The organism is Roseateles sp. P2_H4, assembly GCF_056403315.1.
Map to the genome: position 1 here is coordinate 56,741 of NZ_JBFUFR010000004.1, position 55,146 is coordinate 111,886.

General features: G+C 68.2%; 54 protein-coding genes and 1 pseudogene (2 of these 55 only partly in view). 21 read left to right on the forward strand and 34 right to left on the reverse strand.

The features are described 5' to 3' along the window. Window positions 1–500, forward strand: the 3' portion of a protein-coding gene (locus AC1DW3_RS04195; RefSeq protein ID WP_477928870.1) for a DUF6036 family nucleotidyltransferase. 61 nt of this gene lie to the left of the window's left edge; 500 of the gene's 561 nt are visible here — the last part of the coding sequence; the start codon falls outside the window, past its left edge; the stop codon is at window positions 498–500. On the opposite strand, the gene AC1DW3_RS04200 is transcribed toward AC1DW3_RS04195, so the two are convergent. Together AC1DW3_RS04200 and AC1DW3_RS04205 are read right to left on the reverse strand one after the other, a co-directional pair. After that, window positions 497–1,138 (reverse strand): response regulator, encoded by a 642-nt coding sequence (locus AC1DW3_RS04200; RefSeq protein ID WP_477928872.1) that lies wholly within the window; start codon window positions 1,136–1,138, stop codon window positions 497–499. The two genes, AC1DW3_RS04195 and AC1DW3_RS04200, sit on opposite strands and share 4 nt — an antisense overlap. Next, window positions 1,113–3,125, reverse strand: a complete 2,013-nt coding sequence (locus tag AC1DW3_RS04205) for an ATP-binding protein (RefSeq protein ID WP_477928874.1) — start codon at window positions 3,123–3,125, stop codon at window positions 1,113–1,115. Before AC1DW3_RS04205 ends, AC1DW3_RS04200 begins: the two co-directional genes overlap by 26 nt. Window positions 3,126–3,368: 243 nt before the next feature. Between AC1DW3_RS04205 and AC1DW3_RS04210 the strand changes: the two genes are divergently transcribed. Beyond that, window positions 3,369–3,797 (forward strand): response regulator, encoded by a 429-nt coding sequence (locus AC1DW3_RS04210; RefSeq protein WP_477928876.1) that lies wholly within the window; start codon window positions 3,369–3,371, stop codon window positions 3,795–3,797. Continuing rightward, the gene (locus AC1DW3_RS04215; protein WP_477928878.1) at window positions 3,794–5,872 is read left to right on the forward strand and encodes a PAS domain-containing hybrid sensor histidine kinase/response regulator; all 2,079 of its coding nucleotides are present in this window, start codon (window positions 3,794–3,796) and stop codon (window positions 5,870–5,872) included. The genes AC1DW3_RS04210 and AC1DW3_RS04215 overlap by 4 nt, the downstream gene beginning before the upstream one ends. 6 nt (window positions 5,873–5,878) lie before the next feature. Here the strand turns inward: AC1DW3_RS04215 and AC1DW3_RS04220 are convergent, their stop codons facing one another. After that, the gene (locus tag AC1DW3_RS04220) at window positions 5,879–6,331 is read right to left on the reverse strand and encodes a RidA family protein (protein WP_477928880.1); all 453 of its coding nucleotides are present in this window, start codon (window positions 6,329–6,331) and stop codon (window positions 5,879–5,881) included. Then, on the reverse strand, window positions 6,328–7,191 hold the full coding sequence (locus AC1DW3_RS04225) for a TolB family protein (protein WP_477928882.1): 864 nt from the start codon (window positions 7,189–7,191) through the stop codon (window positions 6,328–6,330). Before AC1DW3_RS04225 ends, AC1DW3_RS04220 begins: the two co-directional genes overlap by 4 nt. A 126-nt stretch (window positions 7,192–7,317) precedes the next feature. On the opposite strand from AC1DW3_RS04225, the gene AC1DW3_RS04230 reads away from it, so the two are divergent. After that, window positions 7,318–7,668, forward strand: a complete 351-nt coding sequence (locus AC1DW3_RS04230) for a PRC-barrel domain-containing protein (RefSeq protein WP_477928884.1) — start codon at window positions 7,318–7,320, stop codon at window positions 7,666–7,668. A 14-nt stretch (window positions 7,669–7,682) separates the two neighbouring features. Further along, window positions 7,683–8,534 carry a non-homologous end joining protein Ku gene (gene ku / locus AC1DW3_RS04235; protein ID WP_477928886.1) on the forward strand — a complete coding sequence of 284 codons (852 nt, stop codon included), beginning with the start codon at window positions 7,683–7,685 and terminating at the stop codon, window positions 8,532–8,534. A gap of 23 nt (window positions 8,535–8,557) precedes the next feature. On the opposite strand, the gene AC1DW3_RS04240 is transcribed toward ku, so the two are convergent. Then, on the reverse strand, window positions 8,558–9,328 hold the full coding sequence (locus AC1DW3_RS04240) for a PEP-CTERM sorting domain-containing protein (protein ID WP_477928888.1): 771 nt from the start codon (window positions 9,326–9,328) through the stop codon (window positions 8,558–8,560). A gap of 79 nt (window positions 9,329–9,407) precedes the next feature. Between AC1DW3_RS04240 and AC1DW3_RS04245 the strand changes: the two genes are divergently transcribed. After that, entirely contained in the window at window positions 9,408–9,551 is a 144-nt protein-coding gene (locus AC1DW3_RS04245; RefSeq protein ID WP_477928889.1) for a hypothetical protein, read from the forward strand. 4 nt (window positions 9,552–9,555) lie between these two features. Here the strand turns inward: AC1DW3_RS04245 and AC1DW3_RS04250 are convergent, their stop codons facing one another. Together AC1DW3_RS04250 and AC1DW3_RS04255 are read right to left on the reverse strand one after the other, a co-directional pair. Further along, window positions 9,556–10,566 (reverse strand): NADP-dependent oxidoreductase, encoded by a 1,011-nt coding sequence (locus AC1DW3_RS04250; protein WP_477928891.1) that lies wholly within the window; start codon window positions 10,564–10,566, stop codon window positions 9,556–9,558. A 138-nt stretch (window positions 10,567–10,704) separates the two neighbouring features. Next, entirely contained in the window at window positions 10,705–11,952 is a 1,248-nt protein-coding gene (locus AC1DW3_RS04255) for an MFS transporter (protein ID WP_477928893.1), read from the reverse strand. Window positions 11,953–12,027: 75 nt separating this feature from the next. Between AC1DW3_RS04255 and AC1DW3_RS04260 the strand changes: the two genes are divergently transcribed. The 5 genes from AC1DW3_RS04260 (at window position 12,028) to AC1DW3_RS04280 (ending at window position 15,981) form a co-directional block, all read left to right on the forward strand. Then, window positions 12,028–13,005 carry an AraC family transcriptional regulator gene (locus tag AC1DW3_RS04260; RefSeq protein ID WP_477928895.1) on the forward strand — a complete coding sequence of 326 codons (978 nt, stop codon included), beginning with the start codon at window positions 12,028–12,030 and terminating at the stop codon, window positions 13,003–13,005. Between the two features lie 58 nt (window positions 13,006–13,063). Continuing rightward, window positions 13,064–14,308, forward strand: a complete 1,245-nt coding sequence (locus AC1DW3_RS04265; protein WP_477928897.1) for a cation:proton antiporter — start codon at window positions 13,064–13,066, stop codon at window positions 14,306–14,308. After that, complete coding sequence (locus tag AC1DW3_RS04270; protein WP_477928899.1) at window positions 14,308–14,820, forward strand: YcxB family protein; 513 nt, start codon at window positions 14,308–14,310, stop codon at window positions 14,818–14,820. Before AC1DW3_RS04265 ends, AC1DW3_RS04270 begins: the two co-directional genes overlap by 1 nt. An 86-nt stretch (window positions 14,821–14,906) precedes the next feature. Next, window positions 14,907–15,371 carry a hypothetical protein gene (locus AC1DW3_RS04275; protein ID WP_477928901.1) on the forward strand — a complete coding sequence of 155 codons (465 nt, stop codon included), beginning with the start codon at window positions 14,907–14,909 and terminating at the stop codon, window positions 15,369–15,371. A gap of 124 nt (window positions 15,372–15,495) precedes the next feature. Next, the gene (locus AC1DW3_RS04280; protein ID WP_477928903.1) at window positions 15,496–15,981 is read left to right on the forward strand and encodes a nuclear transport factor 2 family protein; all 486 of its coding nucleotides are present in this window, start codon (window positions 15,496–15,498) and stop codon (window positions 15,979–15,981) included. A gap of 45 nt (window positions 15,982–16,026) precedes the next feature. On the opposite strand, the gene AC1DW3_RS04285 is transcribed toward AC1DW3_RS04280, so the two are convergent. Both AC1DW3_RS04285 and ssb read right to left on the reverse strand, forming a co-directional pair. Further along, window positions 16,027–16,518, reverse strand: a complete 492-nt coding sequence (locus tag AC1DW3_RS04285) for a hypothetical protein (protein ID WP_477928905.1) — start codon at window positions 16,516–16,518, stop codon at window positions 16,027–16,029. 101 nt (window positions 16,519–16,619) lie between these two features. Next, on the reverse strand, window positions 16,620–17,189 hold the full coding sequence (gene ssb / locus AC1DW3_RS04290) for a single-stranded DNA-binding protein (protein ID WP_477928906.1): 570 nt from the start codon (window positions 17,187–17,189) through the stop codon (window positions 16,620–16,622). A gap of 159 nt (window positions 17,190–17,348) precedes the next feature. Here ssb and AC1DW3_RS04295 point away from each other — a divergent pair, with 159 nt between their 5' ends. From AC1DW3_RS04295 to AC1DW3_RS04305, 3 genes are read left to right on the forward strand one after another with little or no spacing between them, the layout of a single operon-like run. After that, window positions 17,349–18,440: a sensor histidine kinase gene (locus AC1DW3_RS04295; RefSeq protein WP_477928908.1), complete on the forward strand. Its 1,092-nt coding sequence runs from the start codon at window positions 17,349–17,351 to the stop codon at window positions 18,438–18,440. Further along, window positions 18,437–19,180 carry a LytR/AlgR family response regulator transcription factor gene (locus tag AC1DW3_RS04300; RefSeq protein WP_477928910.1) on the forward strand — a complete coding sequence of 248 codons (744 nt, stop codon included), beginning with the start codon at window positions 18,437–18,439 and terminating at the stop codon, window positions 19,178–19,180. The genes AC1DW3_RS04295 and AC1DW3_RS04300 overlap by 4 nt, the downstream gene beginning before the upstream one ends. Continuing rightward, window positions 19,177–19,983: a head GIN domain-containing protein gene (locus tag AC1DW3_RS04305; RefSeq protein WP_477928912.1), complete on the forward strand. Its 807-nt coding sequence runs from the start codon at window positions 19,177–19,179 to the stop codon at window positions 19,981–19,983. Before AC1DW3_RS04300 ends, AC1DW3_RS04305 begins: the two co-directional genes overlap by 4 nt. Window positions 19,984–20,036: 53 nt before the next feature. On the opposite strand, the gene AC1DW3_RS04310 is transcribed toward AC1DW3_RS04305, so the two are convergent. The 3 genes from AC1DW3_RS04310 to AC1DW3_RS04320 form a co-directional block, all read right to left on the reverse strand. Further along, the gene (locus tag AC1DW3_RS04310) at window positions 20,037–21,347 is read right to left on the reverse strand and encodes a type II toxin-antitoxin system HipA family toxin (protein ID WP_477928914.1); all 1,311 of its coding nucleotides are present in this window, start codon (window positions 21,345–21,347) and stop codon (window positions 20,037–20,039) included. After that, window positions 21,347–21,688, reverse strand: coding sequence for a helix-turn-helix domain-containing protein (locus AC1DW3_RS04315; RefSeq protein WP_477928916.1), 342 nt, complete (start codon window positions 21,686–21,688; stop codon window positions 21,347–21,349). The genes AC1DW3_RS04310 and AC1DW3_RS04315 overlap by 1 nt, the downstream gene beginning before the upstream one ends. A 216-nt stretch (window positions 21,689–21,904) precedes the next feature. Beyond that, complete coding sequence (locus AC1DW3_RS04320; RefSeq protein WP_477928918.1) at window positions 21,905–22,801, reverse strand: PEP-CTERM sorting domain-containing protein; 897 nt, start codon at window positions 22,799–22,801, stop codon at window positions 21,905–21,907. A 221-nt stretch (window positions 22,802–23,022) separates the two neighbouring features. On the opposite strand from AC1DW3_RS04320, the gene AC1DW3_RS04325 reads away from it, so the two are divergent. Beyond that, entirely contained in the window at window positions 23,023–28,104 is a 5,082-nt protein-coding gene (locus AC1DW3_RS04325; protein ID WP_477928920.1) for an alpha-2-macroglobulin family protein, read from the forward strand. Continuing rightward, window positions 28,101–28,904, forward strand: coding sequence for a hypothetical protein (locus AC1DW3_RS04330; protein WP_477928921.1), 804 nt, complete (start codon window positions 28,101–28,103; stop codon window positions 28,902–28,904). Before AC1DW3_RS04325 ends, AC1DW3_RS04330 begins: the two co-directional genes overlap by 4 nt. Window positions 28,905–29,074: 170 nt before the next feature. On the opposite strand, the gene AC1DW3_RS04335 is transcribed toward AC1DW3_RS04330, so the two are convergent. From AC1DW3_RS04335 to AC1DW3_RS04395, 13 genes and pseudogenes are all read right to left on the reverse strand, one after another. After that, the gene (locus tag AC1DW3_RS04335) at window positions 29,075–29,617 is read right to left on the reverse strand and encodes a PEP-CTERM sorting domain-containing protein (protein ID WP_477928923.1); all 543 of its coding nucleotides are present in this window, start codon (window positions 29,615–29,617) and stop codon (window positions 29,075–29,077) included. Window positions 29,618–29,784: 167 nt separating this feature from the next. Next, window positions 29,785–29,874, reverse strand: a pseudogene (locus AC1DW3_RS04340) (PEPxxWA-CTERM sorting domain-containing protein); the annotation flags it as partial. Window positions 29,875–30,893: 1,019 nt separating this feature from the next. Then, complete coding sequence (locus AC1DW3_RS04345; protein WP_477928924.1) at window positions 30,894–31,874, reverse strand: LysR family transcriptional regulator; 981 nt, start codon at window positions 31,872–31,874, stop codon at window positions 30,894–30,896. Window positions 31,875–31,884: 10 nt separating this feature from the next. Next, window positions 31,885–32,637 (reverse strand): FadR/GntR family transcriptional regulator, encoded by a 753-nt coding sequence (locus tag AC1DW3_RS04350; protein ID WP_477928926.1) that lies wholly within the window; start codon window positions 32,635–32,637, stop codon window positions 31,885–31,887. Between the two features lie 23 nt (window positions 32,638–32,660). Then, a complete protein-coding gene (locus tag AC1DW3_RS04355; RefSeq protein WP_477928928.1) occupies window positions 32,661–34,556 on the reverse strand; it encodes a glycoside hydrolase family 97 protein in 1,896 nt (631 codons plus the stop codon). A 9-nt stretch (window positions 34,557–34,565) separates the two neighbouring features. Next, complete coding sequence (locus tag AC1DW3_RS04360) at window positions 34,566–35,504, reverse strand: glycoside hydrolase family 43 protein (RefSeq protein WP_477928930.1); 939 nt, start codon at window positions 35,502–35,504, stop codon at window positions 34,566–34,568. Next, complete coding sequence (arfA, locus tag AC1DW3_RS04365) at window positions 35,501–37,027, reverse strand: arabinosylfuranosidase ArfA (protein ID WP_477928932.1); 1,527 nt, start codon at window positions 37,025–37,027, stop codon at window positions 35,501–35,503. The genes AC1DW3_RS04360 and arfA overlap by 4 nt, the downstream gene beginning before the upstream one ends. After that, the gene (locus AC1DW3_RS04370; protein ID WP_477928934.1) at window positions 37,024–38,337 is read right to left on the reverse strand and encodes an extracellular solute-binding protein; all 1,314 of its coding nucleotides are present in this window, start codon (window positions 38,335–38,337) and stop codon (window positions 37,024–37,026) included. Before AC1DW3_RS04370 ends, arfA begins: the two co-directional genes overlap by 4 nt. Beyond that, a complete protein-coding gene (locus tag AC1DW3_RS04375) occupies window positions 38,334–39,170 on the reverse strand; it encodes a carbohydrate ABC transporter permease (RefSeq protein WP_477928935.1) in 837 nt (278 codons plus the stop codon). Before AC1DW3_RS04375 ends, AC1DW3_RS04370 begins: the two co-directional genes overlap by 4 nt. Next, window positions 39,167–40,054, reverse strand: coding sequence for a carbohydrate ABC transporter permease (locus AC1DW3_RS04380; RefSeq protein ID WP_477928937.1), 888 nt, complete (start codon window positions 40,052–40,054; stop codon window positions 39,167–39,169). The genes AC1DW3_RS04375 and AC1DW3_RS04380 overlap by 4 nt, the downstream gene beginning before the upstream one ends. Continuing rightward, window positions 40,051–41,142, reverse strand: a complete 1,092-nt coding sequence (locus AC1DW3_RS04385) for an ABC transporter ATP-binding protein (protein ID WP_477928939.1) — start codon at window positions 41,140–41,142, stop codon at window positions 40,051–40,053. The genes AC1DW3_RS04380 and AC1DW3_RS04385 overlap by 4 nt, the downstream gene beginning before the upstream one ends. Window positions 41,143–41,158: 16 nt before the next feature. After that, complete coding sequence (locus AC1DW3_RS04390) at window positions 41,159–42,076, reverse strand: arabinan endo-1,5-alpha-L-arabinosidase (protein WP_477928941.1); 918 nt, start codon at window positions 42,074–42,076, stop codon at window positions 41,159–41,161. Beyond that, window positions 42,076–43,005, reverse strand: a complete 930-nt coding sequence (locus AC1DW3_RS04395; RefSeq protein WP_477928943.1) for a dihydrodipicolinate synthase family protein — start codon at window positions 43,003–43,005, stop codon at window positions 42,076–42,078. Before AC1DW3_RS04395 ends, AC1DW3_RS04390 begins: the two co-directional genes overlap by 1 nt. Window positions 43,006–43,225: 220 nt before the next feature. On the opposite strand from AC1DW3_RS04395, the gene AC1DW3_RS04400 reads away from it, so the two are divergent. The 4 genes from AC1DW3_RS04400 (at window position 43,226) to AC1DW3_RS04415 (ending at window position 46,524) form a co-directional block, all read left to right on the forward strand. Then, complete coding sequence (locus AC1DW3_RS04400) at window positions 43,226–43,990, forward strand: SDR family NAD(P)-dependent oxidoreductase (RefSeq protein WP_477928945.1); 765 nt, start codon at window positions 43,226–43,228, stop codon at window positions 43,988–43,990. A gap of 73 nt (window positions 43,991–44,063) precedes the next feature. After that, window positions 44,064–45,131: an aldose epimerase family protein gene (locus AC1DW3_RS04405; protein ID WP_477928947.1), complete on the forward strand. Its 1,068-nt coding sequence runs from the start codon at window positions 44,064–44,066 to the stop codon at window positions 45,129–45,131. 9 nt (window positions 45,132–45,140) lie between these two features. Then, window positions 45,141–45,608, forward strand: coding sequence for an acyl-CoA thioesterase (locus AC1DW3_RS04410; RefSeq protein WP_477928949.1), 468 nt, complete (start codon window positions 45,141–45,143; stop codon window positions 45,606–45,608). Beyond that, window positions 45,601–46,524 (forward strand): SMP-30/gluconolactonase/LRE family protein, encoded by a 924-nt coding sequence (locus AC1DW3_RS04415; RefSeq protein WP_477928951.1) that lies wholly within the window; start codon window positions 45,601–45,603, stop codon window positions 46,522–46,524. Before AC1DW3_RS04410 ends, AC1DW3_RS04415 begins: the two co-directional genes overlap by 8 nt. Here the strand turns inward: AC1DW3_RS04415 and AC1DW3_RS04420 are convergent. From AC1DW3_RS04420 to rpmH, 7 genes are all read right to left on the reverse strand, one after another. Continuing rightward, the gene (locus AC1DW3_RS04420; RefSeq protein WP_477928953.1) at window positions 46,511–47,800 is read right to left on the reverse strand and encodes an alkaline phosphatase family protein; all 1,290 of its coding nucleotides are present in this window, start codon (window positions 47,798–47,800) and stop codon (window positions 46,511–46,513) included. The two genes, AC1DW3_RS04415 and AC1DW3_RS04420, sit on opposite strands and share 14 nt — an antisense overlap. Window positions 47,801–47,956: 156 nt before the next feature. Beyond that, complete coding sequence (locus tag AC1DW3_RS04425) at window positions 47,957–48,139, reverse strand: hypothetical protein (protein WP_477928955.1); 183 nt, start codon at window positions 48,137–48,139, stop codon at window positions 47,957–47,959. 75 nt (window positions 48,140–48,214) lie between these two features. Then, complete coding sequence (gene mnmE, locus AC1DW3_RS04430; RefSeq protein WP_477928957.1) at window positions 48,215–49,579, reverse strand: tRNA uridine-5-carboxymethylaminomethyl(34) synthesis GTPase MnmE; 1,365 nt, start codon at window positions 49,577–49,579, stop codon at window positions 48,215–48,217. 195 nt (window positions 49,580–49,774) lie between these two features. After that, the gene (gene yidC / locus AC1DW3_RS04435; protein WP_477928959.1) at window positions 49,775–51,490 is read right to left on the reverse strand and encodes a membrane protein insertase YidC; all 1,716 of its coding nucleotides are present in this window, start codon (window positions 51,488–51,490) and stop codon (window positions 49,775–49,777) included. Next, window positions 51,483–51,800, reverse strand: a complete 318-nt coding sequence (yidD, locus tag AC1DW3_RS04440) for a membrane protein insertion efficiency factor YidD (RefSeq protein ID WP_477928961.1) — start codon at window positions 51,798–51,800, stop codon at window positions 51,483–51,485. The genes yidC and yidD overlap by 8 nt, the downstream gene beginning before the upstream one ends. Continuing rightward, complete coding sequence (locus AC1DW3_RS04445; protein ID WP_477928963.1) at window positions 51,797–52,288, reverse strand: ribonuclease P protein component; 492 nt, start codon at window positions 52,286–52,288, stop codon at window positions 51,797–51,799. The genes yidD and AC1DW3_RS04445 overlap by 4 nt, the downstream gene beginning before the upstream one ends. Window positions 52,289–52,343: 55 nt before the next feature. Then, a complete protein-coding gene (gene rpmH, locus AC1DW3_RS04450) occupies window positions 52,344–52,478 on the reverse strand; it encodes a 50S ribosomal protein L34 (RefSeq protein ID WP_054021782.1) in 135 nt (44 codons plus the stop codon). Window positions 52,479–52,810: 332 nt separating this feature from the next. On the opposite strand from rpmH, the gene dnaA reads away from it, so the two are divergent. Beyond that, window positions 52,811–54,253 carry a chromosomal replication initiator protein DnaA gene (gene dnaA / locus AC1DW3_RS04455; protein WP_477928965.1) on the forward strand — a complete coding sequence of 481 codons (1,443 nt, stop codon included), beginning with the start codon at window positions 52,811–52,813 and terminating at the stop codon, window positions 54,251–54,253. A 6-nt stretch (window positions 54,254–54,259) separates the two neighbouring features. Here the strand turns inward: dnaA and AC1DW3_RS04460 are convergent, their stop codons facing one another. Next, window positions 54,260–54,559: a hypothetical protein gene (locus tag AC1DW3_RS04460; RefSeq protein WP_477928967.1), complete on the reverse strand. Its 300-nt coding sequence runs from the start codon at window positions 54,557–54,559 to the stop codon at window positions 54,260–54,262. Between the two features lie 16 nt (window positions 54,560–54,575). Beyond that, window positions 54,576–55,146, reverse strand: the 3' portion of a protein-coding gene (locus AC1DW3_RS04465; RefSeq protein ID WP_477928969.1) for a DUF6250 domain-containing protein. 122 nt of this gene lie beyond the right edge of the window; only the last 571 of its 693 coding nucleotides appear in the window; the start codon falls outside the window, past its right edge; its stop codon occupies window positions 54,576–54,578.

Genomic DNA, 55,146 nt, shown 5'->3' on the forward strand with positions numbered 1-55,146 from the left:
AATTCATCATCGTGGGAAGCCAGTCCATCCTGGGTGCCGTCCCCAACCCTGACCCGGTCTTCACGGCTTCGGCTGAAGCAGACATCTACCCTCTGCAGGCGCCTGAGCTGGCCGACAAGATCGATGGCGCCATCGGTGAGGGGTCGCAGTTCCACGAACAGAACGGCTACTACGCGCAGGGCGTCGGCCCCGACACGGCGATCCTGCCGGATGGCTGGTTCCAGCGCGTGCATCGAGTTCAGAACAGCAACACCAACGGCCGGGTCGGCTATTGCCTGGACCTGCCGGACCTCTTCATGTCAAAGGCGGCGGCAGGCCGAGACAAGGATCGCGAGTTCTGCATGGCCATGCTCGAGCACCGCTATCTGCAGCCGAACCAAGCCCTGGACCTGGTCCGGCAAATGCCGCTGGATGGCCAGCAGCAACGCAGCCTGCGCGCAACCATCCGCCGCTGGGTCAAGGCACTGCGTGACGCGGGCAACGAAATACCGGAGGGTTAGCTCTCGTCCAGGCTGATCAGCCCCTCGCGGATGGCCCATTTGACGAGGCCGGCGATGTCGTTCAGGCCGAGCTTCTTCATCAGCCGGCTGCGGTAGGTGTCCACGGACTTGGGGCTGAGGTGCAGGGCTTCGCCGATGGCGGCGCTGGTGGCGCCCTGGGCCACCATCAGCAGGATCTGGCGCTCGCGCGGCGACAGGCCCTCCTCGTCGGGGGCCGTGCCGGCGCCGGTCAGCATGGAGGCGGCGAACTCGGCCGCCTGCGGGCTCAGGAAGCGCTCGCCAGCGGCCACGGCCTTGACGGCCTGCAACACCTCGGAGCTGGCCGAGCCCTTGAGCAGATAGCCCCAGGCGCCCAGGCGCAGCGCCTCGGCGACGTGGCGGGGCTGGTCGGACATGGTCAGCACGATGACGCGCAGCTGCATGCCGCGCTTGCGCAGCTCATCCAGCAGCTCGAAGCCGGAGCGCTGGCCCAGGCGCAGGTCCAGCAGCACGACGTCGGGCAGCAGGCGGCCGAGGTCGGCCAGGGCGGGCGTGGGGCCGGCGGCCTCGCCGATGACCTCGTGGCCGGCCGTCTCGAGCACGATGCGCAGGCCGTCGCGCATGATGGCGTGGTCATCGATCAGGTAGATGCGGCTCATCGGCGTCGGCCTCGTCGGTGGCGTCCCAGGTCAGTGCAACCATGGTGCCACGGCCGGGGCGGCCGTCAATGTGCAGATCGGCACCGATGGCCAGGGCGCGCTCGCGCATGCCGATGAGGCCGAGATGGCCGGGCCGCCCGGTGCCCGCCTGGAAGCCCTGGCCGTCGTCGCTGATGGCGAGTTCCAGCTGGCCTTCATCGCCCTCCAGGCTCACGGTGATGGCCTGGGCGCCGGCGTGGCGCATGGCGTTCAGCAGCGCCTCGCGGGCGATCATGAAGACGGCGTATTCGATGTCGGCCGGCCAGCGCTGCTGCTGGGCCGCCTCGCTGGCCTGCAGCTCGATGCGCGCTTCGCCGTCGCCGCCCTGGTGCTGGCGGATCTCGTTGTCGATGGCGGCGGCCAGGCCGAGTTCGTCCAGCAGCGGCGGGCGCATCTCGGCCAGCACGCCGCGCACCTGGCGGTTGGCCAGCACGATGAGGTTGGCGATGCGCTCGTCCATGCGCTCGCGCTGCTCGGCAGTGGCGCCGCGCCAGGCTTCCCAGTGCAGGCGCAGCGCGGCCAGGGTCTGGCCGAGTTCGTCGTGCAGGGACTGGGCGAGGCGGCGGCTGGTGCGCTTCTCCTGGTCGAGCAGGCGGCGGTTGAGCTGGGTGAGCTCGTCGCGGGTGACCTCGATGAGACGGGCCTGGGCGGCGCGCTCGCTGACGTCGCGCAGGATGAGGCCGAAGCGGGCCGAGCCGGTCGTCACGCCCAGCGCGTAGAGCGCGCCCTCGAAGCGGCGTTCGCGGCCATCGGGCGTGCGGCCCAGCACGCGCAACTCGCACCAGCCGTCGATCTGGGCGGCGCCCATCCAGGCGGCGCAGCCGTCGAAGCCGGGCAGCAGCGTGTCCAGCTTGCGGCCCATGGCGTCGGCAGGCGCGTGACCGCTGAGCTGCGCGGCACCGCGGCTCCACTCCAGCACGTGGCCGTCCATGTCCAGCGTCGCGAGCAGGGTGTCCACGGCCGCGTCGGCCAGCGCGCTGTCGAAGACGCGACCCCACGGCGTCAGCAAGCGGCGCGCGGCCCAGAAGCCCGCGGCGGCCAGCAGCAGCGCGGCGGCGACGCCCACCCACAGCATGGAAGAGGTCAGCTGGTGCAGCGGGGCGAGGGCCACGTCCTCGCGTTGCAGCACCACGGCCCGCCAAGGCAGCAGCGGCGCGTCGCCACTGCCCAGGCCGCGCAGGGCCGATTGGGCCAGCAGCCAGGCCTCGCCGTCGTCAGCGCGCCAGCGCTGGGGCTTGGGGTGGGCGGGCGGCAGGCCGGCGGGCACGATGGTGGTGGGCGCCACATTGCGCGCGCCGGGTTCGGTCAGCACCAGGCCGCGCAGGCCCTGGGCTGCGGCGTCGGCGGGCTCGCCCAGGCTGAGCGCCAGTTGCTCGTTGACCCAGTCCAGGCCCAGGTGCACCGCCACGACGCCGACGACCTCGCCGGCGTCGTCCAGCACCGGCTCGCCGATGTCGATGAGCTCGCGCACGCCGCCGGGCAGGCGCGCCATCAGCGGCGCCAGCGTGACGGGCTCGTGCACGTCGCCCACCATGCCGTCCTTGCCGCGCTTGAACACCGGCCGCTGCGCGATGGAGGCGCCCTCCAGCCAGCCCCGGCTGCCGGCGATGACCTGGCCGTCCATGCCGACCAGGCCGGCCCAGACGAAGCGCGGCGAGCGCTCGACGAGTTGGTCCAGCTCGGCCCGGGCCCGCTCGGGCGACGCACCCGGGCGCAGCAGCGGCGAGCGCGCCAGCAGGCGCACCTGGCTGACGGCGTCCCGCAGCGCCAGCTGCAGCTGCAGGCCGAGCACGTCGGCGCGCTGCTGGTTGCTCACCAGGCTGCGTTCGATGAGCTCGGCACCGAGCAGGCGCTGCTCGAAGCCCAGCAGCACGCAGGTGAGTGCCGCCACGGCAAAAGCCGGCAGCAGCGCGAAGCGCCAGGTGCTGGGCCGCGCGGCGCGGGTCATGCGGTCATGGCAGCGGCGCGACCGAAATCGCCCGCAGCGATCTCATGCTCCCCTGGGGTCACCGCAGCGTCGTCGCGCATGGTTCACCTGCTCCCTTGTTTGGCCAGGCGACCACTGTCGGTCAAGAGATGTAACGGCGCCATGAGGTTTGTGTAGGGGATTCTTGATGGCTGGTGTCGGGGATGCCAGAAACCCCTCATCACCCCCTCGCCATGACTGCATTGCACGAACAAGATGCGCGCCATGCTCATTTCTGACCCACTCGACGCCGCGGCACCACTGGTGCTGCTGGCCGGCGCCGCGCTCGACGGCGCTGCCGCGCTGCTGCGCGAGGCCGGCTATCGCGTGCGCAGCGTCGCCTCGGGCGCCGCCCTGGCGCGCCTGGCCGTCGGCGAGCCCGCGCCCGGCCTGATCCTGCTGGGTGAGACGGTGGCTGACCAGCATGGCCTGGACCTGCTGAGCCGGCTGCGCAACGACGACGAGACGCGAGCCATTCCCGTGCTCTTCGTCTCCAGTGGCGGTGACGAGGAGCTGGCGCTGGGCCTGGGCGCTTGCGACTGCCTGAGCCTGCCGCTGCGCCCGCTGCTGCTGCTCGCGCGCGTGCAGGCTCATCTCCAACTGCACCGCCTGCTGGCAATGAGTGCCGCCAACCCGCTGGGAGCCGCCGCTTGAGCGCCCTGCCCCTGCCCGCCGCGGGCCCGGCACGCTGGTGGCGCCGGCTGCGCGATTTCGGCGGCGCCCGCCTGCTGCGGCGCCGCAGCCATGCCTTGAGCGCCCAGGCCTTGCAGATGCTGAATGCCGTGCTGGCCGATGCCGGCGTCGCCGTCATCGTGCATGACGCCGAGGGGCGTTGCCTGGTCTGCAACGACGAGGCCGCGCGCGTGGGCGGCCTGGGCGTGGCGCCGCTGCCCGGCCTCAACCTCATCGGCCGCCTGCCGGACGCGATGCTGGACGGCCCGGCCGAGCGGGCCGCGACCGATGTCGACGTCGAGACCTGGCAGACGCCGGCCGGCCCGCGGCTGTTCCGCGTCAACCGCGGCCGCCTGCCCGGCGAGGGTGAACCGCGCTACCTCATCGCCCGCGACGTCACCGAGCAGCGCCAGGATGCCGAGCGCCTGGCGCGCAGCGAGCAGCAGCTGTCGCTGGCGATGCGCGGCGCGGCCCTGGGCCTGTGGGACTGGCAGGTGGCCAGCGGCAGGGTGCATGTCAACGAGCGCTGGGCCGAGATGCTGGGCTACCGCGTCGACGAGATCGAGCCGCACCTGGACAGCTGGCGTGCCCTCGTCCACCCCGACGACTGGGCCGCCATCGACGCCTCGCTGCTGCCGCATCTGCGCGGCGCCACCGACAGCTACCGCTGCGAGCACCGGCTGCGCCACCGCGATGGGCATTGGATCTGGGTGCTGGATGCTGGCCAGGTCGTCGAGCGCGATGCCGACGGCCGCGCGCTGCGCGCCCTCGGCATCCACCTCGACGTGAGCGACCGCCGCGGCGCCATCGACGCGCTGGAACACTCCCGCCGCGAGCTGGAGCTACGCGTGCAGGAGCGCACGGCCGCGCTGGAACGGGCGTCGGCCGAGGCGCGCGCGGCCAGCGAGGCCAAGTCGGCCTTCCTGGCCAATATCAGCCACGAGATCCGCACGCCGATGAATGCCATCGTCGGCATGTCGCGCCTGCTGTCGCGCTCGGCGACCGATGCCGAGCAGGCGGCGCGCCTGGCCACCATGGAGAACGCCGCCGGCCATCTGATGACTCTGATCGGCGACGTGCTGGACCTGTCCAAGATCGAGGCCGGCCACATGGAGTTGGAGCAGCTGCCGCTGGCCCTGCCCGAGCTGCTGCGGCAGTCCCTCAGCCTGTTCGGCCCGCAGGCCCAGGCCAAGGGCATTGCGCTGCGCCTGTGCGCCACCGGCCTGCCGAAGCGCCTGCTCGGCGACCCGACGCGGCTGCGCCAGGCCGTGCTCAACCTGGTGGCCAATGCGGTGAAGTTCACCGACAGCGGCGAGGTGGTGCTCAGCGTGACCCAACTGCCTGACGATGTCGGTGCTGGCGACGACGCGGTGCGGCTGCGCTTCGAGGTCAGCGACACCGGCCCGGGCTTCGGCCCCGAGGTGGCGGGCCGCCTCTTCAGCGCCTTCGAGCAGGGCGACGCGACCATCGCGCGACGCCACGGCGGCACCGGCCTCGGCCTGGCCATCACGCGGCGCATCGCCGAGATGATGGGCGGCGAGGTCGGCCTGTCCAGCCGGCCCGGCCAGGGGGCGCGCTTCTGGTTCACGGCCCGGCTGGCGCGCGACCATCGCCCGCGCGGCTTCGAGGAAGGCCAGTCGCTGCGCCTGTCGCCCGCCGACCTGCTGCGCATGCGCCACCACGGCCGGCGCGTGCTGCTCGTCGAAGACAACCCCGTCAACCAGGAGATCGCGCTGGCCGTGCTGGCCCAGGGCGCGCTGCAGGTTGCCGTGGCGCCCGATGGCGAAAGCGCCTTGCGCGAAGCCGCCAGCGGCCCCTTCGACGCCGTGCTGATGGACCTGCACCTGCCCGACATGGATGGCTTCGAGGTCACGCGCCGCCTGCGCGAGGCCGGCCTGGCGGCGCCGGTGCTGGCGCTCACGGCCAGCGCCATGCCGCTGGAGCGCGAGCGCTGCGAGCGCCTGGGGCTGGCCGCCTTCCTGACCAAGCCGCTGGACCCGGACGCGCTGCACGAGGCGCTGCTGGCAGCGTTTGCCTGCGTGCCGCAACCGGCCTGAGCGGTTTCAGTCGGCCGCGATGGCCTCGATCTCCAGCAGCCAGTCGCTGTCGTAGATGCCGGCGATCAGCACCGTCAGCGCCGGGCTGCGCGCGCCCAGCACCTCGCGGCGGATGGCGGAGTTATCCAATGCGTGTTTGCGATCGCCGAGATAGGTGGTGACCTTGACGAGGTGGTCCAGCGTCATGCCGGCCGCCTTCAGCTGGGCGTCGATATGGGCCCAGACGAGACGGCATTGCGCGGCGAAGGTTGCGGGCACGGCGCCGGCCTTGTCGACAGGAATCTGGCCGCTGATGAAGAGCAGGCGCGACGGCGCCTTCACCTCCAGGGCCTGGGCATAGCCGCCCGATGGGGCGGGTGCTTCGGCGGCGTTGATGGCGCGTGTCTTGACCATGGCGGCTCCTGCGATGGGTGGCGTCGTCGCGAGGCCAACGGCCAGGGTGCGGCGTGTGAGGTTCATGGCTTGCTCCGGGTGCAGGCGGGTGGCCAGGACCGGTCGGGGTTGGGGGTCAGGTCGGCGAGAAAGAGTTCACCCGAGCGCTCGCCGTCTGCCTGCGCAAACAGCAGCCGGTCGCCCTTGGGTGACAGCAGCGGACCGACCTGGAAGACATCGTCGCGGGCCGCCACGCGGCCCAATGGCTGCCAGCCCTCGCCCGCCCTGGCGTAGCGATAGAGATGCGAGCGGCCCTCGCGGTCGGACACGACGACGGCCTGGCTGGCGTCGCGGGATATCTCGATCTCGTAGTCGTTCTTCGCGCTGTTCAGCGGTGCGCCGAGGTTGCCGACGCGCCAGCTGCCGTCGGCCTGCGGGCTGGCGACATAGACGTCGTTGCCGCCCAGGCCGCCGGGGCGGTCAGAGCCGAAGAAGAGGCGGCCGTCGGGCAGCAGGCGCGGCAGCAATTCGGCCTGCGGCGAGTTGACGGGCTCGGGCAGGCGGCGCGGCGCCAGCCAGCCGCCACGGCCGTCCGCATCGGCCACCCAGATGTCGAGGTCATCGCCCTGCTTGCCCGGGAAGGACCGCGACGACACGAACCAGAGCTGGCGCCCATCGGCAGTGATGAAGGGGTCGGCGTCGTTGGCGGGCGGCGGCGCCGCAAAGGGCACGGGCGTGGCCTCGCCCCAGCCGGCCGGGCCGCAGGTCGACTGCATGAGGCGGTAGGTCGAGAACTGCTTGTCGGCGCGCATGAAGACCATGCTGCGGCCATCGGGTGTGAAGGTCGGCGAGGCCTCGTATTGGTCCGTCGAGACGCGCTCGGGCGTCCAGCGCAGCGGCGGGTTCACGGCGGCGGCGGCGAGCACAAGGGCGATCAGGGTGTTCATGAGGGGCGGATTCTGCTGAAAGCCGCCGCGGCGGTCAGCCCCCACCTACAGGCAGACGTCTGTCACGCCGACGGCACAGCGGGGCGGCAGGCTGGATAGTGATCCGACAGCCATCAAGGAGCCGCCATGAGCGTCAGCCTGCATCCCACGATTTCGGCATCGCGTGTCGAAGGGACCAACGTCTACAACCTCGCCGGCGAAAAGCTCGGCGCCATCGACGACCTCGTCATCGACAAGCGCAACGGTCATGTCCGCTATGCCGCGCTGGAGTTCGGCGGCTTCCTGGGCCTGGGCGCGGACCGCTTCCCGCTGCCCTGGAGCATGCTGACCTATGACACCGAGAAGGACGGCTATGTCGTCAACCTCGACATGGAGCAGCTCAAGACCGGCCCGCGCTATGCGAAGGACGAGCGGCCCGACTACACCGACGATTTCGGCCGCGACGTCTACGCCCACTACGGCGCCGTCTGGGTCTGAGGCCCGAGCCGCCCATGGCCGCAGCCGCCAACCCGCGCGCCATCTGGAAAGGGGCCATCTCCTTCGGCCTCGTGCATGTGCCGGTGTCGCTGCACACCGCCACGCAGGAGCAGGAGATCGACTTTGACTGGCTGGACAAGCGCAGCATGGATCCGGTGGGCTACAAGCGCATCAACAAGCGCACCGGCAAGGAGATCGCGAAGGAGCACATCGTCAAGGGCGTGAAGCTCGAGGGCGACGACTACGTCGTGCTGTCCGACGACGAGATCAAGGCGGCCTACCCCAAGCGCACGCAGACCATCCAGATCGAGAGCTTCGTGAAGGCGGCGGACGTGTCCTTCGTCTACATCGAGAAGCCCTACTACCTGGCGCCCGACGGCCGGGCCGATCGCGTCTATGCGCTGCTGCGCGAGGCGCTGGAGAGTGCCGGCGTCATCGGCATCGCCCGCTTCGTGCTGCACAACAAGGAGCACCTGGCCGCGCTGATCCCCGCCGGCCCGGCGCTGATGCTGGGCACGCTGCGCTGGGCCGAGGAGATCCGCTCACCAGACGCGCTGGAGCTGCCCAAGGCGGGTGCTGCCGGCGTCAAGCCCGCGGAGCTGAAGATGGCCCGGCAGCTCATTGCGCAGATGACGTCGGCCTGGAAGCCCGAGAAGTTCAAGGACGACTTCACGAGCGCCATCCATGCGCTGGTGAAGGCCAAGGCCAAGGCCGGCAAGAAGGCGACCGTGAAGCCCTTCGAGGAAGCGCCCGAGGCGGGCGGCAGCAATGTCGTCGACCTGACCGAGCTGCTGCGCCAGAGCCTGAGCGGCAAGGCCAAGGCGCCGGCGAAGAGGGGCGGCACCAGCCGCAAGAAAGCGGCCTGAGGTCAACGTCAGGCGCGTTGGTTTCAGCTCGCGCGACGACGCGTGATGCAGGCGACGCCCGCCAGCCCGGCCAACCACAACAGGGCCGTGCCGGGCTCCGGCACCGCCAACGCCTGTTGAGCGAATTCGAAGCTGACGGTGCCGAAGCGAGCCCCATGTGCGGGGTCGGGCGAATACTCGTAGGCCTTGAAGTTGGCGGCGTAGAGCAAGGTGCCCGGCAGCACGGCGCCATAGTCGATGGCCTCGGTCAGCCGCGTGAACCCGGCGTTGTTGACCGCCGCAGTGGCACTGTTCAGATTGGCGTAGACGATGGCGTCGAAGTTGGTCTGCGTGACCACCACGTTGCCCATCGTGACCGAGTAGCCGCTGAGGCCCATCCCCGCCGCGTTGGTGATGCTGAAGTAGGCCAGCGTCGCATCGATGTAGTTGCCGGTCTTGACCGTCTGGGCGAACGGGTCGAAGCGGGAGGCCTGGCCCACGACGCCGAAGTCCATCGCCAGCGTGAAGCCGATGCTGCCGGGGCTGCTGTCGGGCGTGAAGACGATCGCCGCAGCGTCCGGCGCCAGCTTCGTGTTGCCGGCAAACGGCCCGTTGTTCCAGACCGGGTGCGATGGCAGCTGCCGCTGGGTGAAATCGAAATTGGAGCCTGCGATGGTGCAGTTGCCCAGCGTGAGGATCTGGTCGAAGGTCGCGGTCGGGCAGACCGTGGCAGACGCGGGGGCCGACAGCACCAGCGCCAGGGCTGGCGCCAGCAGCGGGGGAAGGCGATCGCGCTGGCTTGCCGCAGCAGTCATGGGGCTCTCCTGATCGTGGGATGGAGCCGCCGATGTTGCGCGCCCGTCCGGCAGTGCTCCACCCACGGATGACCCACAGTTGAGCGGGGCAACGGTCGTCGCGCTCCTGACGCTCGCCCAGCGCATGGCCATCGAGCAACTGCTGCCTGCAGAGAAGCCCCCGATGAAGAAGGGCGGACTGGAACGTGCGCTGAAGGCGCTGGACGCACCGGCCAAGCCGTGATGGCCTAGTCCTGGGCCACGCGCACGACGGTCTTGCCGAAGTTGCCGCCCTGCAGCAGCCGGGCCAGGGCCGCCGGCGCCTGCTCCAGGCCGTCGACGATGTCCTCGCGCAGCGTGAGGCGCCCTGAAGCCAACCAAGCACTCATGTCGCGGCGGAAGGCGTCGAAGCGCTCGCCACAGTGGTCCAGGATGATGAAGCCCTGAACACGGACGCGCTTGGCGAGCACGGTTGCCAGGTCGGGGCCGGGCGCGGGTACCGCATCGTTGTAGTGCGAGATGAAGCCGCAGACCGGCACGCGGGCATTGACGTTCAGCAGCGGCAGCACCGCGGCCAGGACCTCGCCACCGACGTTTTCGAAATAGACGTCGATGCCTTGCGGGCAGGCCGCCGCCAGTCGCTCGGCGAGGTCCGGCGCATGGCGGTCCAGGCAGGTGTCGAAGCCCAGCACCTCGACGGCGTGGCGGCATTTGTCCGCACCGCCGGCAATGCCGACGACGCGGGCGCCTTTCAGCTTGGCGAGCTGCCCGACGACCGCGCCGACCGCGCCGGTGGCGGCGGCGACCACCACGGTCTCGCCCGGCTTGGGCTGGCCAATGTCCAGCAGGCCGACATAGGCCGTGAAGCCCGGCATGCCCAGGCCACCCAGCGCATGCGAAGGCTGCTTCACATCGCCTACTTCACCGAGCCCCAACAGGTCGCTGCCATCGGACAGGGCGTAGTCCTGCCAGCCGGCATTGGCCAGCACCAGCTCACCCTCTTTGAAAGCGGCATGGTGTGACGCGACGACGCGGCTGACCGTGCCACCCACCATGACGCCGCCCAGCGGCACCGGTGGCGCATAGCCGGGGCCGACCGGCGCCATCAGGTTGCGCTGATAGGGGTCGACGGAGAGGTAGAGGGTGCGCAGCAGCACCTGGCCGTCGGCGGGCTCGGGCACAGGCTGGGTGTCGAGGCGGAAGTGCTCCGCGCCGGGCAGGCCCTGCGGATAGGCGGCGAGGGTGAGGCGGCGGTTCATGTCTGTTCTCCGTTCGTATGTGTGACTGCGGGCCGAGCGCCGGGCCGCTCCCTAGCCGGCCCGCGCTGGCGATGTGCATGCGGCTCGACGCCGCATGCATCGCCGTCCCCTCGGGGGACCGACCGGGTGCGCCCGCGTTCAGCGCGGCGCGACTGGGCGAGGGGCTGCTTCAACCGGACGAGGGCCATGGCGCAGCGTCAGCAACGTGCCCAGCGTCAACGCGACGACGGCGAAGGCCGGGCCGCCGAGAGCGCCGATGCGGTCCACCAGCAGGCCGCCGCCGATGGCGCCGCTGGCGATGGCGATCTGGAAGCCGGCCACCATCAGCCCGCCGGCGCCTTCGGCCTGGTCGGGCGCGGCGCGCACGATCCAGGTCTGGAAACCGACCGGGAAGGCGCCGAAGGCAAAGCCCCACAGCGTGATGGCGATGGCCGTCACCACGGCTGAGCTGCCGGCGACGAGCAGGCTGGCCGCCAGCACCGCGATCAGCACGCCGCCCGCCACGATGGCATGGCGCTCGCTGCGCCCGGCCAGCCAGCCACCGGCGAAGTTGCCGAAGAAGCCGCCGATGCCATAGCCCAGCAGCACGCCGGAGATGGCGCCGACCGACAGGTGGGTGACCTGCTCCATCAGCGGCCGGATGTAGGTGAAGCCGGCGAAGTGGCCGGAGACGACCAGCAGCACCGCCAGCAGGGCCACGCGCACCGGCGGGCGGCGCAGCAGTTCGGCCAGCACGCGCAGGTCGGGCTTGTCACGCGGCGGCAGGGGCGGGAGGGTGGCGGCCTGCACGGCCAGCGTGACGAGGCTCACCACGCCGGCCGCGATGAAGGCGCTGCGCCAGCCCCAGACGTCACCCATCCACGCGCCCAGCGGCGCCGCGCAGACGGTGGCCACCGACACGCCGGTCAGGATGATGGACATGGCGCGCGCGAACTGCGCCGGCGGCACCAGCCGCAGCGCCAGCGCCGCCGACATCGACCAGAAGCCGCCCAGGGCCACGCCGAGCATCACCCGCGCCACCAGCAGCAGGCCCAGGCTGCTGGCCGTCGCCGCGAGGGCGTTGGACAGCAGCAGCAGCACCGTGAAGGCCAGCATGACGACGCGGCGGTCCAGCCGGCGCGTCAGCAGCGGCAGCGAAGGCGCGGCAATGGCGCCAACCAGGGCCGTGGCCGTAACGGCCTGGCCGGCCGCGCCATCGCTGACGCCCAGGTCGGTGGCCATGGCCGTCAGCAGGCTTGCCGGCAGGAACTCGGCCATGACGAGGCCAAAGACGCCCAGCGTCAGCGAGCCGATGGCGGGCCAATGGTGGGTGGGGGCGGGTAGCGGGGGGACGGGAGCGGCATTGGCACCCGCGTCTAGGCATTGGGAGCAGGGAGAGGACGACACGACAAAGACCCTGGAGTGGCTAACGGTCTCATGCTAGGCATAGGATTCCGGCGTTTGAATGCCGAAAGAGCCGAGATGCTTGACTATTCGTCCAAGGGCCTCGAGACGGAGCCTGGCGTGCCCGACACGCTGACCCAGGTGCTGCTGGGCCTGCGCCTGGACGGTGTGGAGTACGGCCGCTGCCTGATGCGCGGCCCCTGGGCCGTGGCTTTTCCTGCCCAGGCCGCGGCGCGATTTCACTTCGTCGCCAGCGGCGGCGCCTGGCTGCGCACGGCGGCCACCGACTGGCAGCGCCTGAACGCCGGCGACGCCGTGCTGTTGCCCCATGGCAGCTTCCACATCCTGGCCAGCGCGCCGGACGTGCCGACGGTGGACATAGCCACCCTGTCGCGCGTGGCCGTGGCCGACAACATCTACCTCGTCGGCGGCGAGCACTTCGGGCCGCCGCAGCCCAGCGAGCCGCCGCCCGACGTGATGTTCTGCGGCGCGCTGCGCTTCAACCTCGACCCGCTGCACCCGCTGATCGCCATGATGCCCACCGTCATGCTGGCCGGCGACCTGGCCAACAAGGACGCCACCGTGCCGGCCCTGCTGGACGCCATGGAGCGCGAGGTGGCGCTGGACCGCATCGGCGCCTGCGGCATCCTGGCCCGGCTGGCCGATGCGCTCGCCGCCAGCATCATCCGCGCCTGGGTGGAATGCGGCTGCAGCGACTCGACCGGCTGGGTCGCCGCGGTGCGCTGCCCCAAGATCGGCAAGGTCATCGCCGCCATCCATGCCGACCCCGAGCGCGACTGGAATGTGCCCGAGATGGCCGCGCTGATGGGCGCCTCGCGCTCCAGCTTCGCCGAGGCCTTCACGCGCACCCTGGGCGAGAGCCCGGCCAAATACGTCGCCAAGGTCAAGATGTTCCAGGCCAGGCGCTGGATCGCCCAGGACGGCATGCGGGTCGCCACGGCCGCGGACCGATTGGGTTATGAGTCCGAGGCTTCGTTCAGCCGGGCGTTCAAGCGGGTGATCGGGCATGCGCCGAGTGCGGCGCGAGCGGGCTGAGCGCCGCGGGGTGGCCGCCTAAAATCCGGCGCCCAACCGCGCGCTGTGCTGCGTCCTGATGTCCACCACCACTCTGCTTCTGCAACTCATCGTCATCCTCGGCGTGGCCCGCGGCTGCGGCTGGTTGCTGCGTCATCTGGGCCAGCCGCAGGTGGTGGGCGAGATGGCCGCCGGCCTTGTCCTGGGCCCGGCCGTCATGGGCTTCTACATGCCGGACCTGCACGCGCAGCTGTTCGCCAAGCCGCTGCTGGGCGGCCTGAACGCGCTGGCCACGCTGGGCCTGGTGCTCTTCATGTTCGTCGTCGGCCTGGAGATCCGCGCGCCGGGCGGAATGCGTTCGCAGCTGCGTGCGGCCGGCAGCGTCGGCCTGCTCAGCGTCATCGCGCCGGCCGCCCTGGCGCTGGCCATCACGCCGGCCCTCTACCCGGGTCTCGCGCCGGCGGGCGTGGGCTTCTGGCCGTTTGCGCTGTTCATGACGGCCGCGATGTCCATCACCGCCTTCCCCGTCATGGCGCGCATCCTGAAGGACCGCGGCATGACGCAGACCCGCTTCGGCCAGCTGGCCCTGGCGGGTGCTGCGGTCGTCGACGTGTTCGCCTGGATCCTGCTGGCCCTGGTAGTCGCGCTGGCCGGTGCTGGTGAAGGCTATGCCGGCCTGGCCCGCATCGTGGGTGGCGCGGTGGTGATCCTCGCGGTGCTCTACCTTGTCGTGCGCCCGCTGTACGCCCGCCTGCTGGCCGCGCGAGCGCCCGACGGCGAGCCGTCGCTGGGCGTGCTGGCGGCGCTGATGCTGGGCCTGCTGGCCTGTGCGGCGGCCACCGAATGGCTGCATCTGCACGCCGTGTTCGGCGCCTTCTTGTTCGGCGCCACGCTGCCGCGCGACGACCGCCTGCTGCAGTCGGTGATGCAGCGCATCGAACCGCTGTCTATCGTGCTGCTGATGCCGCTGTTCTTCGCGCTCGCCGGCTTGTCGACCACGCACTCGGCTTTCACCGGCGGCGCGCTGGGCGCCATGCTGCTGGTGGTGGGCGTGGCGACGGTCGGCAAGCTGGTGGGCGGCTGGCTGGGCGCGCGCGTGGCCGGCCTCAACGGCGCCGAAAGCATGGCCACCGGCGCGCTGATGAACGCCCGCGGCCTGATGGAGCTCATCGTCATGAAGGTCGGCCTGGACGTCGGCCTCATCGGGCCCGACATGTTCACCATCCTGCTCATCATGGCCCTGGCCACGACGGCGATGACCAGCCCGTTGATCACGCTGGCGTTGCGGTATCGCAAGCGAGTGGAGAACGCGAAGGCGGCTTGATGCAGATTCAGATCAGTTCCGACGACTACCTGTCCGCGATTCGCGCGGGCATGAAGCCTCGCCCTGCCTTTGCCGTGCTGGGCGGGCTGATCGTCGTCCTGGCCCTGATCGCGGTGGTCTTCACCTTGTACGCCTGGCGTCTTCAAGAGCGTGGCTGGACCGATGTGCTCTGCCTGGCAGCGATCGCCTACATTCCCGCTTGGTACTGGCTTTACCTGCCCTGGAAGGTGCGACGCCTGTATGCGCAGCAGCGCTCCCTGCAAGAGCCGGCATCGGTCGAAATTGGTGTGGCCGGCCTCCAGTTCAGCACCGCGACCGGCGGCGGCCTGCTGCCCTGGGAGAACATCTATCGATGGCGGGAAAGCAGGACCGTCTTTGTTCTCTACCAGTCCGACGCGTTGCTCCATCTGATCCCCAAGCGATGCTTCGATTCGCCGCAGGCTCAGAACGACTTCAGGGTGCTGCTGCTTCGCCAGGTGGGACCTGTTGGCAAGCCGCGCAAGCTGTCGTGATGCCTTGCGGCGATCCTGGCTAATATCGCCGCCCATCTGAATCGTTAGGCCGAGCGCCGGTTTCCGCGGCGCAGGCCACCACCGGCATGCGTCGTCATCTCTGTCTGTCATCAGCCCTCGCGCTGGCATCTCTGCTTCTCGGCCTGACCGCCTGTGGAGGCGGGGGCGACAACAAGGAATCGGTAGTCTGCACGGCCAACGTCGAAACCGAGGGGCCCGCGCTCATCCTCGCCTCGGTACAGAGCGCCGCCACGTCGGCACCCATTCCGGTGGTCATCCTGAGCGATCTGATGACCAACGGTCTGAGCTTCCCGGCCGAGTTCGTGTCGACGCAGCGGAGCTTGAACGTCCGGGTGGTCGGCAAGACCCTCGAATGCACGCTGCCATGCGGTTTCTCGGCGGCGACGGGCGACCAGTCCTTCACTGTCTCGGCTCCAGGCTATGTGCCGCTGAAGGTGACGGCCCAGGGCTCCTACGCCGGCCGGCGTGGTGAATGCCCGCCGACATTGACGGATGCGGCTCGGATCACGGTGAAGCTGGATCCCGTCTAGGCGCGCGGCCTGTCGGCCGGATCAACGGCTTGTGCTTCGGCTGGCACGGTTCGTCGTCCACCGGTCGCAGGCCATCGTTGCGCTTTGCAAACTGCCGGCATTGCAGGCTTTGCAAGGAACCCTCATGCGCCTTCTTCTGACGCGGCTAATGGCCGGACTGTTCTCGGCCGCCCTGGCCTTCCCCTGCCTTGCGCAGGACGCCACGGCCCGCTCCGGGCCGCTTTATGACGAACTCGCCGGCATGGACGCCGCGCTGTTCGAGGCGGCCTTCGCAACCTGCGATGCGGCCAAGTTCCGGGCCCTCTTCACCGAGGACGCCGAGTTCTATCACGACAAGTCCGGGGCCAGTTTTGGCGAGGCGGTGAAGGTCATGAAATCCTGCCCCCGCGACAACGGCGTCTCCCGCACCCTGGTGCCGGGCAGCCTGGAGGTCTATCCCATGCAGGGCTACGGCGCCGTGCAGACGGGCCGGCACGTCTTTATTCGCAAGGGCGAACCGAGCTCGGAGGAGGCGAAATTCGTGCACCTGTGGAAGCGCGAGGCCGGGGGTTGGCGGTTGGCGCGGGTGCTGAGCTTTGACCACCGGCAGGTGGCGGCCAAGGCGCCCTAGGCTGCGAGGTCGCCGCTCGCGATTCTCAAGAATGGATTCTTGCGTTCAGCAGCCGGGTACATCCTCACCTTTGATGTACTTTTTCGCGTACGGCTCAGGAGCAAGGCACTCTTGCTTGTAATTGGTGCCTTTGTCTTCGAACCAAAATATGTAGCCATATTGCGCGCGCCGCCCCATCAGTACATATGTGTGACCGGCCTTAGCTTCAAGTTCGATCTCCGTCTCAGCCTTTGCCGTAGTAACAGTACCAGCGCTGAAACTATCGACATTCAAATACTTCACCTTCACGCGTCGGCTCCCCGGCAAAACGAGCAAGCCTTGAGTGAAAGGGGCGCCGCCGATGGCTGGGTTCACCACGTGTTCGCCGTCGATCTGATACACGTGGCGCCACAGCCTCGAACCTTCGGAGATTATCGCGACCTCATTCATCGGCCGCGCTGGGCCTGCATGCATTTGCTTTGGCGCAGGTGGCATAAGACCGCATCCGGCAACCAGTACAGAAAGAAGGATGAGGAAGGCGAAGGAGCGATTGCTCATATGCGGTGCGCGATAGCTGTAGAGATTTCGACAGTGCGAAACGAAAAGGCCCACGGCATGTGCTGTGGGCCTTTTCAATTCAATTCGGAAAATCTGGTTTGTCAGAACGGAATATCGTCATCCATATCGTCGAAGCCGGTCGCCGCCTTGGGCGCTGCGGCCGGAGCACGCGGAGCAGGCGGGCGCTGGGCTGCAGCCGGACGGGCTGCCGGGCGAGCACCGCCGCCGCCTTCCATGTCGTCGCCACCGCGGCCGTAACCGCCGCCGCCAGCACCACCTGCGCCAGCGCCGCGGCTGTAGCCACCGCCACCGCCGCCTTCGTCACCACCGCCGCCTTCACGGCCGCCGAGCAGCTGCATTTCGCTGGCGATGATTTCGGTGGTGTAGGTGTCGCGGCCTTCCTTGTCCTGCCACTTGCGGGTCTTCAGGCGGCCTTCGACATAGAGGGGGCGGCCCTTCTTGACGTACTCGCCGACGATCTCGGCCAGGCGGTCGTTGAAGACGACGCGGTGCCATTCGGTCTCTTCCTGGCGCTCGCCGGTCTCGCGGTTCTTCCAGTTGCGGGTGGTGGCCAGGCTGAGGGTGACCCAAGCGCCGCCGCTGGGGTTGTAGCGAACCTCGGGGTCTTTGCCGACGTTGCCGATGATGATGACTTTGTTGACGCTGGCCATGACGCTCGTCCGGATTTCTATGGGGAAGGGTGCGAATTATGCCGGGCGACCCCGCCAAAGCCCGTCAGCAACACCCCGGAGACCGCATCCCGCACCTCGGGGCCCGCACTTCGTCTCCCCACCCGCCGCCCGGCCGGCAGGCCTCCCTAAGATGAAGCCATGAACTCCCCGGGCCCCCGTCACAGCAACCGCCGCCTCTGGTTGGCATATGCCGGCGCCTGCGCCCTGGCCTGGTGCATGTTCGTGCTGGCCGGCAGCGAGTTCGACCGCGGGCTGGACCCGTTCTGGCTGGCCGTCTACCAGGCCACCACCATGCTGTGGGCGCCGATGCTGCTGGGCATCGCCGTCTGGCCGGTGGCGCGCCGCCTGCATGGCACCGACGCCGGCCCGGCCGCAACCGCCCTGGCCCACGCGATGGCGGCATTGTCGTTCTCGGCGCTGTGGCAGGCCGGCGAGTTCGCCGTCAATGCCGCCCTGTTCGGCACCGACCACGCCGGCGCCGTGCTGCTGGCGGGCATCCTGTGGCGCTCGGTGTGGGGCTTCGTGGTCTACGCCACCATCGCCACCGCCTTCACGGCCGTGCTGCAGTCGCGCGCGGCGCGCTCGGCGGCCGTGCATGCGGCCCAGGCCGAAAGCGCCCTGGCCAAGGCCGAGCTGTCGGCCATCAGCGGCAAGCTGAACCCGCATTTCCTGTTCAACACGCTGAACTCGCTGATCGCCCTGACCCGCAAGGACCCGGCCGCCGCCGAGGCCTCGCTGCTGAAGTTCTCCTCCATGCTGCGCTATGTGCTGGACACCAAGCGCGGCGCCGAGGACCGCGTGATGCTGTCCGACGAGATCGACTTCCTGCGCGACTACCTGGCGCTGGAAGCCCTGCGCCTGGGCCCGCGCCTGCGCGTCGACTGGGACCTGGAGGAGCGCGTGATGGCCGACGAGCTGCCGCCGCTCACGCTGCAGCCGCTGGTGGAGAACTCCATCCTGCACGCCGTGGCCAACCGCAAGGGCGGCGGCAAGGTGACCATCACCGCGCGCCGCAATGCCCTCAACCATGGCCTGGACCTGGCCGTGGCCGACGACGGCCCGGGCTGTGATCCCGAGGCCCTGGAACCCAAGCCCGGCCAGCGCCGCGGCGTGGGGCTGGCGGCGCTGAAGAAGCGCTTCGCGCTGGACTACGAAGGCAACGCGCGCCTGCGCATCCACACCGCTCCCGGCGCGGGATTTCGCGTCGACCTCTTCATTCCTCAGACATGAACACCACCACCGTCCTGATCGCCGAAGACGAACACCTGGCCGCCGAAGCCCTGGCCGACTGGGTCAAGGCCACGCCGGGCCTGCAGCTGGTGGCTGTCTGCGAGGACGGCGACGACGCGCTGGCACAGATCCGCGCCCTGAAGCCGGCGCTGGTGCTGACCGACATCCAGATGCCCGGCCTGACGGGCTTGCAGGTGGTGCAGGCCCTGCAGGGCGACGCCCACCAGCCGCGCATCATCTTCACGACGGCCTATGACCAGCATGCGCTGACGGCCTTCGAGCTGCATGCGGTGGACTATCTGCTCAAGCCCTTCTCGCGCGAGCGTTTCGACGAGGCCGTGGCCCATGTGCTGCGCGACGCCTCGCCCAGCCCCGCCGACGTGGCGCAGGCCCTGGGCGCAGCGCCCGACGCGCCGCTGACGCGCCTCTTGGTGCGCGACCAGGGCAAGATTTTCCCGCTGCAGGTGGACGCCATCGAGTGCCTGCGCTCCGACAACAAATACACCGCCATCACCAGCAAGGGCCGCAGCTTCCTGGTGCGCCTGCCCATCGCCGATTTCGAGACGCGGCTGGACCCGGCCCGCTTCCTGCGCGTGCAGCGCGGCTGCATCGTGAACCTGGACTTCGTGGACAACATGACCCCGGACGAGAACTCCCAGCTCGTCGTGCAGCTGCGTGACGGCACGCGCATCACGGCGAACCGCGAGGTGTCCAAGATGTTGAGGGAGCAGTCGCTATGAGAACCTTGTTGCTGACCCTGCTGCTCGCCGCCGGTCTGGCCCAGGCCCAGACGCCACCGCCAGCCCAGCCCGCCCCGCCGGCCAGCCCGGCGCCTGCGCCGCATGCGGCACCCGCGCCCCACCCGGCGCCCATGGCCCGGCCCGTGCCGCCGATGCCGCCCGAACCCGGCCGCGTCTATGCGCCGGGCGCCTTCGACCGGCTGGAGCTGGCCGGCGCCGCGCGCGTGGTCGTCGTGCAGGGCGACCGCGACCAATGCTTCATCGCCGGCGACGACGAGGTGCAGAAGAGCGTCGAGGTCGAACTGGCCGACCGCCAGCTCGTCATCCGCCCGAGCGGCGGCTGGAAGATCTGGCGCAGCGGCAAGCTCTTCGTGCAGGTGGAGATGCGCGAGCTGCGCCAGCTGTCCGTCTCCGGCGCCAGCGACGTGCAGGCGCCCGGGCCGCTGCGCGCCGACCAGCTCAAGCTCAGCATCAGCGGCGCCGGCAATGTGCGGCTGGACCAGTTGCAGGCCAAGCAGCTCGTCTTCACCATCTCCGGCGCCGGCGACGGCCAGCTCGCCGGCCGCGTCGACGACCTGGCGCTGCAGATCTCCGGCAAGGGCAAGGTCATCGCCGACCGCCTGCAGGCCAAGAGCGCCCGCGTCAACGTCAGCGGCCTGGGCAATGTGGTGCTGTGGGTCACCGACGACCTGGGCGCCCACATCTCCGGCATCGGCTCGGTGGACTACTTCGGCAACCCGTCGGTGCAGCGCTCGGTGTCGGGCATGGGGTCGATCAGCGCGCGCGGCGAGCGGCGGAACTAGGTATCGACAAGCAGGCTCGGTGCTGCGAACACCGCGCCAGCCAGTGAGCTTTGCTACCGGATCGTTGATCGCCGAGACTTGGCCGCGGCCATCGGTTGCGACATGGCAATCAGTGCATCTGCCCTGTGCTCACTGTGAGCCGAGAAGGCGCCGGCCGTGACCTCGATGTCCGCGCCGGAAATGCCCGCGGCACGGGCAACGTCGCGCCACTGGTCGACCACGGTCGCCACCTCTTCGACGATGGCGCCTGCCTCGGCGTCTGTGAGTCGATAAAACGCAGCTGTCGACCGCACCGTGCTCATGCTCGGGCGGTTGTCGACATCGTCGATGTTGAGCACATGCTCCGCTTTGTCGACGTTCGGGTTGACATCGAAGGCAGGAGACAGCCTCCAGCCATCTTTGCCAAGCAGGAACCCGTGATTGCGCAGGTGATCGTCTCGATTGCCGACGGCGACATTGAAAGCCACTCGACGGAACAGCTGCTTGAGGTCGCTGGCGACGTATGCAGGGTCTCCACCGGCACTCAGGAATTGGGCGAGCTCAAGGTAGCTCGCGCCCTCACTCTGTTCCCGGCGGAGCAGCGTCATGGCGGACGCATAGAAATGTCGCTTGCCATTGGCGCGATCGAATCGCTGGACGCAGAAGGTATGGAACTCGCTGTTCAACCTGACCGCGCGGGCGGCTGGGACACTGACGCCGGCCTTCTTGGCCATGGTGTGGACGACTGCCTCCCAGGCGCCTATGTCTCGGTCATCGTCATGCGATGGGAATTTCCCGATCCAGAGCGAGCCGTCCTGCTCGACGAAGTTCGCTTTCGGCCTGGCCCCGCCCAATGAAGCGCCTGGCGCCACCAGCACGGCCAGCCACCGACGCAGCGCGTCAAGATCGTCGATGCGCTTGCTCGTCAGCAACGTGGCCACGGCCTCGAGCTCGCGCAGGTTGGTCACGGGGGGTGCGGCCATCTTTTCGGCGCCGAGGAATTCCTCGGTGCCCTCCAGGCGGAATCGCAGCCCGCCTTGACGCGTGAGGTCCTGAACGCCGATCAGGAAGTCCCAGGCATAGAGATTCCGGGGCATTCGGCCTTCGTCCTTCGCCTGCAGAGCTTCTCGTCGCTTCATGAGCGTTTGGCCCCAGCGGTCCGGGGACGAGTCCAGGAAGATGCCGAAGTTGCCCAGCTCTGGCTTCGGAAAGTAGGGCTGGTCGCCGAGGGACAAATCGGGATCGACCGAAAATGCCAGCGGGTCCTTCAGCCAGTCTCGCTCATAGACGAAACGGACCTGGCCGCGATCGTGAGACAGCGTGCCTACACGCCGCGCGTCTTCAAGATCACAGTCGAGCCAGACCTCCAGGTTCGAGCCGCTCATCAAGATCCTCTCGGCGAGGACGCTGGCATGGCGCCGTGCTTTCGAGCGGGTTTGGGCTCCAACGCCAAGTCCTGAAGCTTGCGGCCCACTTGGTCGTCGGCCGCGAGCGACTCGATGTCTTTCTCGAGGCCCAGTACGGCGAGCACCCTCAGATAGGTCCCAAGTGTCGCGCCGGGGTCGCCAGCCTCCACGTTGTAAAGGGAGGAGCGAGAAATTCCGGCCCGGAGCGCAACGGTCATCGAGCTGAGCTTGCGGCGCAGCCGCGCCAGGCGCAGCCGCTCACCAAGAGCAGCAAGAAGACGCTGCTCCTGGGGGAAAACGACCGGCGGTTTACTGGGCATCGGGACAGGTCACTCGACTCACAATGTCCACCATTATGAACATTTCTATCGTGTTTTGTCCAACATGGTGGATCAATCCGCTCCGCTCTCTTCAAGCGACGGGCGTGACCATCAAGCGGCCTGCCGCAGCGCCTACCGTTCCAGGCTGCTTGTCAGGATCTGCAAGAGCTGGGCATCAAGTACCGCACCAGGCTCCCTTCCGGCGTGCAAATGCGCCTACTGCGGGTGGGATCGGGCGAGCGAACGGTATCGCCAGGCGGCCAGCAGGCCACCCACGGACATCAGCCACAACGAGGACGGCTCCGGCACCGGCGCGAAGGACTGGGCCCAGTTCAGCCCCGAGGGCGAAGTGACGGCGAAGAGGGACATGTCCGCCGGCACGTACACACCGCTGGCGTCCAGCACCGAGATCGCCGAGATGCCGTTCCAGTACGAAGAGTGGCCGAAATCAGCAGTGACCGAGGCTGCTTCGCTGGTGCTGCATTGCACGTCGCTCAAGCAGTCGATCTTGCCCGCAGACAGCGTCAGCCGCTCCGTGATGGTGAAGGGCGTGCCCAGCGTGATGGTGACTTTGATGTTGTGGATGCCCGAGTAGTACAGCGGGCCGCCGGCCACGGCGCTCACGTTGTCGACCGGGAACCCGCCCGGGAATGCCGGGTCGGAGTGGGCGCCCCAGCTGCCGAGGAAACCGGCTCCGTTGAAAGAGAAGTTCACCGAGGAATAGCCGCCCCCGGTCGGGTCGATCATGCCTTGCAGCGTGACACCCATGGTGACGCGCGCCTGGGTGCCGTTGAGCCCGGCCGAGCTGATCGTGAGGGTCTCCCCGTACACGCCTTCGGCAAAGGCGGTGCCCAGGTGGTTGCCGGCGCCGCCGAAGCTGGAGGCGTAGAGCTTGATGACACCCAGGGCCACCGAGGCATCAGCCGTGCCGCCGGCGCCGTTGCCGCTGGCCGATGAAGAGGAGCTGAACGTGCCGCTGTCGAAATCGTTCACGGGCGGGTCGAATTGCGTGCCAAGCGCGCTGGCCGACGTCCTGGCGACGGTCGTGCCTGCGCAGGCTGCGAAGGCGCAGCCGAGGGCGGTCAGGCCCACCAGGAGATGCCGGAGATTCATGGAGCCACTCCTCGAGACTGCCCGGCGCATCCGGGCCCGAGGCTTTTCTACGCTTGCGTCGCAGGGCGGGCAATAGATGCGGCGCCGTCCCCCCTAGGACGGCGAGCTACCTATTGATGACGAAACGCGGCACCCCTGGGTGCAGCGCTCGAGAAGAAACCTTCCGTGGACAGCCGCTGATCGCTGCCTAAACTCCCCGTCAAATTGCAGGGAGGATCTCCATGGTTGCGTGGAAGAAGGCCGTCATGGCCCTGGTGGGGGCGGGCGTGGTGGTGGGCGCGGGCTGGTGGGTGGCGCAGAAGCAGTCCGGGCCCGGCTTGCCCAGCAGTGCCGAAGTCGGCGCGGAGGAGGCGGCCTTTGCCTTCACCGAATGCAAGGCGCGGCTCTTCGACGGCTCGCCGGCCATTGCCGTCATGTTCACGCAGGCGCTGGACCGCAAGCAGGACTTCGACAAGCTGGTGAGCGCCCAGGAGGGCGACGCGCCCAAGGTCCAGGGCAGCACCAAGACCTTCCCGCTGGAGAACACGCTCAAGCCCGTCGACGCGCGCTGGGTGCTGGGCGACAACCCGCGGGTGCTCTACCTGCCCTTCGTCAAGCCGGACCGCAGCTACCGCATCGCCATGAAGGCCGAGCTGGCCGCGAAGTCCGGCGCCAAGCTGGCCACGCCCCAGCATTGCTTCGAGGCCAGCGAGGCCATGCCCGACAGCTACTACTTCGCCAGCAAGGGCCTGGTGCTGCCGGCCGGCCAGAACGGCGGCCTGCCGGTCGTGACCATCAACACGCCCGAAGTGGACGTGCAGTTCCTGCGCATCAAGCCGGCCTCGCTGCCGGCCTTCCTGGAGCAGGTGAGCGGCCGGCGCGAGCGCAGCGCCAACACCTACGAGGAGGACGGCGAGGGCGGCTACTACTACGACGGCTATGGCGACAACCAGCGCCGCCTCAAGGGCACCGTGGGCGGCTGGCAGCTGGACCGCCTGCGCGCCATGTCCGACAGCGTCTACCTCGGACGCTTCACGACCGACGCGCGGCCGAATCGCCGCAACGTCAGCTTCCTGCCCGTGGAGGGCATCAAGGAGCTGCAGGAGCCCGGCATCTACGTGGCCATCATGAACCAGCCCGGTCGCTTCGGCTGGGACTTCCAGGTCACGCATTACTACGTCACCGACATCGGCCTGCACCTGCGCCGCCATGCCGCCCAGCTGGACGTGTTCACCACCTCGCTGAAGAGCGGCGGCGCGCTGTCGGGCGTCGAGCTCAGCCTCGTCGACGAGGCCGGCAAGGCCCTGGCCCAGGCGCAGACCGACAGCGAGGGGCATGCCGTCTTCACCGGCAGCGACAAGGCCCGAGCCGTGCTCGCGCGCCGCGGCGGCGGCAAGGAGATGTCCGTGCTGTCGCTGAACGACGCGGCCCTGGACCTCAGCGAGTTCGACGCCACCGGCCACCCCTCGCGCAGCAACAAGCTCTTCGTCTATGCCGGGCGCGACCTGTATCGGCCGGCCGAGAGCTTCCAGGTCTCGGTGCTGGCGCGCGATGCCGACGGCAAGCCGTTGGCCAAGCCGCTGCCCATCACGTTGACCGTCAAGAAGCCCGACGGCAGCAAGCTCGCCGAGCAGCTGCTGCAGCCGGGCAAGACCGGCACGGGCTACTACCAGCACACCATCACGCTGCCGGCTGACGCGCCCACCGGTGGCTGGACGCTGCAGGCCCGCGTCGACCCCGGCGCCAAGCAGCCCGATGCGCAATGGGCCTTCAAGGTCGAGGAGTTCCTGCCCGAGCGCATGAAGCTCAAGCTGACGGCGTCGGAGGCGACGCTGCTGGGCGAAGTCAGCCTGCCCGTGCAGGTGCAAGGCGATTACCTCTACGGCGCGCCCGCCGCCGGCAACCGGCTGCAGGCCACGGTCGCCACCGAGCGCGTGACCAACCCGCTGGGCCAGAAGCTGCCCGGCTTCATCTTCGGCGACTTCGACGACGACAAGGCGCGCTCGCGCCAGGACGTGGCCGACGTGGAACTGGACGCCGAGGGCAAGACCGAGGTCGCCCTGACGGCCAATCTGGCCGAGCGCAGCTCGCCGATGCGTGTGCGCGGCTCCTTCAGCCTGCTCGAGTCCGGCGGCCGGCCGGTGGTGCGCAGCCTGGAGCGCACCTGGTGGCCGGCCGCGGCCCTGGTTGGCGTGCGCCCCCTGTTCGACCGCAATGTGGCACCCGAGGGCGGCCTGGCCGGCTTCGAGGTGGTGCGCGTGGATTCGAGCGGCGCCTTCAAGCCCGCCAAGGACCTGAAGCTGACGCTGACCTACGAGGAACGCCGCTGGTACTGGCGCTACGACGACGGCCGCGGCTGGAATTCCGGCTTCAACAGCACCGACGAACTCGTCGAGGCGCGCACGCTGAAGCTGGCCGCCAAGACCACCGTCAACCTGCCCGTGCGCTGGGGCCGCTACCGCCTGGAGATCGAGGACCCCGAGACCCAGCAGACGCTGCGCTATGCCTTCTACGCCGGCTACGGCGCCCAGGACGCCGACGACATCGGCAACCGCCCCGACCGCGTGCAGCTCAAGCTGCAGGGCGCGCCCTTCAAGCCGGGCGATGTGGCCAAGCTGGCCATCAAGCCGCCGCACGATGGCGAGGCCATCGTCACCGTCGAAGGCGACCGGGTGCTGTGGACCAAGCGCATCGGCGTGAAGGCCAGCGGCACGGACGTGGAGATCCCCATCTCGGCCGACGCCAACTGGAGCCGCCACGACCTCTATGTGACCGTCGCCGCCTTCCGCCCCGGCAGCCAGGGCGACAAGGTGACGCCGGCGCGGGCCCTGGGCCTGGTGCACCTGTCGCTGAATCGCGAGGACCGCAAACCCAAGCTGGCGCTGAGCGTGCCGGCCAAGGTGCTGCCGTCCACGCCGCTGCCCGTCAGCGTCAAGGTGCCTCAACTCGCCGGCAAGGCGGCCATCGTCACCGTCAGCGCGGTGGACGTCGGCATCCTCAACATCACCAACTTCAAGACGCCCGACCCGCAGGACTTCTTCTTTGGCAAGCACCGCTACGGCGCCGACATGCTGGACCTGTATGGCCGCCTCATCGAGAAGATGGAAGGCAACGTGGCCAAGCAGCGCTTCGGTGGCGACGCCAGCAAGCGCGACACCCAGTCCATGCCGCGCAAGGTGCTGCTGGTGGACCTCTTCAGCGGCCCCGTGCAGTTGGACGCCAAGGGCGAGGCGACGGTCAACCTGAAGCTGCCCGACTTCAACGGCACGCTGCGCGTGATGGCCGTCGTGTCCAGCGCCGACAGCTATGCATCCGCTCAGGCCGAGACCGTGGTGGCCGCGCCGCTGGTGGCCGAGCTCAACATGCCCCGCTTCGTGTCGCCCGGCGACAAGGCCACGATCGCGCTGGACGTGACCAACCTCAGCGGGGCGCCCCAGGAGATCAAGGTGGCCGTGTCTGCCAGCGGGCCGCTGAAGATCAGCGGCGGTGCCGAGGTGATCAAGCTGGCCGACAAGCAGCGCCAGATCCTCAAGTTCCAGGCCGAGGCGCTGGACGCGTCTGGCCTGGCGCCCATCCAGGTCAAGGTGACGGCGGGGCCGCTGAGCATCACCCGCGAGGCGGCGCTGCAGGTGCAGCCCATCACGCCGCTGGTGCGCGAGAGCCGCCGCATCCGCCTGGAGCCCGGCGCCACGCAGGTCGTCGACAAGGCCCTGCTCGACGCCTTCTGGGCCGGCTCGGCCAGCCTGGCGCTGAACGTCTCCAACACGCCGCCCATCGACATCAAGGAGCAGGTCAAGGGCCTGCTGATGTACCCCTATGGCTGCCTGGAGCAGACGACGTCCAGCGCCTACCCGCTGGTTTTCATCGACGACGAGGCCGCCAAGCGCTGGGGCATGACGCCGGTGCCGCGCGAGGAACGCGCCAAGCGGCTGGAGGGCGCCTTCGCGCGCCTGGCCGGCATGCAGCAGCCCAAGGGCGGCTACGGCCTGTGGGAGGCCAGCAGCCCCTACGAGGCCTGGCTGTCGTCCTATGTGACCGGCTTCCTGCAGGACTCGCGCGATGCGGGCTTCAACGTGCCCGAGGCCATGCTCAAGCGCTCGCTGGACAACCTGCTCGAGCAGTTCCAGCGCAGCCCCGGCCAGCAGACCACGCCGGCCAAGGACATCCGCCGCGACGACAAGGGCCGCGTGGCCGACTGGCGCGACGCCGAGGTCCTGCGCATGGCCCACCAGCGCTTTGCCGAGGCCGCCCACGCCGGCTACATTCTGGCGCGCGAGCAGAAGGCGCCGCTGGCCACGCTGCGCACCCTGCACGACCAGTACCGCAGCCATGCGCTGTCGCCGCTGCCGCTGGTGCACCTGGGCCTGGCGTTGAAGCTGATGGGCGACGAGGGCCGCGCCAAGATGGCCCTGGACGACGCCATGGCCCGCAGCTACGGCTACCAGCCCGACGACCCCAGCAACTACTGGTGGAGCCAATGGCTGGGCGACTACGGCTCACGCGTGCGCGACCGCGCCCTGGCCTATGCGCTGCTGCTGCGCCACAAGGTCGCGCACGAGCGGCGCGAGAACCTGCTGTTCGACCTGTCCGACGACTTCAGCCGCCGCAACTACTACTCGACGCAGGAGCGCCTGGCCCTCTTCCTGGCCGTGCAGGCCGCCACCAATGGCGCGGGCAAGGACGACGCCTGGAAGACCTCGCTGAGTGTGGGTGCGAAGTCCGATGCGTGGACGGGCACCGGCACGGGCCAGCAGAGCTTCGAGCTGGCCCAGCTCAAGTCCGGCATCGCGCTGAAGAACGACGGTGCCGCGCCGCTCTACCTGGACGTGACGGCCCAGGGCTACCCGGTGAAGCCACTGCCGCCGACGAGCGACCGCATCGCCGTCGAACGTGCCATGTTCACCACCGAGGGCAAGCCGGTGACGGCGCGCCAGTTCACCACCGGCGAGATGTTCATCGTGCGCCTGCGCGTGAAGGCGCCGCAGTCCATCAAGGACGGCCTGGTGGTGGACCGCATCCCGGCCGGCTTCGAGATCGAGAACCTCAACCTGAGCCAGGGCCCCAAGGCCGGCGAGTTCACGGTGGACGGCGTCAACATCGCCCAGGCCAACGCCAACGAGCGCATCGTGCATACCGAGTACCGCGATGACCGCTTCGTGGCGGCGGCGTCGCTGGGGCAGCAGCTGGAGCTGTTCTATCTGGTGCGCGCGGTGACGCCTGGGCGCTACGTGGTGCCGGCGACGTTTGCGGAGGATATGTACCGGCCGGAGGTGAGGGGCATCGGCAAGGCCGAAGGGGAGATCACGGTGGTGGACAAGAAGTGAAACCCGGAGCGATTGCGTTTGGTATCGGGATGGTGGCCGCCCTGCCGGCGCATGCCGCGGAATCGGTCGAGCAACAACTGGATCGGCTTATCAGCAAACACGCCGGCGAACCCACATCGGTGGCAACGCCCATGCCCACGAATGCTCAACCCGTCACCTTCGCCAACCTGGCCGCGATAGCGGCAGCTGATGCTGTGCAAGAGGCCAAGGGCCTTTGTGATTCACAGGGCGGCAAGGCGGTGAGCAGCCGCATCGTCAAGAGCGGTTCGGTCAAGTTCATCCAAAGCGTCAGATGCGCTCAGGGCGAGGACGTGCTTTGGCACCTGGACTTTGAGGGGCCCAAGGTTGCCCTCGGACGAGCTTCGGGCAGAGAACTTGTCCAGGATGTCAGCTTGTCCATCAAGCGGCTGATGCCGACTGACCCACCGCAAGCCCCGGTCTTGCTCTGGTCCGGCGTGCAAAAGCCGGAAGGGGAAACGGATGCGAAGACTGTTGACGCGGGTCTTGATCGCCAGGTGGGATTTCGGTACGCCTGGAGATTCAAGTCTCAATTGATCAAGCAGCTGGAACTGGTCTGGCGGCCCGTCAACTCCGGCTTGCGTAGCGAGGACGCGAAGACGCGGCAGGCCGAGTTCCGCAAGACCCTTGCGCATCGCGCTGATTGCGTGGAGCCTCGCGTTTGCAGCGCTACATGGACCTTCGACGCGCCTGGAGAGCAGGAACCTGGCTTGTGGAATCTCGGCTTGGTGGCGGACGGCGTGCCCATCGTCTCGACCGTCTTTTTCGTGCGGCAGCGATGACATCGCTCGCCGGTTCAGTTGCGCCGACTCCGCTGCTGGAAACCGAGTGGGTCAGCGCATCCGCTACCAGTTCGATTCTGAGCTTGGACGTCGGCGCAGCAAAGCAGCCGCGTGGCGAGCTGCTGGCCTGAGCTCGCGCGACTGCAGCGGCCCTGGCCACCCTCCCGCGATCAGGCCTTGCGCCGGCGCACTCCGAGAGCCAGCAGCCCCAAAGTCAGCAGCGCGATGGACGACGGCTCGGGAAGCGCGTGCACGGTGAAGCTGATGCGGTTGCTGTCTGCCGGGCGCGTGGCGCCGAGATTGGTCACCGCGCAGCCGGTCGTGTCGCCTGGCAAACCGAGGCAGTCTGAAAAACCGTTGTACAGCTCAACCGTGCCTGCGGTGTCCAGACGAACCGTCCACAGCGCAAGGTGGGGATTCGTCCCCAGCGGGTTGTTCCATCCGGCCAGGCCCACGCCGGAAAATATGTCGAAAAGCGATGCCGTCGCGAACAGGTGGACGGCGGGAAACACCGTCAGATATTCGGTCGGGTCCACGTCGCTGCTGCCAACCGAGTAGAACTGCAGGGTGTCGCCGACATGCACGTTCGACAGATCGGTGGCGGCGGTTGGCGCCAGCGTCACCACCAGGCCCGCCCGTGACGGACCGGAGAACGTGAGCAGGATCAGGAGCGTTGCGATGAATGCCAACGAGCGGTGCGCGATCGATTTCATAGACAGGCTCCTGTTTGAGTGATCGGCATTAGCAACGTTCGTGCCCCGGGCGTTTAGTTCATCTGGAACAACGACATAACCGAATTACTGAGAGGCGACTCGATCGATATGTAAGAAGACTCGACATGGCCGCAGGGTCTGTCGGTGGCACGAACCCTGGGGCGCGTTCACCCGCGGCGACGCTTCATCCAGCCGATCAAGCCCAGGCCGCCCAGCATCAGCGCATAGCTCCCAGGTTCCGGCACCGCGGACACGGCACGGCCGTAGTCGAAGCCCGACTCGCTGGTGAACGACAGCGTGCCGAGGTAAGGGCTGCCGTCTTGCAGGGTCACGCCCGCCAAGCCTTTCCACTCCAGTGTGTTGCCGAAGTCGGCAATGGCGTTCATGGCGCCATTGCCAACCTGAATGCCGGCGTTGGCCTCGGCGAGCATCGACAGGCTGAAGGTCGTCCCGACCGGACCTGGATTCAGCCCGACCACCAACGAGAACTCACTGAAGCCCAGGCCCGTTTCGGTATGGACGATGCTGATCAGGAAGGGGTTGCGGCTGACGATGGTCTTCTGTTCGGCCACGCTGCCCGAGCTTGCCAGCGAGACGTTCGGCCCGGACAGGCTGATCGCCCAGCTCGCCGTGGCACCGGCGCCGCCAAAACCCAGGCTGGCGTTAGGGTCAGTGTTGGACGCCGTCACGGCGCCGCCGGCATGCAGTGCGAACACCATCTGGATGGGATCGTTGCCCGTCGCGCTGACGGTGAAGCTGTCGCTCAACGACGCGGTGGCGGTGGTGGAGACACTGGTGGGTGCGCCCGGGTTCCCACGCCCGTTGCTGAAGGCACTGGCGAAAGTGGAGATCTTGCCGTTGCCTGCGGTGGCGCTGCCCGACGTGGTGGCGGGCGCCTTGGTGTAGTCGCCGGCGGCCGCGCGCAACCGGTCGTTGCCGACACCGGCGAAATGCTGGGTGTTGGGCGTCGCGTTGTCGCCGACCTGCCGAATGGTGACCGAGGCGGCGGTCGTTGCGGCGAAGCCGAGATTGGAAAGAACCAGCAACGCCCCACCGACGACAGCCCGCCGGAGCGGACCGACCGGTTGAGTGCGTGACTTCAGCGGGCTCTGGGTTGAGGTTGGTGCGGTCAACGTCTTCTCCATCGAGATGAGAGGCCGCGCCTGCAATGGGGCGCGGTTCGTTGCCGGCCCGGTCGACGACCCGAGGCGTGTGGCGGCAATGCGGCGCATCTTGCGCACGCAGCGTCTCCGCACCGTCTCCGTGGGCCAGTGGCTCAGTAGAGGTCCCGCGCCGCCGACCTCACCTCATGCAGCAGCTGCCGCGCGCCCGGTGACATCAGATGCCCCTCGCGGGTGATGATGCCGAAGGCGTCCATATGGCAGGGCAGGTCGATGGGCAGGATGGCCAGCACGTTCAGCGACGCGTAGTAGCGCGCCACCTCGACCGGCATCACATGCAGGGAGTCGGTCTGCTGCAGCAGCGCCGTGATGAGCAGCAGGGCCGTGGTGTCGACGTTGTTGGACGGCGGCTCCAGCGCGGCGCGGCGGAACATCAGCTCCCAGCGGTGGCGCAGCACGCTGCCCGTGGGCGGCAATATCCAGGGCTGGTCGGCCAGGTCGGCGAGCTTGAGGTTGTCTTCCTTCAAGAGCGGGTGGCCGACGCGCGCGACGGCGCAGGCGGGCTCGACGGTGAGCTCCTCGTAGTGCAGGCCGGCAGCGTTTTCCTCTTCGACGATGCGGCCGATCATGAAGTCGAGCTTGCCGCGTTGCAGCATGTCCAGCAGTTGCTTGCTGCTCTCCATGTGCACGCCGATGCGCAGGCGGGGCGCCAGCAGCTTGATGCGCGAGATGGCACGCGGCAGCAGGCCCATGGCGGGGGTCATGATGACGCCGACCTCGACCTGGCCCGCCAGGCCGTTCTTCAGCGACACGATGTCGTCGTGGGCGGCCGACAGCGACGTCAACGCCATGCGCGCGTGGCGGATCATGGTCTCGCCGTAGAGCGTGGGCTCCATGCCGCGCGGGTGGCGCTCGAAGAGCTTCACGTCCAGCATGTCCTCCAGGTCCTTGAGCTGCTTGGACGCGGCCGGTTGCGTCATGCAGAGGACCTCGGCGGCGCGGTGAATGTTGCGCTCGTCGTCGAGCGCGATCAGCAGCAGCAGCTGGCGCGTCTTCAGGCGCGCGCGCAGGAACCAGTTGGGGTTGGGGCTGGCGTCGGTCAGGCCGCTGGCGTCATCGTCATCGTCGCGGGCCATGGTGGCTTTCTTAAGCAAGATTGACTCTGCCGTCGTTGGCGAGAACGCTGTTGATGTCGTCGCCGGTCTCGTCCAGTTGCACCAGCGTGGCCTGGCGGGCGCCGAGCGGGTCGCGGGCCTGCAGCGCGGTCAGGATGGCCTTGTGGCGCGGCAGCGAGAGCTCGTGCGTGTTGGGCAGCTGGCTGGACAGGATGATGGACTCGCGCAGCGCCAGCGACAGCATGTTGCCGATATAGGCCAGCAGGTCGTTGCCGGTGGCCTCGGCGATGCGGCGGTGGAAGGCCAGGTCGGGCTCCAGCAGCTCGGCCGTGGTCGTGGCGGCCGCCATGCCTTCGTAGGCGGTGGCGATGCCCGCCAATTGCTCATCGGTCGCGGCACGCGCGGCCAGCGCGGCGGCGGCGGGTTCGAAGATCTGGCGCACTTCCAGCAGCGTCTGCACGAAGTCACGCTGCGGGCGGGACTGGATGAGCCAGTACAGCACGTCGGGGTCCAGCAGATGCCACTCGTTGCGCGGCCGCACGATGGCGCCGGCGCGCTGGCGCGACACCACCAAGCCCTTGGCGACGAGCACGCGCACGGCCTCGCGCAGCACGGGGCGGCTGATCTCGTAGCGCTCCAGCAGCTGGGCTTCGGGCGGCAGCTTGTCGCCGGGCTGCAGTTCGCCGCCGACGATGGCCAGGCCCAGCTCGCTGACGATACGGCCGTGCTGGCTCTTGCCCTCGGGCTGGGCGCTGTAGGTGGAGTGGTCCGCTCGGGTTCGCATGGGCGGCAGGCTACCAAAAGCTTTCATCGAAAGCGCGCGACAAATCCGCCGTGGGGCGCCAACGTCACGGTGGCGGCCGGTGCGGCGAGCAGGCTTGAAGCGAATTCACGCTCGCCTGAGCCGTCGGTGATGAGCTGGCCGCGGCGCTGGCCCAACCACGCGAGGTCGAGCTTGATCTCGCGCGGCGCGTCATCGGCGTTCAGGCCGGCGACGAACCACTGCTTGCCGGCGCGGCGGGCCAGCACGACGTATTTGCCCGGCTCGCCGTCGAGGAAGCGCACCTCGTCCCAATGCCGCGGCAGCTCGCGCAGCAGGCCCTTCACGTAGGCGGGCACGGTGGCCATGCCCCCGGGCGTCTCGGCGTAATGCTGGATGCCGGAAAGGAACAGCACCGCCTCGGCCAGCTCGAAACCGTTGCGCGTGGCGCGCTTGATGTTGGGGATGTCGCCAAACACCATGGGCGTGAAGTCCATGGGGTCGAAGAGGTTGCGCGTGAACGGCAGCATGGCCGCGTGACGGGCGACCTTGTCCTGGTCGTCCTGCGAGAAGGTGGCGAACTCGAAGCCCTTCACCGCTTCGGCCGTCATCAGGTTGGGGTAGGTGCGCGCCCAGCCCCGCGGCAGCGTCGCGCCGTGGAAGTTCAGCAGCAGGCCGGCCGCGGCAGTCTCCTTCAGCAGGTCCACGTAATAGGCCTGCATGGAGGCGCCGTCGCCGCCGAAGAAGTCGACCTTCAGCCCTTCGATGCCGATGGCCTTCACGCGGGCGAACTCCCTGGCACGAGCGGCCTTGGTCAGCAGCGCGCTCTTGGGGCTGTACTCGGTGTCGTTCCAGGCGCCCGAGGAGTTGTACCAAGCCAGGATGCCGACGCCCTTGGTCTCGGCGTAGTCGGCCAGCTCCTTCATCTTGGCGTCGCCGATCTTGCGGTCCCAGTCGGCGTCGACCAGCGTGTAGGGCCAGTGCATGTCGGCCGCGTAGTCGACGAAGCGCTTCTGCACGTCGAAGACGGTGGCGTCATCCTTCAGCAGCGCCCAGCTCCAGGAGGCCGGACCGGGTTTGAGCTTGGCCTTGTCGAAGGCGACGGCGGGTGCTGCGAGGTCGGTACCCAGGGTCGACTCCATGACGGTCTTCAGCGGGCCGATGGCCAGCACGCGCCAAGGGGTCACGAGCGGGCCGTTCACGTCCGCCAGCAGGTGGCCATTCGTGTTGACCTCGCTGGCCTCGGGCAGGCCGATGCGGTAGCTGCCGCCGGTGGAGTCGCTCGCCAGGCGTGAGGCGTGAAAGCGCCCGTCCATGCCGGCTTCGGTCAGCGCCACCCAGTTGCCGCCGCTGCGGAACAACGCCGGGAAGACCCAGCCCGCGTGCGAGGGCGCTGCGGTGCCGACGGGGATGTCGGTCTGGTAGTGCTCTTCGTAGGAAGGGTTGACGCGCTTCCAGCCGGTCTTGGCGACCGACATGGGTTGCAGCCAGGCGCGAGCCTCGTTGGGGAAGGCAAAGCTGGTCAGCTCATCCTTGAAGGTCTTCTGGCCTGCGCCGTCGACCGTGTAGCGCAGCGCCAGGCCGTCGTTGGAGGCGCGCAGCGTCAGCACGAGCTTCTGGCCGGCCGCATTGGCAACGGTGAAGCGCTGCTCGTTGGCGCGGTAGTCCACGCTGCTCTTTTTGCCCGCGGCCAGCGCGTATTGCTCGCGGTGGGCCTTCACGGGCGAGGTCRCGACGAGCTTGAGCTGATTGGCGAAGTCGCCCTGCTCAAGCACCAGGCCCAGGCGCGAGGCCAGCAGCACCGGCTGGCCGGCGCGCTGCACCGTGTAGACCAGCTGCTGCTGGTCGTTGACCGACACGTCGACCTGAAGCTGGCCGTCGGGGCTGCTCAGCGCTTGGGCCAAGGCGGGCAGGGCGAGCAGGAGCGAAGCGATGAGGCGCATGGTCTTGTCTCAAATGGAATAGGGGCCGTCGGCGACAGGCGTGCCGAAGTCGGGGAAGCCGTCGCTGCGCCAGCCAAAGGCTTGCACGCGCGCATGGCGGTTGGGGTCGTTCAGCGGGTCGCCGACGATGTCGCGGTAGTTGCGGGCGTGATAGACCAGCAGGTCGGTCTGGCCGTCGGGCGTCGTCGTGAAGCTGTTGTGGCCGGGGCCGAACTGGCTCACCGACTCGTCGGTCTTGAACACCGGCACGGGCGACTTGTGCCAGCTCGCCGGGTCGAGCAGGTCGGCGTTCTCGTCGACCCACAGCAGGCCCATACAGTAGTTCGCGTCGGTCGCGGCGGCCGAGTAGGCGATGAAGACCTTGCCGTTGCGCTTGAGCAGCGCGGGGCCCTCGTTGACGCAGAAGCCGATGCGCTCCCAGGCCAGCTCGGGGCGCGTGATGACGACGGGCTCGGACTTCAAGGTCCACGGGTTGGCCATCTCCGCCAGGTAGAGGTTGCTTTCCGTCGGCGGGCTTTTCTGCGCCCAGCAGAGATAGCGCTTGCCGTGGTGCTCGAAGGGCGTGGCGTCCAGCGAGAAGCCCTCCTCGGGCGTGACGATCTGGCCGCGTTCCACCCAGGGGTCTCGCAGCGGGTCGTCGCCCTCGCATTCGAGGACGTACATGCGCAGCTTCCAGATGTCGTCGCGCTCAGCTGCAGCGAAGTAGACATACCAGCGGCCGTCGACGCGGTGCAACTCCGGAGCCCAGACGTGGAAGCTCATCGGGCCGCTGTCGTGCTTGTGCCAGATGGTCTTGGGCACGGCGGTCGACAGGCCGGCGATGCTGTCGGCGGCGCGGATCTCGATGGCGTCATAGCTGGGCACCGAGGCGGTGAACCAGTAGCGGCCGTCGACCAGGCTGAGCTGCGGGTCGGCGCGCTGCTCGACGAGAGGGTTGTTCCAGTTCATGTGCGAACGGCTTGGGTGACGAGGACGTTCCAGGAGGCGGGCTTGAGCTTGACGCGCAGCTGCTCGCCATGGATGGCGATGCCATCCAGTGGTTGCGGCGCGACGCGGTCCGGGTCGTCGACGGTGTTGGTGGCGTTGAGGTCGGCGCTGTGGAGCTGCTCGGCCTGAAGGAGCTCGCGGTCCGCGCCCAAGCAGCGCAACGTGATGGACAGGTCCATCTCTTYGCTGAGGTGGCGGTTCAGCAGGAAGACGGCGGTGCGGCCCGTGGCCGGGTCGTCGACCACGCTGGCACACAGATAGGGCAGCTCGCCGTGCCTGGCGTTGGCATAGCCGGGCGACTTGACGACAGCCCTCAGCACGTCGCCATGCGCCCAGCGCGCGGCCTGCGCAAAGGGGTGAAAGATCGTCTGCCGCCACGCCGCGCCACCGGGCTCGGTCATGATGGGCGCGATGACGTTGCACAGCTGGGCCATGCAGGCGACCTTGAGCCGGTCCGCATGGTTCATCATCATCGTCAGCATGCCGCCGATGAGCAGGGCGTCCTCGGCCGTGTAGACCTCCTCCAGCAGCCGTGGTGCTTCGGGCCAGCCCGCCTGCTTGAGGTGTTCGCCGTGGCGGGCGCGGTACCAGACGTTCCACTCGTCGAAGGACAGCTTGAGTCGCTTCGTTGACCGCTTGCGCGTGGCCACCGAGTCGGCAATCGCCACCGTGTCCTCGATGTAGCGCGCGTTCGTCTCGATCTGCGCGAAGAAGCTCTCGGTGCTGGTGTCCGCGGGCGGCTTCACGAAGTAGCTGTGCAGCGACAGGTAGTCCACCTGCTCGAAGCAATGCTCCAGCACGCGGTCTTCCCAGACACCGTAGGTCGGCATGTCATAGGCCGACGAGCCGCAGGCGGCCAGCTCGATGCTCGGGTCCACCCAGCGCATCAGCTTGGCGGTCTCCTTGGCGATGCGGCCGTACTCGTCGGGCGTCTTCTGGCAGATCTGCCAGGGGCCGTCCATCTCGTTGCCCAGGCACCAGAACTTGATGCCGAGTGGCTCCTCGGCGCCGTGGCTGCGACGCAGGTCCGACAGCGCCGTGCCGCTGGGGTGGTTGCAGTATTCGAGGTAGTGCCGCGCCTCGTCGGGCCCGCGGGTGCCGAGGTTGACGCCGAACATGGGTTCGATGCCGACCTTGCGGCACCAGTGCATGAACTCATGCGTGCCGACCTGGTTGGTCTCGGTGGAGAACCAGGCCAGATCCAGCCGGCGCGGACGCTGGTCCTTGGGCCCGACGCCGTCCTCCCAGTTGTAGCCCGACATGAAGTTGCCACCGGGGTAGCGCACGATCGTTGCGCCCAGCTCTTTCGTCAGCTCGGCCACGTCGCCGCGAAAGCCGTGCTCGTCGGCGGTCGGGTGGCCGGGCTCGTGGATGCCGTTGTAGACACAGCGGCCCAGGTGCTCGACGAAGACGCCGAACAGGCGGCGGTCAAGCGGCGCAAGGATGAAGTCGCGGTCGACGATGAGGGAGGCTTCAAACGTCATCGTCTTGCCTTTTTGAGGGCCTTGTTGACGCGCTTCTCGACGCTGGCCTGCACTTCGTCGATGGGCTTGCCGGAAATCATCACGTTGGCCACGTCCTCGCCGATCAGCAGCTCGATGGCGCGCTGGGTCGGCACATTGCCCGGCATGCCGGCGCCGGTCTGCGTGATCTCGGTCAGGGCCTCGCGCATGGGCAGCGCACGGAAGGCCGCGCTCTCGGCCACGGCCTTGCTGACGGGCAGGTGCCCGGTGCGCGACCACTCGGCACTGTGGTCCCAGACGAACTTCAGGAACTTGACGCTGGCCTCGTGCGCCTTGGCATCCTTGGCGCCGCCCTTGAACAGCGCCCACGAATGCCCATCGGCAAACACGGCGGGCTTGTCATAGAGCTGCGGGAAGGGCTTCACCGTGTAGGCGCCCTTGAGCTTGGAGTCGGGCTTTTGCGACTCGCGCAGGAACTGGTCGATGGTCCAGGTGCCGACGACGACGACGCCCGCCTCGCCGTTCAGGAAGGCCTGGTTGGCGGCGGCGTAGTCGAGGTTGGGCCGCACATGGCCTTCGCGGTACAGCGTCTGCATCAGCGTCAGCGCATTGACGACGGCGGGCTGGTGCATGTTGATGGTCTTGCCATCGGCGGAGAACAGCTGGGCGTTCTGCTGCGCCACCAGCGTCAGGAAGGTGCGGTCGTTGGCCGCCGTCTCGTTGGCCACGGCCCAGGCGAAATAGGGCTTGCCGGTGCGCTGCTTGAACTGCCGCGCCTGGGCCAGCAGCTCGTCGGGCGAACGGGGAAGCGTGTCGAGCCCGGCCTTCTTCATCAAACCGGTGTTGATGTGCCAGAGCCAGGCCCAGGTGTCGAAGGGCAGCGCAAAGGTCTGGCCGTTGAACGAGGTGCCGCGGCGCGCGTGTTCGGTGAAGTCGTCGACCGGCACGCCGATGCGCTTGAAGTCCTCGTCCAGCGGCAGCACCAGCTTGCGGCGCACATAGTCGCCCAGGGCGGACTCGTGCATGACGGCGATGGTCGGGATGTCTTTGGAGACGAGGCGGGCGGTGAGCTGGTCGTAGTACGGCCCCCACTCGCCGATCTGCGTCTTCACGACGATGCCGTCGGTGTTGGTCGCGTTGAACTCGTTGACCAGGGCGGTGACGATGCCGCATTCGCCGACGCCCTCGGACGTCTTCACGACCTGGCCGTACTGCGCCTCGCAGCTGCCGAAGAAACGCATCAGCGTGATCTCGGTCTTGCCCGAGTTGTCCTTGCTGGCGCCGCAGGCGGCGAGCAGCGCGGCGGAAAGGCAGATGAGCAGACGCTTCATGACTTGCCCGTCCCCGCCACGGCCGTCACCAGATGGCGTTGGAAGAAGAGATAGAGCATCAGCGCCGGCATTCCCGCGAACACGGCTTGCGCCATCAGGAAGCCCAGCCCCTCGGACTGCGCGAAGTTGGTCTGCGTGGACGCGAGGCCGCGCGTCAGCGTGTACATGTCCGGCTGCGTCGCGATGACCAGTGGCCAGAGGTAGTCATTCCAGCAGCCCAGGAAGGTGAAGATGCCCAGCGTCGCCTGCGCCGGCAGCGTCAGCGGCAGGATGATGGTCAGGAAGGTCTTGAAGCGCGACGCGTTGTCCAGCAGCGCGGCCTCTTCCAGTTCGGCCGGGATGGCCTTGAAGTACTGCGTCATCAGGTAGACGCCGAAGGGCGCGGCCAGGCCCGGCAGCGTCAGGCCGGCAATCGTGTTCTGCAGATTCCAGTCCGAGAACAGGCGGTGCAGCGGGATGAAGACCGACTGCGCCGGCACGGCCAGGCCGAACATCACCAGCGCAAACAGCCACTTGCGGCCCGGGAACTCGCAGCGGGCAAAGCCGTAGCCCGCCAGCGACGACAGTGCCAGCACGCCGACGGTCTGCAGCAGCGCGACGAGGGCGCTGTTGCCCAGCCAGCGGAACACCTGCGAGGTCTGCAGGATGTCCAGGTAGTTGGCCAGCGTGTAGGGCGGCGCCAGGAAGACGTCGGTGTGCGTCAGCAGGAACTCGTTGGGCTTGAAGGACAGGGCCAGCACCCACAGCAGCGGGGCCATCCACACCAAAGCCAGCAGCGTCAGCGCGACCATGACGAAGCGGTCGAACCAACCGCGCCTCAGCAGCGGATTCATTTGCGACCTCCGGTGTCGCGCTCAAGCCAGAGCTGCGTCGACACGCCCACCAGCATGATGGCCAGCAGCACCTGCGAAGCAGCCGTGGCATAGCCCAGCGAGAGCTGCATGAAGGCCTGTTCGTAGATGAACTGCACGACCGAGCGCGTCGTGTTGTTGGGCCCGCCATTGGTCATCAGCATGATCTGCGGGAAGACCTGGAACTGGCGGATCACCTCGATCAGCGCGACGAGGATGATGGCGCGCTTGAGGCTGGGCAGCGTGATGTGGGTCAGCACGCGCCAGCGCGGCGTGTTGTCCAGCGCGGCGGCTTCGTAGATGTCCGAGGGGATCTGCTGCAGCGCCGACAGGAACATGATCATCGGCAGGCCGATGATCCACCACACGGTCACCAGCGCCACCGTCAGCAGCGCGAGGTTGTCGCTGGTCAGCAGCGGCAGCTCGGGCAGGCCGAGCGCCGCGAAAAACTGGGCGATCAGGCCGCGCTCGGGCATCAGCGCGAGCTTCCACACCAGCGTGATCAGCGTGACCGAGAAGACGGACGCGCAGAAGAAGGTGGCGCGCAGCAAGGTGGCCAGCTTGCCCTGGCGGTTCAGTGCCAGCGCCAGCATCAGCGACAGCAYGACAAAGATSGGCGTGCTGATGAGCACGAAGCGGAGGGTGTTCCAGACGACCTGGTGGAAGACCTCGTCGCCCCACAGTTCCTGGTAGTTCCCGAGGCCCACCCAGAAACTGTCGTTGGACAGCAGGTCGTGGTCGTGGAAGCTGGTCCACACGCCCTTGGCCAGCGGCCACAGCAGCAGCAGCGCGTAGAGCACCACGAAGGGCAAGACAAAGAGGGCATAGGCCGGGCGCGAAGCGCGCAGGCCCACCGCGGCGCTCATGCCAGCGACTCCTGCGCGTGGTGGGCGAGACCCGCCTCGTCGAATAGATGAGCCTCGGCCACGTCCACGGTGATGGCGACATGGCTGCCCAGCCTGGGCGACGTGCCAGCGGGCACCGTGACGATCAACGGCGTGCCGCCTTCGAGCTTCAGGTGCGCCAGCGTGCGCTCGCCGAGGAACTCAACCAGCTCGACGCGGCCGCGCAACGGGCCTTGCTCGGCCACGCGCAGGTTCTCGGGGCGCACCCCCAGCACCAGGCCTTGCGCTGCCAAGCCATCGACCGGAACCCGTGTCGTCACCGCAGCGCCGCCCGGCACCGTCACGACAACACGGCCTCGATCATCCGGCGCGCGCTGCACCGGCACAAAGCCCATGCCCGGCGTGCCGATAAAGCTCGCCACAAAGCGCGTGGCGGGCCGGCGATACAGCTCGGCCGGCGTGGCCACCTGCTCGATGGCACCGCCCTTAATGACGACGATGCGCGTGGCCAGCGTCATCGCCTCGATCTGGTCGTGCGTGACGAACACCATGGTCGCGCCCAGGCGTTGGTGCAGTTGCGCCAGCTCCAGCCGCGTGCGGCCGCGCAGGGCGGCGTCCAGATTCGACAGCGGTTCGTCGAACAGGAAGATGCCCGGCTCCTTCACCACCGCGCGGCCGATGGCGACGCGCTGGCGCTGGCCACCCGAGAGCTGGCCGGGCTTGCGGTCCAGCAGCGTGTCCAGCTCCAGCATGCGGGCCGACTCGGTGATGCGCTTGGCAATCTCGTCAGCCGGGATGCCGATGTTCTTCAGGCCGAAAGCGAGGTTGTCGCGCACCGTCATGTGCGGGTAGAGCGCGTAATGCTGGAACACCATGGCCAGGTTGCGCTGGCCCGGCGGCGCGACGGTGACGTCGCGGTCACCGATGAGGATGCGCCCGCCGCTGACTTCTTCCAGCCCCGCCACCATGCGCAAGAGACTCGTCTTGCCGCAACCCGACGGGCCGAGGAAGACGACGAACTCGCCTTCGGCCACGTCCAGCGACAGGTTCTCGATGACCTGCACCGCGCCGTAGCGCTTGCAGACGTTCTCCAACTTCAGGCCAGCCACGGTGGGTGTCTCCGGTTCATTCTTCTTGGGGAATCACGGGCCAGCCATCGTCGGACCAGCTCAGGCGCTTGATGCGCAGATGCGGCTTGCCGCCGCGTTCGGTGTCGTAGGCGTGGTGGACCAGCCAGTCGCCGACGACGTCCTGGTGGCCGGGGCCTTTCCAGCGCGTGCTACTTGCCAGCAATGGCGTGGCGCCCGCGTCCATCATGTCCTTGCCGTCGCGGTCGAGATAAGGGCCTGTGACGCTGCGGGCGCGGCCGACGCGGATGTTGTAGCTGCTGTCGGCGCCGCGGCAGCACAGGTCGTAGGAGGCGAACAGATAGACCCAGTCGCCGTGACGCGCGATGGTCGGCGCCTCGATGCCGCCCTTGCGGCGGGCGATGAAGCGGGTCTCGCCGATGGGGCGCAGCGTATCGACGCTCAGTTCGGTCAGGCGGATGCCGCCCCAGAAGGAGCCGTAGCTCAGCCAGAGCTTGCCGTCGCGCTCGACAAACAGGTCGGGGTCGATGGCGTTGAAGTTGTCGGTCGCCGTGCTCTGCACGATGAGGCCTTCGTCACGCCAGTCGCCGTCAGGCTTGTCGCTGCTGGCCAGGCCGATGGCCGATCGGTTCTTGCCGAAGGTGGAGATGGAATACAGAACCCAGGTGCGGCCGCGATGCTGGAAGAGCTTGGGCGCCCAGACATCCAGGCCCTTGTGCTCGGGCACGGCGTCGGCCCACCAGGCGGGTGCTTCACCGAACGCCGGCGCCAGACGGCGCCAGGTCTTGCCGGCGTCGGTGGACTCCAGCCGCTGCAGGCCTCGGCCGGTCGTGAAGACGAACCAGCGCTCGCCCAGGATCAGCAGCGTCGGGTCATGGGCGCCGGGTTCGGCCTCCTGCGCGCGTGCCGGAGCGGCCAGGCACAGCGCGAGCAGCGCTGCGAACAGCGCACGCATCACTTGCCCCAGCGCAGAACCAGKGGRTCGAGGCGTTTGGCGGCGTCGAGCAGGCCCGCGCGCACTTCGGGGCTCATCTCGGGGAAGGGGTGGCGCGGCGCATCGCTGTTGATGACGCCGCCTTCCTTCATCAGCGCCTTGGCGGTCAGGATGCCGCCCTGGCGGTTCTCGTAGTTGATCAGCGGCAGCCAGCGGCCGTACTGGACGACGGCCTCCTCGCGATCACCGGCGTGGAAGGCGTCGAAGATCTTGCGGATGCCGTCGGGGAAGCCACCGCCCGTCATCGCACCGGTGGCGCCGGCGTCCAGGTCGGCCAGCAGCGTGATGGCTTCCTCGCCGTCCCACGGGCCTTCGATGGCCGCGCCGCCGACGCGGATCAGTTCGCGCATCTTGCTGGYGGCCTGCGGCATCTCCAGCTTGAAGTACTTCACGTTGGCGATGTTGGCCGCCATGCGCGCGAGGAAGGGCACCGACAGCGGCGTGCCGGCCACCGGGGCGTCCTGGATCATGATGGGAATCGAGATCGCATCGGACAGGCGCTGGTAGAAGCTCTCGATCTGGCCTTCGGACACGCGGAAGGTGGCGCCGTGATACGGCGGCATGACCATGACCATGGCCGCGCCCAACGCTTCAGCCAACTGGCTGCGCTCGATGCAGATCTGCGTCGAGTAATGCGTCGTCGTGACGATGACGGGCACGCGGCCGGCCACGTGCTCGAGGATGGCCCGGGTCAGCATCTCGCGCTCGGCGTCAGCCAGCACGAACTGCTCGGAGAAGTTGGCGAGGATGCACAGGCCGGTGGAGCCGGCGTCGATCATGAAGTCGACGCAGCGCAACTGGCCGGGGACGTCCAGCGTGCCGTCGGCGTGGAAGATGGTCGGAACGACGGGGAAGACGCCGCGGTAGGGGCGGCTGGTGGAGGCGCTCATGTTGGGGCCCTTGTCTCTGGGAAGTTGAATGCAGGCGCCGGCGGGCGGCGCCCGGCCAGCTGTCTTCGCCGGCATTGGTCGCCATTAAAGTATGACTATTTATGCGAGATCATTGGGGTTAACCCGGAATTTGTCGACTTTGCAAACAAATAAGTATGACTAATAATCTCACCACCGCCAGGCCAAAGCAGCCGGGCCGCCTATCGCAGGAGACAGTCTGATGAGTTCTTACGCCCGCTACCCCAGCCTCCAGGACCGGGGCGTGCTGATCACCGGCGGGGCCACCGGCATCGGCGAAACCTTGGTGGAGACCTTTGCTGAACAGGGCGCCAAGGTGGCCTTCATCGACCTGGCGGCCGACGAAGGCAAGGCGCTCGCGGCACGTCTTGCTGGCTCGCGCCATGCACCGCAATTCGCTGCGGCCGACCTGAGCAACGTCGAGTCCCTGCGCGGCGCCATCGCTGCCCTGCGCGAGCGCAGCGGCCCCTTCACCGTGCTGCTGAACAACGCCGCCAACGACAAGCGCCACGCCGTCGAAGAGACGACACCCGAGTTCTGGGACGCCAGCGTCGCCGTCAACCTCAAGCACCAGTTCTTCACCGCCCAGGCCGTGCTGGCCGACATGCAGGCGGCCGGCGGCGGGTCCATCATCAACTTCGGCTCCATCAGCTGGATGCTCAAGCAGGGCGGCATGCCGGCATACACGGCGAGCAAGGCCGCGGCGCAAGGCCTCACGCGTTGCCTGGCGCGCGACTTCGGACCGCACAAGATCCGCGTCAACACGCTGGTGCCCGGCTGGGTCATGACCGAGAAGCAGTTGAAGCTCTGGGTCACCGAAGAGACCAAGAAGGAAATCGCCAAGGGCCAGTGCATCAACGAGCCGCTGATGCCGCAGCACATCGCCTCGATGGCGCTGTTCCTCGCCGCTGACGACAGCGCCATGTGCACGGCGCAGGACTTCATCGTCGACGGCGGCTGGGTATGAGCGCCGCGCCGGGCCGCCCCAAGCAAGCTCGCTCCCGCTTGGCGGGACAGGCCGCAGGCCGAAAGGTGCACCAATGAGCATGGACTGCCGCGAATACGGCCGCCTGCCCGATGGCCGGCTGGTGCATGAATACACCCTCAGCAACGGCCTCGGCCTGAAGCTGACCGCCATCACGCTGGGCGGCATCGTCACCGGCCTGTGGACGCCCGATGCGAAAGGCACCCCAGGGAACGTCGTGCTCGGCTTCGACAATCTCGACGACTACGTCCACCGCAACCCGTCCTTCGGCATCATCGTCGGCCGCTACGGCAACCGCATTGCCGGCGCCAGCTTCGAGCTGGATGGCCAGGCCCACGCGCTGGGCCGCAACGACGGACCCAACTGCCTGCACGGTGGACCCGAGGGCTTCGGTCATCGCCTCTGGCAGGCCACGCCCGCCGAGCCACGCGCGGGTGAGGCCGCGGCGCTGCGCCTGAGCTACACCAGCCCGCATGGCGAGCAAGGCTTCCCGGGCGAGCTGCGCGTCTATGTGCGCTACTCGCTGAGCGCCACCGACAACAGCTGGCGCATCGACTACGAGGCGACGACCGACCGCGCCACCGTCGTCAACCTGACCCACCACGACTACTTCAACCTCGCCGGCGACGGCAGCGTGCTGCGCCACCGCCTGACCATCCCCGCGTCGCGCTACAGCGAGGTGGACGAGCACCTGATCCCGCAACGCCACGTGTCGGTGGAGGGCACGCCCTTCGATTTCCGCCAGTCGACGGCGATCGTGGCGCGCATTCGCCGCGCCCACCCGCAGCTGTTGATCGGCAAGGGCTATGACCACAACTGGCTGCTCGACGGCGAGCTGGGTGCCGAGGGCGTGCGCCCGGCGGCGACGCTGGAGGACCCGCATTCCGGCCGCCGCATGGTGGTGCTGACCAGCGAGCCGGCCCTGCAGTTCTACTCGGGCAACTTCCTCGACGGCAGCCTGGCCGGCCCCGGTGGCCGCGTCTACCGCCAGGGCGACGGCCTGTGCCTGGAGACCCAGCACAACCCCGACTCACCGCATCACGAAGCCAGTGCAGACTGGCCTTCCACGGTGCTGAGGCCCGGCGAGGTGTGGCGCAGCACCACAATCCATCGCTTCACGTAGGAGCGCTCCATGGACCTGCCCGCCCACCAACTGACGATGACGGTGCTGATGACACCGGACACCGCCAATTTCTCCGGCAATGTCCACGGCGGCAACATCCTCAAGCTGCTCGACCAGGTCGCCTACGCCTGCGCCAGCCGCTATGCCGGCCGCTATGTCGTCACGCTGTCGGTGGACCGCGTCATCTTCCGCCAGCCCATCCACGTCGGCGAGCTGGTCAGCTTCCTGGCCAGCATCAACATGACGGGCAGCTCGTCGATGGAAGTCGGCATCAAGGTCGTGGCCGAGAACATCCGCACTCAGGAGACGCGGCACGTCAACAGCTGCTATTTCACGATGGTGGCGGTAGGCGACGACAACAAGCCCGTGCCCGTGGCGCCGCTGCGCCCCTTCACTCCCGACGAGCGCCGCCGCCACGCCGCAGCCATCGCTCGCAAGCAGGCCCGCGCGGCCCTCGAAGCCCGATCCGATGAGTAACGCCGAACATCCCTTCACCCTCGCCCTGGCCCAGCCCAACAAGCTCGGCGAAGGCATCCAGTGGCACGCGCCCAGCGGCCGCTGGTGGTGGACCGACATCGAGGGCGCCTGCATCCACGCCTGGACGCCAGGCGCCAGCGCCGCGCTGCAGGTACGCCTGCCCGAGCGCGTCGGCTGCTTCGTGCACGCCCGCTCCGGCGCCATCATCCTGGCCATGGCCAAGCGCCTGGCCCGGCTGACGCTGCCTGACCTGCAGGCCACCGGCAGCATCGTCGCCGAGCCCGAGACCCTCGCGCCGCTCGAAACCCAGCTGCCCACCACGCGGGCCAATGACGGCCGCTGTGATCGCAGCGGCAACTTCGTCTTCGGCACGCTGGACGAAGCCAGCCCGCGCCAGCGCATCGGCAGCTTCTACCAATACTCGCTGGCCCACGGCCTGCGCCGCCTGGCGCTGGACGGCGTGGGCATCGCCAACAGCATCTGCTTCAGCCCCGACGGCCGGCGCATGCACTACTGCGACACCACCACCACGCGCATCATGGTCTGCGACTACGACGCCGACAGCGCCCGTGTCAGCGAGCCGCGCGTGTTCGTGACCAAGGAGTTCGACGACAACTGCTGGCCCGACGGCTCCATCGTCGATGCCAAGGGTTGTCTGTGGAATGCGGAGTGGGGCAATGCCGCCGTCGCCCGCTACGCGCCGGATGGCCGGCTGCTCGGCCGCTTCGGCGTGCCGGTCAGCAATGTGACCTGCCCCGCCATGGGCGGCCCGAACGGCGACCAGATCCTCGTCACGACCGCCCGCGAGGGCCTCAGCACGGCCGACCTGATGGCGCGCCCGCTGTCGGGCAGCTTGTTCGGTATGGCCGTCGAGCCGGGCCTCTATCTGCCCGACGCGCTGTTCAACGACGAATGAACACGCCGCGGAAGACGGCGCCGTCGCCATCCACGCCGGCGGCCGCCGGCAGCCCCATCAGCCGGCGCAGCAGCGGGTAGACCTCGACGTTGTCGAAGTCCGGCAGCACCCGCCCCCCGGTGAAGGCGGGGCCGGTCGCGATGAACAGCGAGTTCATCTCCGGCGCCATGTGGTCGTAGCCATGGTTGCCGCCGACGGCGGCCTTGCGGGGCCCGTTGGCCAGCACCAGCCAGCCCGGTTGGGCGAGACACAGGATCGGTGGAATGCGCGGGTTCGAACCGTAATGGAAGCGCGCCGGGATGTCGGCCTTGCGCCAGCACTGCATGTGCTCGTGCGGAACGAGCAAGGCCTTCTCGACCTGCTCTGCCATGCCGGGTAGCGGCGCGAGGCTGGCGAAGGTGCCGGTCTCGACGAGGTGGTAGAGCTTGGGATCGACCAGCTTGTCGAGCGCGATCGTGCGTTCGCTGCTGGTGGCGGCCATGCCGTGGTCCGCCACCATGACGAGATTGGCCGGTTGGGCCAGCTGCTTCAGGCCGGCCAGCAGCGCGCGGATCGCGCCGTCGACCTGGGCCACGGCCTGCGTGGTTTCCGCGCTGTCCGGACCGTAGTCATGGCCGGCGGTATCGACCTTCTCGAAGTACACCGTCACGAACTTCGGGCGGATCTCGGCGGGCCGGCGCAGCCAGTCCAGCACCGTGTTGACGCGCTGCACGTCGGTGATGGCCTGGTGGTATTGCATCCAGTCCGAGGGGCGCGTACCCTCGACCTGCTTGTGGCCGTCGACATCTTCCATGCCGCCGATGGCGACGTTGGCGCCCGGCCAGAACATGATGGCGGTGCGCACGCCGGCCTTCTCCGCATCCACCCAGATCGGCGGTGCCGCGTTCCACCACCAGGGGTCATCCGTGGCCATCGTGAAGGGCGTCTTGCGCTCGGGCGACTCCATCCGGTTGCCGACGATGCCATGGCGGTCCGGGCGCAGGCCCGTCACCAGCGTCCAGTGGTTGGGGAAGGTCTTGGTCGGAAAGGACGGGTGCATCACGCCCGAGACGCCATCGGCTGCCAGCCACGACAGCGTGGGACTCACGCCGCGTCGCAGGTAGTCCTCGCGGAAGCCGTCGATGGACACGAGGATGGTCACGGGCTGGCGCGACTCGATGGCGGTCGGTGCCTGGGTGGCGCAGCCGGTCAAGCCCAGCACGATGGCAGTCAGAAGGCCTGCGACGGCGGTGACTGCGGCGGGAAAGGGCCAGGCATCGCGAGAGGGTGTCGGCATGGGGGCGCTGAAGAAAACCGTCCTTCACTTTAGCGTCGGTCTTGTCGGCCACCATCCGCTTCCACCCCTGAAGTCGGCGCCAGCACGGGGCGGCAAAAGACGCTGGCCTCACACGGCTACATGGTCGTCAACCTCTTCAACGGCGACAGCCGCGGCCTAGCGCCGGCCGGGCTTCTGCACCCAGGCGTCCATCCAGTCGGAGCCGGACAGCACACGCCGCGAGCGCCACATCTCGTCGCGCGGCTGTGGGCTGGCGGGCGTTGCTGGCCGGGCCTGTGACGCCGGCTGGCGAGGCTCCGCAGCGGTCGCCGTGAAGCTGAACTGTTGAAGGCGTCGCATGCGACCTCCTTGGGCATCGAGACAGCACCACCGTAAGCAGTGGCGCGTCAAGAACGCATAAGGATGGCTGGCGGACTACTTGCCAATGCAAAAACTGCTGAAGATGACGCCCAGCAGCTCGTCGGCCGAAAAGGCGCCGGTGATCTCGCCCAGCGCGTCGTGGGCCAGGCGCAGCTCTTCGGCCAGCAGGTCCAGGGCCGCATCGCGCTGTTCGGCAATCGCCCGTGCCTGTTCGAGGTGTTCGGCGGTGCGGGCCAGCGCCTGAACATGCCGCTCGCGAGCGATGAACAGTCCTTCCGGCACGGCCTGCCAGCCGGCCGTCTTGAGCAGGCGCTGGCGCAAGGCCTTCAGGCCCTGGCCGGTCTTCAGGCTCAACGCGATCTCACCTTCGGGCGCCGCGGCCAGGTCGGCCTTGTTGAAGACCTGCACGATGCGGCTCGCATCGACGCTGCCCAGCCGCGCACGGATGCGCTCGTCCTCGGATTCATAGTCGGCCTGGCCGACGCGCCCCAGGTCGTGAAGGAAGAGCACGACGTCGGCATCGGCAATCGCGTCCCAGGACCGCGACACGCCGATGCGCTCGACCTCATCCGCCGTCGCGTCGCGCAAGCCCGCCGTGTCGGTGATGTGCAGGGGTACGCCTTCGATCTGGATGGTCTGGCTGACCTTGTCGCGCGTGGTGCCGGGAATGGGGGTGACGATGGCCAGCTCGGCGCCGGCCAGTGCGTTCAGCAGCGAGCTCTTGCCCACGTTGGGCTGTCCGGCGAGCACGACCTTGAGCCCGTCGCGCAGCAACGCGCCTTGGCGCGTGCGGGCCTGCACGGCCCGCAGTTGGGCGGTCAGGCGGTCCAAGCGGCCAAAGGCGTCGGCCTTGTCGAGAAAGTCGATCTCTTCCTCGGGGAAATCCAGCGTCGCCTCGACCAGCATGCGCAGCTGGATGAGCTGGTCGCGCAGCACACCCACCTCATGCGACAGCGCGCCGCCGAGCGCCCGGCTCGCGCTGCGAGCGGCGGCCTCGGTGCTGGCGTCGATGAGGTCGGCCACGGCCTCGGCCTGGGCGAGATCGAGCTTGCCGTTCAGGAAGGCGCGCTGCGTGAACTCGCCGGGTTCGGCCAGGCGCACATTGCCGCCAGCCTCGATGACCCGGGCCAGCAGCAGCTGCATGACGACCGCACCGCCATGGGCTTGCAGCTCCAGCACATGTTCACCGGTGTAGGAATGCGGCGCCGGGAAGTACAGCGCCAGGCCTTGGTCGATGGCCGCGCCCGCCGCGTCACGGAAGGGCAGATAGGTCGCCTCGCGAGCCCTGAGTGTCCGGCCGCAGACGGCGTCGATGAGCGGTGCCAGGTCTTGAGGCGACGACACGCGCACGATGCCGACGGCACCGCGCCCGGGGGCGGTGGCAATGGCGGCAATGGGGTCAGCGTGGCGAGCAAGCATGTTGTGATTGTCGGCGGCCAAAGCAAACAGCCACCCGAAGGTGGCTGTTTGCTGAATTGGCGCGGGGGAGGCTCGGTTCGGAATCTCTCGTGAGCCCCGTCCGGGCCGGTGTTCTCTGCCCCGCGAAGCTATTGAACTGCGGACGGCCCCAAGAAAAAAGCCCCCGGCTGCGGGGGCTCATCTGGGGGGTGTGAATCAGTTCACGCCCAACCGTTTGTTGATCAGCCACTGCTGGGCGATGGACAGGATGTTGTTCGTCAGCCAATACAGCACCAGGCCGGCCGGGAAGACGAAGAACATGACGCCGAAGGCCACGGGCATGATCCACATCATCTTCTGCTGCATCGGGTCGGCAGCCGGCGGATTGAGCCAGACCTGGAACAGGCTGGACGCCATCATCAGCAGCGGCAGGATGAAATAGGGGTCGCGCACCGACAGGTCGGTGATCCACAGCGTCCAGGGCGCCTGGCGCATCTCGACGGTGGACAGCAGCACCCAGTACAGGGCCATGAAGATGGGCATCTGCAGGAAGATGGGCAGGCAGCCGCCAATGGGATTGATCTTCTCCTCGCGGTAGATCTTCATCATCTCCTGCTGCATTTCCTGCGGCTTGTCCTTCATGCGCTCCTTCATCTCATTGATGCGCGGCGCGACGGCCTTCATGCGGGCCATGGACTTGTAGGCGCTGGCGTTCAGGCTGTACAGCGCGATCTTCAGCAGCAGCACGAGGGCGACGATGGTCCAGCCCCAGTTGCCGATGAAGCCATGCAGCTTGTCCAGCAGCCAGAACAGCGGCTCTGCCAGGATGGTCAGCATGCCGTAGTCCTTGACACGCTCGAGGCCCGGCGCCAGCTTGGAGAGGTTGTTCTCCTCCTGCGGGCCGGCGAACAGCGTGGCTTGCTGCGTGGCCGTCGCATCGGGTGCCAGCGTCGGCAACGTGAAGACCATGCCGGTGGCGTAGGCGTCACCGCGCACGCCGGCCTGGCCGGGCAGCTTGCGCACGAAGAACTCGCGGTTGCCAGGTTCGGTGACGAGCCAGGCGCTGGCGAAATAGTGCTGGATCATCGAGACCCAGCCGTCGTTGGCCTGCTTCTCGATGTCGACCTTGCCCTTGTCGATGTCTTCGAACTTGAGGGTGTGGAACTTGGTCTTGTCGTTGTAGACCGCCGGCCCGGTGAAGCTGGGCGTGAAGGCCGCGCCGCCGGTGACGGTACTGCCATCGCGCACCAGTTGCAGATAGACCTGGGGCGTGACCGGCGTGGCGCCGGTGTTGACGACCTCGTGGGTGACGCCAACCGTGTAGACACCACGCTTGAATGTGAAGGTCTTGATCAGCTTGACGCCGCCGACCTCGGCCGACTCCAGGCGCAGCTGGACCTGGTCCTGGCCGTCCTTGAGTTCGCGCTCACCCGCCACCGCCGTCATTGGCGTCGTGTGGGCCGGCAACGGGCCTTGGGCACTGACCAGGCCGGTCTGGGCACGGTAATGCTGGCCTTCGTTGAACAGCACGACCGGTTGAGGCGTGAACTCGGGCTTCTTCTGCAGATGCACCATCTGCAGCAGCTGGTCGGTGACCGTCGGGTCCGGCGACGTCAGGTACTTGGGCAGCTCGGCGCGGACGATGTCACCGCCCAGCGTGTCGACGGTGACCGCCAGCACATCGGTGCGAATGGTGATCTTCTCGGACGGCGCAGCCGCCGGTGCGGCGGCGGTCGTGGGCGTCTGGCCCGCGGCGGCAGTGGCCGCAGGCAGGCTGCCCGAAGCCGGGGCGCCTGGCGCCGACGACACCGTCTTGGACGCCGAGGGGCTGAACATCGAAGGATGCCCATTGTGCTTTTGCCAACCGTCCCAGAGCAGGACGAGAGACATGGTGAACACCACCCACAGCACGGTGCGGCGAATATCAGTCATTGGAAGACTCGGACGAGGAAGAGGACGCGCAGGCGCGCGCCATGGAGGGAGAGCAGATCAGCCGGGAAAACAGCCGCGGCGGATTGTCAGGCACGGGGTCATGGCCACCGTCGCAAAACGGCTGGCAGCGCAGGATGCGGTGCACGGTCAGGTAACTGCCGGCCAGCGCGCCATGTTTCTCCAGCGCCGCCAGCGAATAGCGCGAGCAGGTCGGCTCGAAACGGCAGGCGTTGCCCAGCCAGGGGCTGAGCATCAGGCGATAGCCGCGCACGACGGCCATCAGCGCGCGGGCGGGCCAGCTCGGCTTCATGCAGGCGTCCCGGTTTTCGGCGTCAGTGCACGGTCCAGCAGCTGCGCCAATTCCGCGCGGGCTGCGGCCCGTAACGCATCGGACGCTGCGCTGGGGAATTTCTGGCGATCGAACGGAGAGCGCAAGCGCACGACCCACAAGCCCGGCGGCATGCCGGGACGCTCGGCAAATGCGGCGCGGATCTGGCGCTTCAAGAGCTGGCGAGTCACCGAACGCTTGGCATGCCGCTTGGGAACGACGATGCCCACCCAGCAGCCCTCAACTTGAACTGAGGGCGCGGCGGGCGGGTTCGGTTCCACAGGGTTGTGAACAGGCTGTGGTTCGCCTGTTGATAACTCGGCTGAGGCTGTGCGTAACCTGGCGGCGTGCCAGGCGCTGGGCGCCGGATTGGCCGAGAGGTGGTGCAACGCGAAATGCGCGCTGCGAGCCCGGCTTTGTTTGCCGAGCACACGCTCGAAGTCCACCGGGCGCTGCAGCTTGCCGATCATCGGGTGCCCGGAAAGCTGACGACGCGCGGGGCGCCGTCTTCGATCAACGCGGGGCTTAGACGGCCAGGCGCTTGCGGCCCTTGGCGCGGCGAGCGGCGATGACGGCGCGGCCGCCACGCGTCTTCATGCGCACGAGGAAACCGTGGGTGCGAGCGCGGCGGGTCTTGGAGGCTTGGTAGGTACGCTTCATGGGAGACCTCTTTTGAGGGTTTGTTCAGGCTGGGCGCAGCGGTTGGCACCCGGCAAGTGGGCCGGTGCCCTGGAAGAGCGCCGGCTAAAAAGCGCATGGCGATCAAGTCGCAATGCGCGAAAACCCGGCATTACAGCAGAAGCCGCCGGCTCGGTCAATAAGTCGCCCCTCTCAAGCCGGGTTTGCCAGGGATTGACCCCCGTCCAAATTCTGTGGATAACCCACGGTTTGGGTGGTCCCGGATCCGTACAATCCGGCCGCTCGAGAACAAGTTTTCCACAATGAGCGAAGAAGAACACAGGGCGGACGGGGCAGAAGCTTTGGCAACGAGCATGAATTCGGCGGAATGGGCGTCTGACCTCTGGAGGCGGGGCTGCGAGCGCCTGGCCACGGAGCTGCCGGAGCAGCAGTTCAACACCTGGATCCGCCCCCTGCCGCCGGCCACCGTGGCCGGTGAAGACGCGGCCCTGGTGGCCACGCTCAAGGTTCCCAATCACTTCAAGCGCGACTGGATCCGTCGCCAGTACGCGGCCCGCATCGAAGCCATCCTGACCGAACTGGCGGGTCGTCCGACCCGGCTGGAGCTGGCCCTGGTGGCCCGCGAGCCCTCGGCGGCAGCCATCAGCCTGCCGGCTGCTGGCCCGGCGCCGCAGCCGCTGTCGGTGCAGGCTGTAGAGCCCAGTGCCGCCCTCAAGCCCGTCACCTCGGCACCGGCAAGCACCATCGTGCTGCCGTCGCAGGCCCCGGCTTCGGCCAAACACCGCATCAACCCGCAGCTGACGTTCGACACGCTGGTGCCCGGCCGCGCCAACCAGATGGCCCGCACGGCGGCCCTGCACGTGGCCGGCGCGCCCGGCGTCACCTACAACCCGCTGTTCATCTATGGTGGCGTCGGCCTGGGCAAGACCCATTTGATCCACGCCGTCGGCAATGCCTTGCTGAAGGACCGACCGGACGCCCGCGTGCTCTATCTGCACGCCGAGCAGTTCATCTCCGACGTCGTCAAGAACTACCAGCGCAAGACCTTCGACGAGCTCAAGGCCAAGTACCACTCGCTGGACCTGCTGCTGATCGACGATGTGCAGTTCTTCGCCGGCAAGGACCGCACGCAGGAAGAGTTCTTCAACGCCTTCGAGGCGCTGCTGGCCAAGAAGGCCCACATCATCATGACGTCGGACACCTACCCCAAGGGGCTGGTGGACATCGACGAGCGCCTCACGTCGCGCTTCGACGCCGGCCTGACGGTGGCCATCGAGCCGCCCGAGCTGGAGATGCGCGTCGCCATCCTGATCAAGAAGGCCGAGGCCGAGGGCACGCCCATGCCCGAGGACGTCGCCTTCTTCGTCGCCAAGAACGTGCGCGCCAATGTGCGCGAGCTGGAAGGCGCGCTGCGCAAGGTGCTCGCCTACGCCAAGTTCTCGCACAAGGAAATCAGCATCACGCTGGCCCGCGAGGCGCTGAAAGACCTGCTCTCCATCCAGAACCGCCAGATCGGTGTGGAGAACATCCAGAAGACGGTGGCCGACTTCTACAAGATCAAGATCGCCGACATGTACTCCAAGAAGCGTCCGGCCAGCATCGCCCGGCCGCGCCAGATTGCGATGTACCTGGCCAAGGAGATGACGCAGAAGAGCCTGCCCGAGATCGGCGAACTCTTCGGTGGCCGTGACCACACGACGGTGCTGCACGCGGTGCGCAAGATCGGTGGCGAGCGCCAGAAGAACACCGAGCTGAACCAGCAGCTGCACGTGCTGGAGCAGACGCTCAAGGGCTGATCGCCGTCAGTCCTCGCCCTCCCCATATTGGGCGAGAAAGGCCTCGGTGAACTCCGCCGAGGCGCTCAAGGTCAGCGTGACGGTGAGCCAGTCGCCCTCTTCCCGCTGCACGAGCAACTCGTGATCCCAGGCGTGGCCGTCCTCGACGGGGCCATGGCGCCGGGGGAAATGCGCGTGCGCCCAGTCCAGCACCTGCTGGGCCTCGGCCAGCACGCGGCCATGCTCCTCGACGCGCGTCGAGGCCATGGCCTCCAAGGTGGCGATGCCGTCGTCGCCGTCGCTGAAATCGAAGATCAGATAGCGCATCGCAGCGCAGGCTAACTCAGTCCAGCGCGTAGATCCGCAACGCGCCTATCTCCTGACGGGACCAGGTGCTGCGCAGGCCGAACCAGCCTTGCTTCAGCGGGCTCGCATCGCGATGCTCGAAGAAGAGCTGGCCGTCGATATAGACCGCCGAGCGGCCGTCCTTGACCAGCGTCTGGACGAGGTAGTCATGGTTGGGCTTCAGGAGGTGGTCGGCATCCAGCCTCTCCTGCAGCAGCACGCGCTGGCCGTCGCCGTATTTGCGCAGCCGCGTGCTGGTGTTGCTGTTGCCGCCAATGCCGAAGTAATAGAGGCTGAGACCGTCATAGGACTCGAAGGCGCCATTGCGGCCGAGAGGCGAGCCGCCGTCGGCGCTGGTCGCCATCCAGAACTGGTTGAGATCGCTGAGCCTGTCGTTGGCGCCGCCCTGCACGACGACGCGGCGTCGGTATTCGATGAGGAGATTGCCGCTGAGGCGCCGGTTCAGCCAGACGGTCACGCCGCCGGCCGTGTCCAGCACCAGGCGACCCTCGCGCGCGACGACCGTCGAACCGGGCTTGGCCTCGATCTCGGCGACCCAGGTCTTGGCG

Bases quoted from the DNA above. Each gene is read 5' to 3' on its own strand.
- AC1DW3_RS04200 (WP_477928872.1), bottom strand. From the start codon at position 1,138: ATGAGCCGCATCTACCTGATCGATGACCACGCCATCATGCGCGACGGC.
- AC1DW3_RS04205 (WP_477928874.1), bottom strand. From the start codon at position 3,125: ATGACCCGCGCCGCGCGGCCCAGCACCTGGCGCTTCGCGCTGCTGCCG.
- AC1DW3_RS04210 (WP_477928876.1), top strand. From the start codon at position 3,369: ATGCTCATTTCTGACCCACTCGACGCCGCGGCACCACTGGTGCTGCTG.
- AC1DW3_RS04220 (WP_477928880.1), bottom strand. From the start codon at position 6,331: ATGAACCTCACACGCCGCACCCTGGCCGTTGGCCTCGCGACGACGCCA.
- AC1DW3_RS04225 (WP_477928882.1), bottom strand. From the start codon at position 7,191: ATGAACACCCTGATCGCCCTTGTGCTCGCCGCCGCCGCCGTGAACCCG.
- AC1DW3_RS04230 (WP_477928884.1), top strand. From the start codon at position 7,318: ATGAGCGTCAGCCTGCATCCCACGATTTCGGCATCGCGTGTCGAAGGG.
- ku (WP_477928886.1), top strand. From the start codon at position 7,683: ATGGCCGCAGCCGCCAACCCGCGCGCCATCTGGAAAGGGGCCATCTCC.
- AC1DW3_RS04240 (WP_477928888.1), bottom strand. From the start codon at position 9,328: ATGACTGCTGCGGCAAGCCAGCGCGATCGCCTTCCCCCGCTGCTGGCG.
- AC1DW3_RS04250 (WP_477928891.1), bottom strand. From the start codon at position 10,566: ATGAACCGCCGCCTCACCCTCGCCGCCTATCCGCAGGGCCTGCCCGGC.
- AC1DW3_RS04260 (WP_477928895.1), top strand. From the start codon at position 12,028: ATGCTTGACTATTCGTCCAAGGGCCTCGAGACGGAGCCTGGCGTGCCC.
- AC1DW3_RS04265 (WP_477928897.1), top strand. From the start codon at position 13,064: ATGTCCACCACCACTCTGCTTCTGCAACTCATCGTCATCCTCGGCGTG.
- AC1DW3_RS04270 (WP_477928899.1), top strand. From the start codon at position 14,308: ATGCAGATTCAGATCAGTTCCGACGACTACCTGTCCGCGATTCGCGCG.
- AC1DW3_RS04275 (WP_477928901.1), top strand. From the start codon at position 14,907: ATGCGTCGTCATCTCTGTCTGTCATCAGCCCTCGCGCTGGCATCTCTG.
- AC1DW3_RS04280 (WP_477928903.1), top strand. From the start codon at position 15,496: ATGCGCCTTCTTCTGACGCGGCTAATGGCCGGACTGTTCTCGGCCGCC.
- AC1DW3_RS04285 (WP_477928905.1), bottom strand. From the start codon at position 16,518: ATGAGCAATCGCTCCTTCGCCTTCCTCATCCTTCTTTCTGTACTGGTT.
- ssb (WP_477928906.1), bottom strand. From the start codon at position 17,189: ATGGCCAGCGTCAACAAAGTCATCATCATCGGCAACGTCGGCAAAGAC.
- AC1DW3_RS04295 (WP_477928908.1), top strand. From the start codon at position 17,349: ATGAACTCCCCGGGCCCCCGTCACAGCAACCGCCGCCTCTGGTTGGCA.
- AC1DW3_RS04300 (WP_477928910.1), top strand. From the start codon at position 18,437: ATGAACACCACCACCGTCCTGATCGCCGAAGACGAACACCTGGCCGCC.
- AC1DW3_RS04305 (WP_477928912.1), top strand. From the start codon at position 19,177: ATGAGAACCTTGTTGCTGACCCTGCTGCTCGCCGCCGGTCTGGCCCAG.
- AC1DW3_RS04310 (WP_477928914.1), bottom strand. From the start codon at position 21,347: ATGAGCGGCTCGAACCTGGAGGTCTGGCTCGACTGTGATCTTGAAGAC.
- AC1DW3_RS04315 (WP_477928916.1), bottom strand. From the start codon at position 21,688: ATGCCCAGTAAACCGCCGGTCGTTTTCCCCCAGGAGCAGCGTCTTCTT.
- AC1DW3_RS04320 (WP_477928918.1), bottom strand. From the start codon at position 22,801: ATGAATCTCCGGCATCTCCTGGTGGGCCTGACCGCCCTCGGCTGCGCC.
- AC1DW3_RS04325 (WP_477928920.1), top strand. From the start codon at position 23,023: ATGGTTGCGTGGAAGAAGGCCGTCATGGCCCTGGTGGGGGCGGGCGTG.
- AC1DW3_RS04335 (WP_477928923.1), bottom strand. From the start codon at position 29,617: ATGAAATCGATCGCGCACCGCTCGTTGGCATTCATCGCAACGCTCCTG.
- AC1DW3_RS04345 (WP_477928924.1), bottom strand. From the start codon at position 31,874: ATGGCCCGCGACGATGACGATGACGCCAGCGGCCTGACCGACGCCAGC.
- AC1DW3_RS04350 (WP_477928926.1), bottom strand. From the start codon at position 32,637: ATGCGAACCCGAGCGGACCACTCCACCTACAGCGCCCAGCCCGAGGGC.
- AC1DW3_RS04360 (WP_477928930.1), bottom strand. From the start codon at position 35,504: ATGAACTGGAACAACCCTCTCGTCGAGCAGCGCGCCGACCCGCAGCTC.
- AC1DW3_RS04370 (WP_477928934.1), bottom strand. From the start codon at position 38,337: ATGAAGCGTCTGCTCATCTGCCTTTCCGCCGCGCTGCTCGCCGCCTGC.
- AC1DW3_RS04375 (WP_477928935.1), bottom strand. From the start codon at position 39,170: ATGAATCCGCTGCTGAGGCGCGGTTGGTTCGACCGCTTCGTCATGGTC.
- AC1DW3_RS04390 (WP_477928941.1), bottom strand. From the start codon at position 42,076: ATGCGTGCGCTGTTCGCAGCGCTGCTCGCGCTGTGCCTGGCCGCTCCG.
- AC1DW3_RS04400 (WP_477928945.1), top strand. From the start codon at position 43,226: ATGAGTTCTTACGCCCGCTACCCCAGCCTCCAGGACCGGGGCGTGCTG.
- AC1DW3_RS04405 (WP_477928947.1), top strand. From the start codon at position 44,064: ATGAGCATGGACTGCCGCGAATACGGCCGCCTGCCCGATGGCCGGCTG.
- AC1DW3_RS04410 (WP_477928949.1), top strand. From the start codon at position 45,141: ATGGACCTGCCCGCCCACCAACTGACGATGACGGTGCTGATGACACCG.
- AC1DW3_RS04415 (WP_477928951.1), top strand. From the start codon at position 45,601: ATGAGTAACGCCGAACATCCCTTCACCCTCGCCCTGGCCCAGCCCAAC.
- AC1DW3_RS04420 (WP_477928953.1), bottom strand. From the start codon at position 47,800: ATGCCGACACCCTCTCGCGATGCCTGGCCCTTTCCCGCCGCAGTCACC.
- AC1DW3_RS04425 (WP_477928955.1), bottom strand. From the start codon at position 48,139: ATGCGACGCCTTCAACAGTTCAGCTTCACGGCGACCGCTGCGGAGCCT.
- mnmE (WP_477928957.1), bottom strand. From the start codon at position 49,579: ATGCTTGCTCGCCACGCTGACCCCATTGCCGCCATTGCCACCGCCCCC.
- yidC (WP_477928959.1), bottom strand. From the start codon at position 51,490: ATGACTGATATTCGCCGCACCGTGCTGTGGGTGGTGTTCACCATGTCT.
- yidD (WP_477928961.1), bottom strand. From the start codon at position 51,800: ATGAAGCCGAGCTGGCCCGCCCGCGCGCTGATGGCCGTCGTGCGCGGC.
- AC1DW3_RS04445 (WP_477928963.1), bottom strand. From the start codon at position 52,288: ATGATCGGCAAGCTGCAGCGCCCGGTGGACTTCGAGCGTGTGCTCGGC.
- rpmH (WP_054021782.1), bottom strand. From the start codon at position 52,478: ATGAAGCGTACCTACCAAGCCTCCAAGACCCGCCGCGCTCGCACCCAC.
- dnaA (WP_477928965.1), top strand. From the start codon at position 52,811: ATGAATTCGGCGGAATGGGCGTCTGACCTCTGGAGGCGGGGCTGCGAG.
- AC1DW3_RS04460 (WP_477928967.1), bottom strand. From the start codon at position 54,559: ATGCGCTATCTGATCTTCGATTTCAGCGACGGCGACGACGGCATCGCC.